43 protein-coding genes and 2 pseudogenes are annotated in these 52291 nt (G+C 72.6%); 25 read left to right on the top strand and 20 right to left on the bottom strand.

The genetic code is table 11. The features are described 5' to 3' along the window. Positions 1 to 114: 114 nt before the first annotated feature. On the top strand, positions 115 to 2721 hold the full coding sequence (locus tag V6U90_RS24220) for a CHAT domain-containing protein (protein WP_334440970.1): 2607 nt from the start codon (positions 115 to 117) through the stop codon (positions 2719 to 2721). Positions 2722 to 2862: 141 nt separating this feature from the next. Here V6U90_RS24220 and V6U90_RS24215 read toward each other — a convergent pair whose 3' ends face one another. From V6U90_RS24215 to V6U90_RS24200, 4 genes are read right to left on the bottom strand one after another with little or no spacing between them, the layout of a single operon-like run. Then, positions 2863 to 3738 (bottom strand): SDR family NAD(P)-dependent oxidoreductase, encoded by an 876-nt coding sequence (locus V6U90_RS24215; protein ID WP_334440967.1) that lies wholly within the window; start codon positions 3736 to 3738, stop codon positions 2863 to 2865. Further along, positions 3735 to 4577: an amidohydrolase family protein gene (locus V6U90_RS24210; RefSeq protein WP_334440965.1), complete on the bottom strand. Its 843-nt coding sequence runs from the start codon at positions 4575 to 4577 to the stop codon at positions 3735 to 3737. The genes V6U90_RS24215 and V6U90_RS24210 overlap by 4 nt, the downstream gene beginning before the upstream one ends. Further along, positions 4574 to 5761 (bottom strand): mandelate racemase/muconate lactonizing enzyme family protein, encoded by a 1188-nt coding sequence (locus V6U90_RS24205; RefSeq protein WP_334440962.1) that lies wholly within the window; start codon positions 5759 to 5761, stop codon positions 4574 to 4576. The genes V6U90_RS24210 and V6U90_RS24205 overlap by 4 nt, the downstream gene beginning before the upstream one ends. Then, complete coding sequence (locus V6U90_RS24200; RefSeq protein ID WP_334440961.1) at positions 5761 to 7296, bottom strand: aspartate aminotransferase family protein; 1536 nt, start codon at positions 7294 to 7296, stop codon at positions 5761 to 5763. Before V6U90_RS24200 ends, V6U90_RS24205 begins: the two co-directional genes overlap by 1 nt. Before the next feature lie 243 nt (positions 7297 to 7539). On the opposite strand from V6U90_RS24200, the gene V6U90_RS24195 reads away from it, so the two are divergent. Next, the gene (locus tag V6U90_RS24195; RefSeq protein ID WP_334440959.1) at positions 7540 to 8364 is read left to right on the top strand and encodes an IclR family transcriptional regulator; all 825 of its coding nucleotides are present in this window, start codon (positions 7540 to 7542) and stop codon (positions 8362 to 8364) included. A gap of 138 nt (positions 8365 to 8502) precedes the next feature. Here the strand turns inward: V6U90_RS24195 and V6U90_RS24190 are convergent, their stop codons facing one another. After that, positions 8503 to 8637: a hypothetical protein gene (locus tag V6U90_RS24190; protein ID WP_334440957.1), complete on the bottom strand. Its 135-nt coding sequence runs from the start codon at positions 8635 to 8637 to the stop codon at positions 8503 to 8505. A gap of 56 nt (positions 8638 to 8693) precedes the next feature. Here V6U90_RS24190 and V6U90_RS24185 point away from each other — a divergent pair, with 56 nt between their 5' ends. From V6U90_RS24185 to V6U90_RS24155, 7 genes are all read left to right on the top strand, one after another. Next, entirely contained in the window at positions 8694 to 10781 is a 2088-nt protein-coding gene (locus V6U90_RS24185) for a hypothetical protein (RefSeq protein WP_334440955.1), read from the top strand. A gap of 27 nt (positions 10782 to 10808) precedes the next feature. Next, a complete protein-coding gene (locus V6U90_RS24180) occupies positions 10809 to 12995 on the top strand; it encodes a hypothetical protein (protein WP_334440953.1) in 2187 nt (728 codons plus the stop codon). A gap of 34 nt (positions 12996 to 13029) precedes the next feature. Next, positions 13030 to 14292 (top strand): Gfo/Idh/MocA family protein, encoded by a 1263-nt coding sequence (locus V6U90_RS24175; RefSeq protein WP_334440951.1) that lies wholly within the window; start codon positions 13030 to 13032, stop codon positions 14290 to 14292. Positions 14293 to 14333: 41 nt separating this feature from the next. Beyond that, positions 14334 to 15164 (top strand): fumarylacetoacetate hydrolase family protein, encoded by an 831-nt coding sequence (locus V6U90_RS24170; RefSeq protein ID WP_442933665.1) that lies wholly within the window; start codon positions 14334 to 14336, stop codon positions 15162 to 15164. After that, entirely contained in the window at positions 15161 to 16102 is a 942-nt protein-coding gene (locus tag V6U90_RS24165; protein ID WP_334440948.1) for a GNAT family N-acetyltransferase, read from the top strand. Before V6U90_RS24170 ends, V6U90_RS24165 begins: the two co-directional genes overlap by 4 nt. Next, the gene (locus V6U90_RS24160) at positions 16099 to 16977 is read left to right on the top strand and encodes an SMP-30/gluconolactonase/LRE family protein (protein WP_334440947.1); all 879 of its coding nucleotides are present in this window, start codon (positions 16099 to 16101) and stop codon (positions 16975 to 16977) included. The genes V6U90_RS24165 and V6U90_RS24160 overlap by 4 nt, the downstream gene beginning before the upstream one ends. Positions 16978 to 17253: 276 nt before the next feature. Then, positions 17254 to 18312 (top strand): LLM class flavin-dependent oxidoreductase, encoded by a 1059-nt coding sequence (locus tag V6U90_RS24155; protein WP_334440945.1) that lies wholly within the window; start codon positions 17254 to 17256, stop codon positions 18310 to 18312. 63 nt (positions 18313 to 18375) lie between these two features. Here V6U90_RS24155 and rpmG read toward each other — a convergent pair whose 3' ends face one another. Both rpmG and rpmB read right to left on the bottom strand, forming a co-directional pair. Continuing rightward, positions 18376 to 18543, bottom strand: a complete 168-nt coding sequence (rpmG, locus tag V6U90_RS24150; protein WP_334440943.1) for a 50S ribosomal protein L33 — start codon at positions 18541 to 18543, stop codon at positions 18376 to 18378. Next, complete coding sequence (gene rpmB / locus V6U90_RS24145) at positions 18544 to 18744, bottom strand: 50S ribosomal protein L28 (protein WP_334440974.1); 201 nt, start codon at positions 18742 to 18744, stop codon at positions 18544 to 18546. It abuts the gene before it with no gap. 92 nt (positions 18745 to 18836) lie between these two features. On the opposite strand from rpmB, the gene V6U90_RS24140 reads away from it, so the two are divergent. Then, positions 18837 to 20126 carry a CobW family GTP-binding protein gene (locus V6U90_RS24140; protein ID WP_442933664.1) on the top strand — a complete coding sequence of 430 codons (1290 nt, stop codon included), beginning with the start codon at positions 18837 to 18839 and terminating at the stop codon, positions 20124 to 20126. A gap of 12 nt (positions 20127 to 20138) precedes the next feature. Here the strand turns inward: V6U90_RS24140 and V6U90_RS24135 are convergent, their stop codons facing one another. After that, positions 20139 to 20351: a DUF2087 domain-containing protein gene (locus V6U90_RS24135; RefSeq protein ID WP_334440939.1), complete on the bottom strand. Its 213-nt coding sequence runs from the start codon at positions 20349 to 20351 to the stop codon at positions 20139 to 20141. A gap of 85 nt (positions 20352 to 20436) precedes the next feature. Between V6U90_RS24135 and pgi the strand changes: the two genes are divergently transcribed. Then, on the top strand, positions 20437 to 22071 hold the full coding sequence (gene pgi / locus V6U90_RS24130) for a glucose-6-phosphate isomerase (protein ID WP_334440937.1): 1635 nt from the start codon (positions 20437 to 20439) through the stop codon (positions 22069 to 22071). Between the two features lie 61 nt (positions 22072 to 22132). On the opposite strand, the gene V6U90_RS24125 is transcribed toward pgi, so the two are convergent. The 4 genes from V6U90_RS24125 to V6U90_RS24110 all read right to left on the bottom strand — a co-directional run bounded on the left by V6U90_RS24125 (position 22133) and on the right by V6U90_RS24110 (position 26911). Continuing rightward, complete coding sequence (locus V6U90_RS24125; RefSeq protein WP_334440972.1) at positions 22133 to 22615, bottom strand: anthrone oxygenase family protein; 483 nt, start codon at positions 22613 to 22615, stop codon at positions 22133 to 22135. Positions 22616 to 22789: 174 nt separating this feature from the next. Continuing rightward, positions 22790 to 23749: a type I pantothenate kinase gene (gene coaA / locus V6U90_RS24120; protein ID WP_334440936.1), complete on the bottom strand. Its 960-nt coding sequence runs from the start codon at positions 23747 to 23749 to the stop codon at positions 22790 to 22792. Positions 23750 to 24070: 321 nt separating this feature from the next. Beyond that, positions 24071 to 25480: a condensation domain-containing protein gene (locus tag V6U90_RS24115; RefSeq protein WP_334440935.1), complete on the bottom strand. Its 1410-nt coding sequence runs from the start codon at positions 25478 to 25480 to the stop codon at positions 24071 to 24073. Positions 25481 to 25501: 21 nt separating this feature from the next. Then, positions 25502 to 26911, bottom strand: a complete 1410-nt coding sequence (locus V6U90_RS24110) for a condensation domain-containing protein (RefSeq protein ID WP_334440932.1) — start codon at positions 26909 to 26911, stop codon at positions 25502 to 25504. Between the two features lie 141 nt (positions 26912 to 27052). Here V6U90_RS24110 and V6U90_RS24105 point away from each other — a divergent pair, with 141 nt between their 5' ends. The 10 genes and pseudogenes from V6U90_RS24105 to V6U90_RS24060 all read left to right on the top strand — a co-directional run bounded on the left by V6U90_RS24105 (position 27053) and on the right by V6U90_RS24060 (position 40862). Next, positions 27053 to 32728 (top strand): non-ribosomal peptide synthetase/MFS transporter, encoded by a 5676-nt coding sequence (locus V6U90_RS24105; RefSeq protein WP_334440930.1) that lies wholly within the window; start codon positions 27053 to 27055, stop codon positions 32726 to 32728. Beyond that, positions 32725 to 34242 (top strand): class I adenylate-forming enzyme family protein, encoded by a 1518-nt coding sequence (locus V6U90_RS24100; protein WP_334440927.1) that lies wholly within the window; start codon positions 32725 to 32727, stop codon positions 34240 to 34242. Before V6U90_RS24105 ends, V6U90_RS24100 begins: the two co-directional genes overlap by 4 nt. 18 nt (positions 34243 to 34260) lie before the next feature. Further along, positions 34261 to 37374, top strand: coding sequence for a non-ribosomal peptide synthetase (locus V6U90_RS24095; RefSeq protein WP_334440924.1), 3114 nt, complete (start codon positions 34261 to 34263; stop codon positions 37372 to 37374). Continuing rightward, the gene (locus V6U90_RS24090; RefSeq protein ID WP_334440921.1) at positions 37374 to 37637 is read left to right on the top strand and encodes an acyl carrier protein; all 264 of its coding nucleotides are present in this window, start codon (positions 37374 to 37376) and stop codon (positions 37635 to 37637) included. Before V6U90_RS24095 ends, V6U90_RS24090 begins: the two co-directional genes overlap by 1 nt. A 111-nt stretch (positions 37638 to 37748) precedes the next feature. After that, positions 37749 to 37838, top strand: a pseudogene (locus V6U90_RS24085) (NAD(P)-dependent oxidoreductase); the annotation flags it as partial. Positions 37839 to 37900: 62 nt separating this feature from the next. Then, on the top strand, positions 37901 to 38425 hold the full coding sequence (locus V6U90_RS24080; RefSeq protein ID WP_334440919.1) for a GNAT family N-acetyltransferase: 525 nt from the start codon (positions 37901 to 37903) through the stop codon (positions 38423 to 38425). Between the two features lie 199 nt (positions 38426 to 38624). Further along, entirely contained in the window at positions 38625 to 39041 is a 417-nt protein-coding gene (locus V6U90_RS24075; protein ID WP_334440917.1) for an Mth938-like domain-containing protein, read from the top strand. A gap of 49 nt (positions 39042 to 39090) precedes the next feature. After that, positions 39091 to 39675 carry an NADAR family protein gene (locus V6U90_RS24070; RefSeq protein ID WP_334440915.1) on the top strand — a complete coding sequence of 195 codons (585 nt, stop codon included), beginning with the start codon at positions 39091 to 39093 and terminating at the stop codon, positions 39673 to 39675. A 58-nt stretch (positions 39676 to 39733) separates the two neighbouring features. Beyond that, entirely contained in the window at positions 39734 to 40222 is a 489-nt protein-coding gene (locus tag V6U90_RS24065; protein WP_334440913.1) for a GNAT family N-acetyltransferase, read from the top strand. Positions 40223 to 40538: 316 nt separating this feature from the next. After that, on the top strand, positions 40539 to 40862 hold the full coding sequence (locus V6U90_RS24060) for a TraR/DksA family transcriptional regulator (protein ID WP_334440910.1): 324 nt from the start codon (positions 40539 to 40541) through the stop codon (positions 40860 to 40862). 51 nt (positions 40863 to 40913) lie between these two features. Here V6U90_RS24060 and V6U90_RS24055 read toward each other — a convergent pair whose 3' ends face one another. The 4 genes from V6U90_RS24055 to V6U90_RS24040 form a co-directional block, all read right to left on the bottom strand. Beyond that, positions 40914 to 41828: a sulfite exporter TauE/SafE family protein gene (locus V6U90_RS24055; protein ID WP_334440908.1), complete on the bottom strand. Its 915-nt coding sequence runs from the start codon at positions 41826 to 41828 to the stop codon at positions 40914 to 40916. Next, on the bottom strand, positions 41825 to 42430 hold the full coding sequence (locus V6U90_RS24050) for a rhodanese-like domain-containing protein (protein WP_334440906.1): 606 nt from the start codon (positions 42428 to 42430) through the stop codon (positions 41825 to 41827). The genes V6U90_RS24055 and V6U90_RS24050 overlap by 4 nt, the downstream gene beginning before the upstream one ends. 94 nt (positions 42431 to 42524) lie before the next feature. After that, positions 42525 to 43919, bottom strand: coding sequence for an MBL fold metallo-hydrolase (locus V6U90_RS24045; protein WP_334440903.1), 1395 nt, complete (start codon positions 43917 to 43919; stop codon positions 42525 to 42527). A gap of 148 nt (positions 43920 to 44067) precedes the next feature. Then, positions 44068 to 44337, bottom strand: a complete 270-nt coding sequence (locus V6U90_RS24040) for a metal-sensitive transcriptional regulator (RefSeq protein ID WP_334440900.1) — start codon at positions 44335 to 44337, stop codon at positions 44068 to 44070. A gap of 220 nt (positions 44338 to 44557) precedes the next feature. Here V6U90_RS24040 and V6U90_RS24035 point away from each other — a divergent pair, with 220 nt between their 5' ends. Both V6U90_RS24035 and V6U90_RS24030 read left to right on the top strand, forming a co-directional pair. Further along, positions 44558 to 45943, top strand: coding sequence for an MBL fold metallo-hydrolase (locus V6U90_RS24035; protein ID WP_334440897.1), 1386 nt, complete (start codon positions 44558 to 44560; stop codon positions 45941 to 45943). Between the two features lie 100 nt (positions 45944 to 46043). Continuing rightward, positions 46044 to 46202, top strand: a complete 159-nt coding sequence (locus tag V6U90_RS24030; protein WP_334440895.1) for a hypothetical protein — start codon at positions 46044 to 46046, stop codon at positions 46200 to 46202. Positions 46203 to 46263: 61 nt separating this feature from the next. On the opposite strand, the gene V6U90_RS24025 is transcribed toward V6U90_RS24030, so the two are convergent. The 4 genes and pseudogenes from V6U90_RS24025 to V6U90_RS24010 all read right to left on the bottom strand — a co-directional run. Then, entirely contained in the window at positions 46264 to 47277 is a 1014-nt protein-coding gene (locus tag V6U90_RS24025) for a LacI family DNA-binding transcriptional regulator (RefSeq protein ID WP_334440893.1), read from the bottom strand. 244 nt (positions 47278 to 47521) lie between these two features. Continuing rightward, positions 47522 to 48208 carry an L-ribulose-5-phosphate 4-epimerase gene (locus tag V6U90_RS24020; protein WP_334440890.1) on the bottom strand — a complete coding sequence of 229 codons (687 nt, stop codon included), beginning with the start codon at positions 48206 to 48208 and terminating at the stop codon, positions 47522 to 47524. Between the two features lie 4 nt (positions 48209 to 48212). Further along, positions 48213 to 49898 (bottom strand): ribulokinase, encoded by a 1686-nt coding sequence (gene araB / locus V6U90_RS24015; RefSeq protein ID WP_334440888.1) that lies wholly within the window; start codon positions 49896 to 49898, stop codon positions 48213 to 48215. 472 nt (positions 49899 to 50370) lie between these two features. After that, positions 50371 to 51521, bottom strand: a pseudogene (locus V6U90_RS24010) (FAD-dependent monooxygenase); the annotation flags it as partial. 395 nt (positions 51522 to 51916) lie between these two features. Between V6U90_RS24010 and V6U90_RS24005 the strand changes: the two are divergent. Together V6U90_RS24005 and V6U90_RS24000 are read left to right on the top strand one after the other, a co-directional pair. Then, positions 51917 to 52120: a hypothetical protein gene (locus V6U90_RS24005; protein WP_334440886.1), complete on the top strand. Its 204-nt coding sequence runs from the start codon at positions 51917 to 51919 to the stop codon at positions 52118 to 52120. Then, positions 52117 to 52245: a hypothetical protein gene (locus V6U90_RS24000; protein ID WP_334440884.1), complete on the top strand. Its 129-nt coding sequence runs from the start codon at positions 52117 to 52119 to the stop codon at positions 52243 to 52245. Before V6U90_RS24005 ends, V6U90_RS24000 begins: the two co-directional genes overlap by 4 nt. Positions 52246 to 52291 lie beyond the last annotated feature (46 nt).

The raw sequence follows: 52291 nt of genomic DNA, 5'->3' as shown, positions 1-52291 counted from the left end.
ACCATGATCCAACCCGAACGACCCAGGTCAAGCCGACCCGCCGACGAGCACCTGACCAGTCACTCCGGTGAAACCGACATTGACCGTGCCGCACCGGTCGGGGATTCTTCATGCATGGTCGTCAGCGCCGGCCCCGGCGCCCCCACGGCGCAGACCGCCCTGGACAACGTCCAGCGTTATCCCCGCGAAGCGATCGCCATCGGCCGGCAGGTACTCGCCGGACGGGTCGACGCCGACGAGCGGTCCACCGCCGAACGGGCCATCGGGCTGGCGCTGCGCGAACTCAACGACCTGCCGGGGGCGTTGTGGCACCTGCGCCGGGCGGCCCGGACCGGCCGGTCCCCCCGGGTCCGGGCACTGGCCCGGATGAGCCTCGGCTACGTACTGGCCAACGCCGGGCAGACCACCGCCGCACTCCGCGCGGTCGGCGCCGCGCTACCCCGACTGACCGGCGCGGACGCCGGGCGGGCCCGGATGCAGCGCGGGGTGGTGCTGCACTACCGGGGCCGGTTCGCCGAGGCGATCCGGGCCTACGGCGTCGCGGTCGAGATCGCCCAACGCGAGGCCGACCTGCTGTTGGAGGCCCGGGCCCGGAACAACCGGGGGCTGCTCAACGCCCACCGGGGCAACGGGCGGGGCACCGACGACCTGACCCGGTCGGCGGCCATCTTCAGCCGGCTCGGGCTCGACCTGGCCGCCACCGACGTGCGCTGGAACATCGGCATCGCCGCCGGCCAGCGGGGCGACATCGCCGGGGCGCTGCGCTGCTTCACCACCGCCGACGCGGACTACCGGCGGCTGAACGTACCGCGACCGGCGCTGCTGCTCGACCGGTTCGAGCTGCTGCTGTCGGTGCCGCTGGTCGAGGAGGCGGTCGAGGTGGCGGACACCGCCGTCCGGGAACTGCGCCGCCGGGGCATGGCCTCCGACCTCGCCGAGGCGCTGCTGGCCCGGGCCCGGGCCGCGCTGGTCGCCGGGGACCTGGCCACCGCCACCGGGGCCGCCGACGCGGCCCGGACCCGGTTCCGCCGCCAGGGACGCCGGATCTGGGCCGCCTTCGCCGGACACGTCGCGCTGCGCGCCGAGTACGCCCGGGGCACCCGTAGCCCGGCGCTGCTCGCCGCGATGGTGCGGACTGCCGACCGGCTCGACGCCACCGGCTGGCCCGATCCGGCGCTGACCACCCGGATCGAGGCCGCCCGGCTGGCCGGCGCGCTGGGCCGGACCGGCCGGGCCGCCGAACTGCTCGCGGTGGCCGCGCGGGCACACCGCCGGGGTACCGCGTCCCGGCGGGCCCAGGGCTGGTACGCGCTGGCCCTGTCCCGCCGGATGACCGGGGACGAGCGGGGCGCGGCACGGGCCCTGCGCCGGGGACTGGCCGTGCTGGACGGCCACCGGGCCGCGCTCGGCGCCACCGAACTGCGCGCGCACAGTGGCGCGCACGGGCGGGAACTGGCCGCCGAGGGCCTGGACATCGCGGTCCGTGCCGGCGCCCCGGCCCAGGTACTGACCTGGGCCGAGCGGTGGCGGGCCAACGCGCTACGGATGCGGGCCGTCCAGCCACCGGCCGATCCCGAACTGGCCGCCGCCCTCGCCGAACTGCGGATGGTGAGTACCGCGCTGGAGGACGCGCTGCTGGCCGGCCACCCGGTACAGGCGCTGCGGCGCAGCCAGGCCCGGCTGGAACAGCGCATCCTCCAGCTCACCCGGGCGGTGGGCGGCGGTGGCGGACTGGTCGCGCCACCGGGCGTACGCGCGCTCACCGGGGCGCTGGGGCCGGCCGTCCTGCTGGAACTGGTGGCGCACGGGGACCGGCTGCGGGCGGTGCTGGTCCGCGACGGCCGGGCCAGCCTGCACGACCTCGGGTCGCTCGCCGAGGCGGTCCGGCTGGCCCGGGCGCACCGGTTCGGGCTGCGCCGGCTGGTCACCACCGGGGACACGGCCAGCGCCCGGGCCGGGGTCGGCTACGCGGCCACCGCCCTGGACCGCCAGCTCTTCGACCCGGTACGCCGACAGCTCGCCGACCGTCCCCTGGTGCTCGTGCCGATCGGCGCGCTGCACGCCGTACCCTGGTCCGCCCTGCCGACCGTCACCGGGCGCCCGGTGACGGTCGCCCCCTCGGCCACCGCGTGGCTGCGGGCCGGCGACCGCACCGCGCCGGACGGACCGCCGGTGCTGGCCGCCGGTCCCCGGCTGCCGGCCGCAGAGACCGAGGTACGCCAGCTCGCCCGGGTGCTGGCCGCGCCCCGGGTGCTGACCGGCGCCGGGGCGACCGTCGAGGCGGTCACCGGCGCCCTGGACGGGGCGGGTCTGGCGCACATCGCCGCACACGGCACGTTCCGGGCCGACAACCCGCTGTTCTCCACCCTGGAGCTGGCCGACGGTCCGCTGACCGCGTACGAACTGGAACGGCTGCCCCACCCGCCCGGCTGCGTGGTCCTCTCGGCCTGCGACTCGGGCCTGTCCGGGGTACGCCCCGGTGACGAGGTGATGGGGTTCACCGCCGTACTGCTGGCCCTGGGCGCCCGCAGCCTGATCGCCACCGTGCTGCCGGTACCGGCGGACCTGACCACCACGCTGATGCTGGACCTGCACCGGCGGATGCGCGCCGGGGTGCCCCCGGCGCAGGCGCTGGCCGACGCCCAGCGGGCCTTCGACACCGGCACCGACGGGGCGGCGCACGCCACGGCGGCGGCCTTCGTCTGCTTCGGTGCCGGCTGAGCCGCCATTACCTGTCGCGGCCCTGCCCCAGCCGCCGCCTGTCGCGGCCCTGCCCCAGCCGCGCGCCGCCCGTCGCGGTTCTCAGGAAACCGGGCCATCACCCGTCCCCGGTCACCCCGGTTTCCTGGGAACCGAGTGGATCTAGGGCAGTGTGCTGCGGTACGGCGGCATGAACCGCAGCCGGGGCATCTGGTCGGCGAGCACCCCGCCGTCGACCACGAGATGGGTGCCGGTGATGTACCGGCCGGCGTCCGAGGCGAGCAGGAGCAGCGCACCCACGCAGTCGGCGGGGGTCCCGTACCCGCCGCGCAGCGGGATGCGCTGCTCCCAGGCCGCCTCGAAGGCCGCCCGGTCGAACGGGAACTTTCCGTCGATCGGTGTGGCGATCATGCCAGGGGCGATCGTGTTCGCGGTGATGCCGTGCGGCCCCAGTTCGGCGGCGAGCGAGCGGGTGAGCAGCTCGACCGCGCCCTTCGAGGCGTTGTAGTGGGCCAGTCCGGCCTCCGCCATCAGGCCGTTCTTGGAGGAGATGTTGACGATCCGCCCGGACACACCGTCGGCGATCATGTGCTCGGCGACCCGCTGGGCGAGGAAGAAGACCGCGTCCACGTTGACCCGCATCAGCTCCCGCCAACCGGCCACGGTGATCTCGTTGAAGTGCTCCAGCCGGGCCACCCCGGCGTTGTTGACCAGGATGTGCAGCGGGCCGTGGGCGGAGCGCAGCCGGTCCACGAGGGCACCGATCGCCTCGGTGTCCGCCAGGTCGAAGGGGTACCGGTGCGCGACCCGACCCAGCCCGGTCACCTGGTCGGCGACGGGACCGAGGTCCACCCCGGGCCGATCCACCAGAATCAGGTCGGCGCCGGCCGTGGCCAGCCCGACCGCGAACGCGGCACCCAGCCCCCGGGCGGCGCCGGTCACGACCGCCAGCCGGCCGGTCAGGTCGAACGACGGCGGCAGCGCGGGCGGGCCGTCCCCGACGGGCCCACCGGCGCCGGCGGGCGGTACGGCGGTCACGACAACCCCAGCAGGTCGAGCGACGGACGGTGGATGAGCTGCTCGATCTGCTCGACGTCGAGCGGGTCCAGGCCGGGGATACCGGGTACCCGGCCCACCGTCCGCAGCCCCTCGACGGAGGCGTCGACGGTGGTGAACGGGTAGTCGCTGCCGAAGAGCAGCTTCGGCCAGACCCCGTAGTCCTGGACCAGCCGGAGGCTGTGCCAGAGCTGGAACGGCCGGTAGTGCAGCGCGGAGACGTCCGCGTAGACGTGCTGGTGTTTGCGGATCACCGCGATGCACTCGCCCTCGTACGGGTGGCCGAGGTGGGCCAGCACCATCCGCAGCTCCGGGTGGCGGATCGCCACCTCGTCCAGGTGCACCGGCAGCGCGTAGCGCAGCGGCGCGGTGGAGACGAAGGTCGTGCCGGTGTGCACCAGCAGCGGCAGGCCGTGCCGCTCGGCGTAGGCGTACAGGTCGTCGTACGCCGGGTCGGCCGGATCGAAGCCGGCGTACATCGGCATCAGCTTGATGCCGCGCAGGCCGAGATCCCGGTGGCCGTGCTCCAGTTCGTCGCGCCAGCCGGGCTGGGTCGGGTCCAGGGCCAGGTAGCCGGTCAGCCGGTCCGGGTGGGCCGCCACGTACCCGGCCACCGCCGCGTCGTCGACCCAGAGCCCGGAGCGGCGGGCCTTGCCGCCGACCACGATGGTCCGGGTGTCCGCCGGGGCGGTGGCCGCGTACTGCGACCACCGCACCGTCAGGTCCACCTCGCCACCGTGCGCCCGGGCCGCCTCGGCGGCGAACGGGTCGCCGACGTGCTCCGGGCAGTCGAACAGGTGCGAGTGCACGTCGACGATCATCGCCGGTCCCGCTTCTCCCAGCCCTCGGCGAACATGTTCCAGAAGCCGTGGCTCGGCGGGTGCTCGGCGAAGACCTCGTCGACCAGTTCGATGCCGAGTCCGGGGGCGGTGGGCAGCGCGATGTGCCCGTCCACCACCGGGAGTGCACCGCGTACCGCGTCGAAGACGTAGGACTCCAGCAACCCGTCGAAGGTCTCCAGGATCTTGAAGTTCGGCATCCCGAGCACCGCGTGCACCGAGGCGGTGGTGCACAACGGTGAGTTGGAGTTGTGCGGGGCGACCACCATCGCGTGCTGGTCGGCGATCGCGGCGAGCTTGCGGACCTCGGTGAACCCACCGGCCATCGACAGGTCCGGCTGGATGATGTCGACCGCCTCGGTGGCGAACAGCCGGGCGAACTCGTACCGGTTGTGGAAGTGCTCGCCGCCGGAGATCGGCATGGTGGCCCGGGCGCGCAGTTCGGCGTACCGCTCGATGTGCGTCCAGGGCAGCGGCTCCTCGAACCAGCCCAGGTCGAACGGTTCCAGCTCGCGGACCAGCCGCACGGCGGTGTGCATGGCGAACCGGGCGTGCCCCTCGACGAAGAGGTCCACCTCGGGGCCGACCGCGTCGCGGACCGCGGCCACGATGTCGACCGACCGGCGCAGCTCGGTGCGGGACAGCTCGCCGAGCCCGGCGCCGAACGGGTCGAACTTCAACGCGGTGTAGCCCCGGGCGACGGTGGCCACCGCCCGCTCGGCGAAGGCGGCCGGCTCCCGGTCGCCGGTGTACCAGCCGTTGGCGTAGACCCGGACCCGGTCGCGGCAGGCACCGCCGGTGAGCCGGTACGCCGGTACCCCCAGCGCCTTGCCCATCAGGTCGTAGAGCGCCTGGTCGACGCCGGAGAGCACGATTCCGCCGACGTCCCCGCCGCGCAGGAAGTCGCCCTGGTAGAGCCGGAGCCAGATCTCCTCGACGTCGAACGGGTCGGCGCCGATCAGGTGCCGGCCGGCCATCGCCTCGGCGAGTTGGCAGGTCTCCCGCCCCCGGTACGGGTGGGTGATCTCGCCGACGCCGGAGAGCCCGGTGTCGGTGTGCACCCGCACGTAGGAGAAGTCCCGCCAGGCGGTGCCGAGGGTGAGGGTCTCCACCCGGCTGATCCGGCCGGCCGGACCGACCGGGCGGGTGGTGTCGACGGTGAGCATCAGGACGCCCCTCCGGCCCCGCCCGCCTGCGCGCCACCCATGGTGGCCGTACCCGCCTGCGCGCCACCCATGGTGGCCGTACCCGCCTGCGCGCCACCCATGGTGGCCGTACCCGCCTGCGCGCCACCCATGGTGGCCGTACCCGCCTGCGCGCCACCCATGGTGGCCGTACCCGCCTGCGCGCCACCCATGGTGGCCGTACCCGACAGTTCGGTCACCCCACCGGCGGCCAGGGTGTCGGCGACCGCCGTCCGGGTGGCCTCCAGCAGGTGGTCGACGTCGGCGTCGGTGTGCGCGTACGAGATGTGGCTGCGCTTGAGGTTGAGCGGCAGCTCGAAGATGCCGTGCTCGGACAGCCGCCGCCGGTAGCCGATGAACATGCCCGCATCGTTGCGCAGCAGGTCGTCGTAGGTACGGGGAACCGGCCCGGACATGAAGTAGCTGACAAAGACCGAGCCGTACCCGGTCACCACGGCGTCCACGTCGAGGCCGGCGAAGACCTCGGCCAGCCCGGCGCGGACCCGCTCGCCGAGCCGGTAGACGTGCTCGTGCACCGGTTCGTCGCGGAGCTTCGCCAGGGTGGCCAGCGCGGCGGCGACCACGGCCGGGTGGCCGTTGTAGGTACCGGCGAAGAACGCGGGCGCCCCGGGGCGGGTGCTGAACAGGTCCATCAGGTCGGCCCGGCCACCCAGCGCCCCGATCGGGTAGCCGTTGGCGATGGCCTTGCCGAGGGTGGTCAGGTCGGGGGTGATCCCGCTGATCCGCTGCCAGCCGCCGAGGTCGTGCCGGAAACCGGTGATCACCTCGTCGAAGATGAGCACGCTGCCGGCCCGGGTGCACTCGTCCCGCAGGGCCGCCAGGAAGTCCTGGTCGGGCAGGAGACAGCCGACGTTGTGCGGGACCGGCTCGACGATGACCGCGGCGATGTCGGCGCCGTGTTCGGCGAAGGCCGCCCGGACCGCCGCCACGTCGTTGAAGCGCAGCACCAGGGTCGCGTCGAGCACCTCCGGCAGGATGCCGGTGGAGATCGGGTCGGGTACGCCCACCCGGTCCGGGGCGGAGATGACGTTGAGGCTGACCGAGTCGTGCCAGCCGTGGTAGCAGCCCTGGAACTTGACCACCAGCCGACGGCCGGTGGCCGCCCGGGACACCCGCAGGGCGTGGAAGGTGGCCTCGCTGCCGGTGCTGGTGAGCAGCACCTTGTCGATGCTGGGAATCAGCTCGGCCAGGGTCTCGGCGAGTTCCACCTCGCCGTCGGTGACGGCCACGCCGCACAGGTCGAGCCGCTGGCCGACCGCCGCGACGGCGGCATTGACATCGGGGTCGTTGTGGCCGAGCAGGGGCGGCCCGAAGGCCGCGTGGTAGTCGGTGTACTCGCGCCCGTCGGCGTCCCAGAAACGCGCGCCGGACGCCCGGGTGATCACCAGGTCGGTGAGGCCGGGGATGCTGCGCTGCCCGCTGTTGACGCCACCGGGGATGACCCGGCGGGCCCGCTCGGCGAGCGAGGTACCGGACGGGGCCGAACGTGGATTCACACCTAACTCCTCATCGGTGCGGCGTCCGCCACCCAGCCCGGTCGCGGACCCCGCGGTGTCTTCCGCCGCAGGAGGAACTTGTCGAAATTTCAGAACACTGTTCGGTATTACCAAACGCTGTTCGGGATACTAGGCACGCCTGATCGCTATGGTCAACACAGGTGCGACGCTTTTCCCGAACAAATTTGCTACGCTGTTCGGCCTTGACGAACACGGCCGGTGTTCCTGTCCGAAAGAAGGACCATGACCGTCACCGAAGATGCGGACACCTCCCGCTACCTGGTGCGCAGCGTCAGCCGCGCGGCCGAGGTGCTGGAGGCGCTCGCCGCCGCCACCCCGGGCCAGGGGCTCAGCGTCACCGACGTGGCCCGGGCCTGCGGGCTGTCCAAGAGCGCGGTCTTCGCCACCCTGCACACCCTCTGCCAGCACGGGCTGGCCGCCGACGACGGCGAGGGGATGAACCGGCGCTACCGGCTCGGGATGACCCTGGCCCGGCTCGGGGTACGCGCCCAGGAGCAGCTCTCGCTGCGCGACATCGCCCGGCCGGTGCTCACCGCGCTGACCCGGGACACCGCGCTCAGCTCCCGGCTGGCCGTACCCGAGGGCGCCCACGCGGTGGTCATCGACCAGGTCAGCAACGGCGAGCGGATCCAGATCGAGCTGCGGATGGGCACCCGGGAACTGCCGCACTGCACCGGGCTGGGCAAGGCGCTGCTGGCCGAGATGACCCCGGCCCAGGTCAGCGAGCTGATCGACCGCGTCGGCCTGCCCCGGCGTACCGACCACACCATCACCGATCTCGACTCGCTGCTGGCCCACCTGGCCGACGTCCGGCAGGCCGGGTACGCGCTCGACGACGAGGAGGACGCCGAGGGGGTGTTCTGCATCGGCAGCGCGCTGCGGGACCACTCCGGCGGCTGCGCCGGGGCGATCAGCGTCACCGGTCTGAAGCTCGGACTGCCGAGCTGGCGGTACCAGGAACTCGGCCGGCAGGTCCGGCAGGCCGCCGAGCTGATCTCCACCCGACTCGGCTACGCCGTCTTGACACCGCCTCCACCTGCTGTTTAACGTCTGCGCCAACGTCCCGGCCCCCGCCGCGACGGGCCCGCGACCAGGTCGCGACCCGTCCGGAGTGCACCGGGACGGTCGCGGTCCACCGCGACGCATCTCGGGCAACAGCTGACTCCCGTCGCACCGCAGCCCCGGTCACGGGACGTATCCGGTCAGCAGCTCCGCCGCCTGCGCGCCCCGCGCGTTCGCCCGACCCTCCCCCGCCCACCGGCGTGCCCGCCGGTCGACGGTTTCTGCCCGGTGCACGGCGTCCCGCCGTACGCCGGCCACCCCCCACCGCCGTACGGTGCCCCGCCGTACGGCCGGACCCGAAGGTTGAGGCTGCCATGGGTCAACCCGGCTCGTCCGCACTCCCCCGCGACCCGGTGCTCCAGGCGGACACCGTCGCCGCGCTCCGCCTGATCGCCCCCGCCACGCTCGCTGCCCGCACGGTGGTGCGGGTGGCCGGGTACCACGCCCCCGGTGACGGCGGTGGCATCCTGCTGCACTGGGACCCGACCAGCACCGCCGCCAGCAACGGCGGCACCGTGCACGACCCGTACGGCAGGCCGGCCGGCCGCTGGCTGGCCCTGCACACCGGGGTCGGTGACTTCCGGATGTTCGGCATCTTCGACCGGGAGACCCCGGCCGACGCCGCCCTCGACGCGATGGTGGCCGACCCGTCGATCCGCCGGATCGAGGCCCACACCGACCTGCGCTTCGTCAAGCGGCACACCTTCGACCGCAGTGACATCGAGCTGGACTTCGGTGGGCACACCGTGCACACCGACGGTATCGAGCGCAACATCCACGACAACCCGTTCGGCGCGGTGCTCTACTTCCGGGGCACGGTGACCGACACGACGGTCACCCACACCCTCACCGAGACGGTGCCGGAACTCTCCGACGTGTTCCAGGTGCCGGACTCCGGACGCTTCGCGGTCGGCCAGTGGTGGACCGCGACCAGCAACTCGCTCGTCGGCCGGGACGAGCGGGACCTGCAGAAGATGGTCCAGGTCACCGGAATCGTCGACGGTACGCACATCCGGGTGAACTACCTCAACGGCTGGGAACTGGCCCCGGGCCGCACCATCACCTGGACCCGGGTCGAGCCGGTGCAGCGGGCGCACGTGCGCAACATGGTCTTCCTCGGCTACGTCGCCTTCACCGGCGAGTACCCGGGCTCCGGCCCGGACGACCGGGAGTACAGCGGCTCCCACCCGGTGGCGTACGAGTACGCGGTCCGCTGCGACGTCTCCGGCATCGACGCCACCGGCACCTGGTGGCCGGTGATCATGCGCCGCTGGTGCACCCACTTCACCACCGCGAACTGCACCCTGAAGAACCCGCCGACCGTGATGTACGGCGGCGCCGGCTACCTCACCCAGCAGATCTACTGCCTCTACGGGCACATCGTCGACTGCCGCAGCTCCAACGCCCGGCACCTCAACGACCTGACCGCCTCGGCCTACTGCACGGTGGAGAACTGCCACGGTGACGGCGACGACGCCGGTGGCAACCCGTTCACCACCCACGGGCAGTACGAACACGACCTGGTCTTCACCGGCAACTCCGGCCTGATGGACATCGCCAACAGCGGTGGCCAGTGGGGCATCAGCGCCAAGCGGATCACCATCCGCCGGCACGTCTGCTCCTGGTTCGTGGCCGGCACGAAGATCACCGACCTGACCCTGGAGGACGTCCGGGTCATCGCCCGGTCCACCTTCGACCCGGCCGGCACCCTCCAGGTCAACGCGGACGGCATCCAGATGCGGGGCTGCTCGGCGCGGACGTTGAGCATCGCCCAGCGCTCGGCCCGCTCCCGCCGGCCGAACATCATCGCCGACTGCGACTTCGACCAGCCCGCCGGAACGGTCATCGTGCAGACCCCGGTGAGCAACCCGGTGCACTTCGTCCGGACCACCTTTCGTGGCCTGGACGGCGCGATCATGCGCGGCGCCGGGCCGGTGCACTTCACCGACTGCACGCTGACCGGCACACCCGGCGCGGCACCGCTGAGCATCGGCAGCGCCGAGGTGGTGGTGCACGGCGGCACCCTGGCCGACACCGGCATCGAACTGTCCGCAGTCCGCGACCAGCGCCTGGTGGTCGACGGCGGCGCCCGGGTCACCGGCACCAACGCCCGGCGGGCGCTGCTGTCCCGGGCCGCCGGGACCGGGAAGGTCCGGGTCGAACTCGGCGACTACACCAGCAGCGCGGCCGACGCCGAAACCGCGCACGTCCGGATCGAGACCGGCACCAACCGGTACCGGGCGGTCGGTGCCCGCTTCTCCGGCGGCCGGCTGGTCCTCGCCGAGGCCGGCTTCGGCACCGGATCGGCCCTGCTGCACACCGGATGCGTCGAGGAGGGGGTCGGCCGCGCGCTGCCCGCCGACTCCGCCCACGTCGCCACCGGCGACAACCTCACCCTCTGACCTGCTCCCCGGACAAGGAGTACCCCCGTGAACAGCTCCGAACCGACCACCCGCCGTACCCTGCTGCGCGCCTCCGGCCTCGGTGGCCTGGCGCTCGCCGGCACCGCACTGGCCATGCCCACCTCGATGGCGTACGCCGCCCCCGAGGAGCCGGCCACCGCCACCGAGCCGCTCAGCCCCGGCCGGGACACCATCGGACACGTCCCGACCGTCGCCGCGCTGCTCGGCATTCCATTGGACCAGCTGCACGACGGGCAGGTCGTGCACGTCGACGGGTACCACGCCGCCGGGGACGGTGGCGCCCGGCTGGTCCGCTGGGTCGCGGCCAGCACCACCGCCGGCAACGGCGGTACCGTGCTCGACCCGCACCGCAGCGCCCCGGCGCCCGGCCGCTGGCACCAGTTGCACAGCGGCGTCGTCGAGTTCCGGCACTTCGGCATCTTCGACGCGACCGCCCCGGCCGACGCCGCGCTCGACGCGATGGTCAACGACCCGACGGTGTACCGCATCGAGGCCCACTCCGACCTGCACTTCGTCAAGCGGCACACGTTCTTCCGCAGCGACCTGGAGTTCGACTTCGGTGGCCACACCATGTCCACCAAGGGCATCGAGGACGCCGGCCGGGACGACCCGTTCGCCGCCGTGCTCTTCTTCAAGGGCAAGGTCACCGAGCAGGTGCACACCCACACCCTGACCGAGACGGTCCTGGAGGGCTGGGACTCGTTCCAGGTCGCCGACTCCGCGAAGTTCGCCGTCGGCCAGTGGTACGCCGTCGAGGTCAACCAGCTCGCCGGTCGCTGGGAGAAGGAACTCCAGAAGCTGGTCCAGGTCACCCAGATCATCGACGGCACACACATCCGGATCAACTACAAGAACGGCTGGGAGCTGGCCGCCGGGCGGACCCTCACCTGGACCCGGGTCGAGCCGGTGGCCCGGGTGCACGTGCGCAACCTGGTCTTCACCGGCAACGGCGCCGACCAGTACACCGGTTCGCACCCGCTGGCCTACGAGTACGCGGTGCACTGCGACGCCACCGACATCGACGCCACCGGCACCTTCTGGCCGGTGATCATGCGCCGCTGGAGCACCTACTTCCACACCGCCCGGTGCACGCTGACCAACCCGACCTCGGTCACCTGGGGTGGGGCCGGCTACCTCACCCAGCAGATCTACTGCCTCTACGGGCACGTCGAGGACTGCCGTACCTCCAACGCCCGGCACCTCAACGACTGGACCGCCTCGGCGTACTGCTACGTGACCAACTGTCACGGCGACGGCGACGACCAGGGCCCGTTCGTCACCCACGGCCAGTACGAGCACGACCTGGTCTACACCGGCAACTCCGGGCTGATGACCTTCGCCAACTCCGGTGCCGCATGGGGATCGGCGGCCAAGCGGATCACCGTCCGCAAGCACGTCTGCTCGTGGTTCGTGGCCCGGGTCAAGGTCACCGACCTGACCCTGGAGGACGTCCAGGTGATCCGCAAGGCCGGCCTGGCCGGCTCCGGCATGCTCTGGGTCAACGCCGACGGCATCCAGATGCGCGGCTGCTCGGCCGACGACACGCTGATCATCTCGCAGGCCTCCACCCGCTCCGGGCGGCCCAACATCATCGAGGGCTGCACCTTCAAGCTGGCCGCGCCGGCCACCCAGGTGGTGCAGCCGAACGTGACCGTGCCGGTGCACCTGGTCCGGTCGACCATCACCGGGGTCAACGGGCACACCTTCAACGGCACCGGAGCGCTGCACCTGACCGACGTGACCCTGACCGGGGCGCCCGACGCGGCCCCGATCGTGGTCAAGGCCGCCGAGGTGCGGATCACCGGCGGCACGTTCACCGACACCGGCATCAAGCTGGCCGCCGCCGCCGACCAGCGGATCACCGTCGGCGGCGGCGCGGTGGTCCGGGGTACCAACGCGGCGAAGGCGCTGCTCTCCCGGGACGCCGCCACCGGTGCCGTCCGCTGGGAGCTGGGCAGCTACCTGAGCACGGCCGGCGACGGCGAGACCGCGCACGTGCGGATCGAGTCCGGCCGCAACCGGTACGCGGCGGTCGGCACCCAGTTCACCGGCGGTCGGCTGAAGCTGACCGACGGCGGCTTCGGCGACGGATCCTACCTGCACCACACCGGGTGCGTCGAGGAGGGCCTGGCCGACCGGAGCATGCCGACCGCCGGGCCTCGGGTGCGCGACACCGGGAACCTGAGCGTCTGACCGGCCCCCACGGGTGGCGAGAGAGGAGAGTGTCGTGGAGCAGCAGGACCGGCCGGTGCGGGTGGCGCTGGTGGGCGCCGGCAACCGGGGCCAGACGTACGCCCGCTGGGTGGCCGACCACCCGCAGCGGGCCACCCTGGTCGCGGTCGCCGACCCGCGCGCGCACCAGCGGAACCTGGTCGCCTCGGCACACCCCGGCGCGGTCGGCTTCGCCGACTGGCAGGACCTGCTGCTGGCCGGGGTACCGGCCGACGCGGTCATCATCGCCACCCAGGACCGGATGCACGTGGAGCCGGCCGTGGCGTTCGCCTCGGCCGGCCACCACATGCTGGTGGAGAAGCCACTGGCGCCCACTGCCGAGCAGTGCCGGCAGATCGTCGCGGCGGTACGCGCCACCGGCGTGCTCTTCGCCGTCTGCCACGTGCTGCGCTACACCCCGTACACCGACCTGGTGAAGCGGGTGGTCGACAGCGGGGTGCTGGGTGAGATCGTCAGCGTCCAGCACCTGGAGCCGGTCGGCTGGTGGCACTACGCGCACTCCTACGTCCGGGGTCCGTGGCGGCGGGAGGACCTGGCCACCCCGATGCTGCTGGCGAAGTCCAGCCACGACCTGGACTGGCTCAGCTACGTCACCGGCCGGCGGATCGAGCGGGTGGCCAGCTTCGGCGGGCTGCGGCACTTCCGCCCCGACCAGCGCCCGGCCGGGGCCGCCGACCGGTGCCTGGACTGCCCGGTGGAGTCGACCTGCCCGTACTCGGCACTGAAGCTCTACCTGCCCACGCTGCGCGAGCGCGGCCCGGTCTGGCCGGTCAGCGTGGTCACCGACGGCACCGACGAGGCCGCGCTGACCGAGGCGCTGCGCACCGGCCCGTACGGGCGCTGCGTCTACGCCAGCGACAACGACGTCGTCGACCATCAGGTGGTGGCGATGGAACTGACCGGCGGGGTGACCGCCACGTTCACCATGACCGCGTTCACCGCGCAGACCCACCGGCAGACGCGGCTGTTCGGCACGCACGGGATGCTCACCGGGGACGGGGAACGGGTCCGGGTGTACGACTTCCGCACCGACACGATCGAGCAGCTCGACGCGGGTACGGTCGGCGGCTCCACCGCCGCCGACGACCACGGCGGCGGCGACAGCGGCGTGATGGACGCGTACATCCGGGCGGTCGCCACCGGCGACGGCCGGCACATCCGGTCCGGGCTGGACGAGTCGCTCGCCAGCCACCTGGCGGTCTTCGCCGCCGAGACGGCCCGGCACAGCGGCACGGTCGTCGCCGTACCCGCCCAGTGACCGTGACCACCTGACACATCGGGAGACACACCATGAGGTTCATGCGGATCGGACCGGTCGGCGCGGAGCGGCCGGTGCTGTTCGACGGCACCGGCCACTTCGACCTGAGCGGGGTGACCGCCGACATCGACGGGGCGTTCCTCGCCGCCGACCCGGTCGCTCGGGTACGCGCGGCCGGCCCGCTGCCGCGCATCGACGTCACCGGGCAGCGGGTCGGGGCGCCGATCGCCCGACCGGGCGCGGTGCTCTGCATCGGGCAGAACTACGCCGCGCACGCCGCCGAGTCCGGCGCCGAGCCACCCGCCGAGCCGATCCTGTTCTTCAAGTCCCCGAACACGGTCGTCGGTCCGCACGACGACGTGCTCGTCCCGCGCGGCTCGACGAAAACCGACTGGGAGGTGGAGCTGGCCGTGGTGATCGGCACCCGGGCCCGCTACCTGGAGTCCCCGGCCGAGGCGCTGGCCCACGTGGCCGGGTACGCGGTCACCAACGACGTCTCGGAACGCGACTTCCAGTTCGCCGATCCGGGTGGCCAGTGGGGCAAGGGCAAGTCCTGCGAGACGTTCAACCCGCTCGGACCGTGGCTGGTCACCCCGGACGAGGTGGGTGACCCCCAGCAGCTCCGGCTGCGCTCCTGGATCAACGACGAGCCCCGGCAGGACTCGTCCACCGCCGACATGATCTTCGACGTGGCGTACCTGATCTGGCACCTGTCCCGATACCTGGTGCTCGAACCGGGCGACGTGGTCAACACCGGCACGCCGCAGGGGGTGGCACTGTCCGGCCGGTTCCCGTACCTCACCGCCGGGGACACCATGAGCGTCGCCATCGACCGGCTCGGTCAGCAGCGCAACCGGCTCGCCCCGGCATGACCGACGGCGTCATCCACCGGCCGGCCACGGCCGCGGACGTACCGTCGCTGCTGGCCACCTGGGCCGAGTCGTTCGACGGGGCGGACGTCGGCCTGCTCTGGGCCCGGGATCCGGGCCGGCTGCCGCGCACCTTCGTGGCGGTACGGGACACGGAGGTGCTCGCCGCCGTCTACTACCTGCCCCGGCGGGTACGCGACGCCGCCGGGCACATCGACCTGGTGGGTGGGGTGGCCAACGTGGCCACCCGCCCGTCGGCCCGGGGGCGGGGCCATGTGCGGCGCCTGCTCGAACTGGCCGGCACGGCGATGGCCGCCGACGGCTGTGCCTGGTCGCTGCTGTTCACCGGAACCCCCGAGGTGTACCGCAGCAGTGGTTTCCAACCGTTCACCCTCGGCTACCGCAGTGGTCGACCGGTCCGGCCGGCGGCACCGGCCGTGCCGGGCTGGTCGGTGCGGCCCGCCCCGCTGGCCGACTGGCCGGAGATCGCCCCGGTGCACCGGGCCTTCAACGCCCGTCGCCCGCTGAGCACCGTCCGCACCGCCGACGACTGGGGGCGCCGGGTGCCGTTCTGGTACGCGCCACCGGCGGAACTGCTGGTCGCGCGGCGGCACGGCCAGGTGGGCGGGTACCTGGTGACCCAGCGGTCGGGCGACCGGCTGCGGGTCGTGGAGGTGGCGGTCTGGCCCGGTCAGGAGGACGCCCTGGCCGCCCTGTTCAGCACCGTGGCGGCCCGGGCCGAGGCGGCCGGGGTGCCGCGGATCGAGGCCCGGCTACCCGCCGACCCGGCGATCGAGCTGGCCCTGCCCTGCCTGCTGACCGACCCGGTGGCCGAGACCGACGCCACCGGCATGGTCCGGCCGGTACGCGCCTCCGCCGAGCACCTGACGGCGCTGCTCACCGCGCCCGGCGCCTTCCACTGGCCGGGTGACTACCTGTGAGCCGTCCCGTGCGGGGTGGCGGCAACGACGTCGAGCAGGTCACCCCGGTGGTCGCCGGGCACGGCGAGGGGCCGGTGTGGTGCCCGGCCGAGCAACGGCTGTGCTGGGTGGACCTGCTCGCCGGGGACCTGCTCTCCTACGATCCGGTAACCGGCGGCATCGGCCGCCGGCACGTCGCGGACGTGCTGGCCGCGCTGCGCCCGAGGGCGGGCGGCGGGTTGGTCGCCGCCGTCGGGCGGGGGTTCGCGCTGCTCACCGACGACACGGTGGAGCTGCTGCCGGAGGTCTGGTCGGACCCGTCGGTACGGATGAACGACGGCGGCTGCGATCCCCTCGGCCGGTTCTGGTGCGGCTCGATGGCGTACGACGCGGCACCCGGCCGGGGGGCGCTCTACCGGCTCGACCCGGACCGCTCGGTGCACACCGTCCTGACCGGGGTGACCGTCTCCAACGGGCTCGCCTGGACCCGGGACGGTCGGACCGCCTACTACGTCGACTCGGCCACCCGGCGGGTGGATGCGTTCTGCTTCGACCCGACCAGTGGGGAGCTGGCCGACCGGCGGCCGGTGGTGACCGTGCCGCCGGAGGCGGGACTCCCCGACGGGCTCTGCGTGGACGCCGACGGCGGGATCTGGGTGGCGCTCTGGGACGGTGGTGCGGTGCGCCGGTACACCCCGGACGGTCGGCTCTCGGCGGTGGTGGAGCTGCCGGTGGCCCGCCCGACCGCCTGCACCTTCGGCGGCCCCGGGTACGCCGACCTGTACGTCACCACCTCCCGGCAGGGACTACCGGCCGACGACCCGGCACCGGCGGGCGCCCTGTTCCGGGTCCGGCCCGGGGTGACCGGCTTCGCCCCACTGCCCTTCGCCGGTTGACCCGACCCGCACAGCCGGCACGATCCGCACGGCCGGCACGCCCGGCACGCCCGGCACGGCCGGCACGCCCCGCCGCGCCGCGACCTGCTGCGGTTTTCAGGATGTCGGGGCATCCGGACGGCTCGGACACCCCGACATCCTGAAAACCGCGGCGGGCTATGCCCGGACGCGGCCGATGGCAGAGTGGCCGGTTGACCACAGGGCAGGCACATGGTCTGCTCGACAGGTAGCCATAATGACAATCGTTACTGTCCCTGCGGGTAGCCGGGGAGGACCATGGCGTCGACCGTCGACCACCGGGACCCCCGGCGACCGGGCGGGCAGCCGGTCGAGGCCCACCTGTTCCTGCTCGCCGGGCAGCACCCCGGGGCGAGCGCCGCGCAGGCGCTGGCCGACGCGCACACGTACGGGCTTGCCGCCGAGGCCGCCGGGTACGCGGGCGTGTGGATGGCCGAACACCACTTCATCCGGTACGGGGCCTGCCCGTCGGCGGTCGCCTTCGCCGGACACCTGCTCGGCGCGACCCGCCGGATCACGGTCGGCACCGCCGCCTGCATCCTGTCCAACCGGCATCCGGTCGCGTTGGCGGAGGAGGCAGCCCTGCTCGACGAACTGTCCGGCGGGCGGTTCCGCCTCGGGATCGCCCGGGGCGGGCCCTGGGTCGACCTGGAGGTGTTCGGCACCGGCCTGGCCCGCTACGCGGAGGGCTTCGCCGACGCGGTCGACCTGCTGGCGTCGTGGCTGTCCGGGGCGCCGGTCGTTGCCGGCAACGCCGCCTTCCCGTTCCGGCCGGTCCACGTCGTACCCCGACCGCGCCGGCCGGTACCGGTGTGGATCGCCGCCACCTCGGCACCGACCGTGGACCTCGCCGCCCGGCACGGCTTCCCGCTGCTGCTGGGCATGCACGCCACCCTGGCCGAGAAGGCGGCGCTGCTGGAACGGTACGCCGAGGTGGCGGCGGCGCACGGGCACGATCCCGGCGCCGTCGACCACGCCAGCGCGCACCTGGCGTACCTGGCCGACGACGACGCGACGGCCGCGCAGACGGTCCGTCCCGGACTGTCCGGCCTGTTGGCGGGTACCGACGACTACGTCCGGCTCGACGGGTCCACCGGATCCGCCCACCGGCGGGACCGGTACGTCGCACACCTGCTCGACCTGCACCCGGTCGGTGGGGTCGACCGGTGCCGGGACCGGATCCGCGCCGCAGCGGAGTTGCCCGGGGTCCGGCATCTGCTGCTGATGGTGGAGGCCGCCGGTGGCCGCGAACGGACGGTGGCGAATATCCACCGGTTCGCCCGCGACGTGCTCGACCTGACCCCGACCCCGACCTGACCCGGCCAGCGATCCAGGCTGACCCGGCCGCGATCCGGGCCGCGCCGGCCAGCGGACCTGACGTCAGCGTTCCTCGCGGAAGTCGACGTGCCGGCGGACCAGCGGGTCGTACTTACCCAGCACCAGTCGGTCGGGGTCGTTGCGGCGGTTCTTGCGGGTGACGTACGGGTAGCCGGTGCCGGCGGTGCTGCGGAGCCTGACCATCGGTCGGACATCGGTCTGGCGGGCCATCTAGCGCTTCACCCCCCGGGCGCGCAGTTCAGCGACGACCTTCTCGATCCCCTTGCGGTCGACCGTCTTGAGCGCCTTCGCGGTGAGGGTGAGGGTCACCCAGCGCCGCTCGGACGGCAGCCAGTAGCGGTGCTGCTGGAGGTTGAGGTTCCACCGGCGGCGGGTGCGCCGGTGGGAGTGGGACACCGCGCACCGAAGCATGGCCAGCGGGTCGACCGACACCCCACCCGACCGCCGACACCGGCAGCAGCTTGCCATACAATGAAAATCGTTTTCAACAAGACGAGAGGACCGTGATGCCGTCCCCACCCGCACCACGCGACGCCACGACCACGTCCACCGACAACCGTCCGGCGCTGACCGTTCTCAGCGGGTTCTGGCCGGCCGCGACGTTCGCCACCGCCCGGGCCCTGCTCGCGGCGGACCCGTCCCTGCTGCTCATCCGGCACGACCTGACCGGCATCCGGGCCGGCATGGTCCGCCGCGTCGTCCGCACCGGTAGCGGCATCGTCGAGGACGAACAGGTCACCCTGGTCCACGGCTGCGTCTCCTGCACCCTGCGCGAGGACGTGCTGCCCACCCTGGCCCGACTCGCCCGCACCGGCCGCGACCTGCTCCTCCTGCTCCCCGACGTGGTCGAGCCGGAGGCCGTCGCCGCCGCCTGCGCCCACTGCCTCGTCGGTGGCACACCGCTCACCGACCTGCTCCGCGTCGACTCCTACCTCACCGTCGTCGACGCCGAACACCTGCTCGACGGCCTGACCAGCACCGACGACCTTCGGACCCTCGGCATCCAGGCCGCCGACGACGACCACCGCGGCCTCGCCGACGTCATCGCCCGCCAGATCGAGTACGCCGACACGGTCGTCCTGTGGGGACGGCACCCCGACGGCCCGTACGACACCGACCGCCTCGCCGTCCTGCTCCACCGGATGGCCCCCTGGGCCGCCCACTTCCGCCTCGACGGCGACCTCGTCGACGCCCACGACCTCACCCGCCGGCTACGGCACACCCACCGGCACCGCCCGGAGACCCCCAGCGTCCTCAACCGGGGCCTGCAGGGCCACGCCCTCGGCCTACACGAGCCGCAACCCGACCAAGGCGTGGTCTCCGCCGTGTTCCGGGCCCGCCGGCCGTTCCACCCCGCCCGGTTGCACGACGTCCTTGAGGAGGTCAACGCCGAGATCATCCGCTCCCGAGGGCACATCTGGCTCGCCAGCCAACCCGACACCGTGATCGGCTGGGAGTTCGCGGGCGGCGGTCTCGCCCTGGCCGGACTCGGCCCCTGGCTGACCGCCCTACCCGACGTACGGTGGACACACGTCGACAACCAGCGCCGGCTCGCCGCCGCCCTCGACTGGGATCCCTACTACGGCGACCGCCACCAGCACCTTGTCCTCATCGGTCTGGACACCGACCCGGTCGACCTGCACCGTACCCTCACCGGCTGCCTGCTCACCGACGCCGAACTCGCCGACGGCGAGGACACCTGGCGCACCTGGCCCGACCCCTTCGCCGGCTGTTTCCCCCTCGACCCGCCCCGGCACGCCGACAGCGACGTCGCACCGTCCCGTACGGGTTGAGTCAGCCCACCGTCAGCCGAGCCCCATGGCCGTGACGTAGCGCTCGGCAGGGCCCGGTTGCGGGGTCGACGCCAGGCTCGCCCAGTAGACGCCGTTCGCCCGGAACAGCAACCGCGCCTCGACCAGGTACCGGCGGACCGTGACGTGGTCCACCTCCCCGTCCGTGCACCACATCCGCAACCGGTCGTCGACCGTCGCCCGGGCAGATCTGAGGGTGCCCGTCACGGGGCCGGCAGCGCAGTGGCAGGCTGAACGGATCACCAACGACGGTGCAGTGCCGGGAAGAACCACAAGAAACAGGAGCGTCCGGATGGTCACGGATGTCACCACCACCGCCGAGTGGCAGGCCCTGCGGGAGCACGCCGAGAAGATGCGGGGTACCCACCTGCGGGAGCTGTTCGCCGCCGACCCGCAGCGCGGGGAGCGGCTCGCCGGGCAGGCGGCCGACCTGTACGTCGACTACAGCAAGAACCTCGTGACAGACGAGACCGTCACGCTGCTCACCGCGCTCGCCCGGCGGGTACGGCTGACCGAGCGGATCGCTGCCATGTGCTCCGGCGTACACATCAACGCCACCGAGGACCGGGCGGTGCTGCACACCGCGCTGCGCCTGCCCCGGGACGCCGCGCTCGTGGTGGACGGTCAGGACGTGGTGGCCGATGTGCACACCGTGCTGGACCGGATGGCCGCGTTCGCCGACCGGGTGCGCTCCGGCCAGTGGCAGGGGCACACCGGGGAACGGATCCGCACCGTGGTCAACATCGGTATCGGCGGCTCCGACCTCGGGCCGGTGATGGCGTACGAGGCGTTGAAGGCGTACCGCGACGCCGGTCTCACCTGCCGGTTCGTGTCGAACGTCGATCCCACGGACATCCACGACAAGATCCACGACCTCGACCCGGCCAGCACCCTGTTCGTGGTGGTCTCCAAGACCTTCTCCACCCAGGAGACCCTGGCCAACGCGCGGGAGGCGCGGCGCTGGCTGCTGGCCGGGCTGGGCGGTGACGAGGGGGCGGTCGCCCGGCACTTCGTCGCGGTGAGCACCAACCGGCAGCGGGTGCAGGACTTCGGCATCGACCCGGAGAACATGTTCGGGTTCTGGGACTGGGTGGGCGGCCGGTACTCGCTCCCCTCGGCGGTGGGCCTGTCGGTGATGCTGGCCATCGGGGCGGAACGGTTCGGCGAGATGCTGGCCGGCTACCACGCCATGGACGAGCACTTCCGGATTACGCCGGTCGAGCGGAACATCCCGGCTCTGCTCGGCCTGCTGAACGTTTGGTACACCACCTTCCTCGACGCGCCGACCCACGCGGTACTGCCGTACTCGCAGTACCTGCACCGGTTCCCGGCGTACCTGCAGCAGTTGACCATGGAGAGCAACGGCAAGTCGGTGACCGTCGGCGGGGCACCGGTGACGTACCGGACCGGGGAGATCTTCTGGGGCGAGCCCGGCACCAACGGTCAACACGCCTTCTACCAGCTCATGCACCAGGGAACCGCGCTGATCCCGGCCGACTTCATCGCGTTCAGCGAGCCCAACCACGATATCGGCGACATGCACGACCTGTTCATGTCGAACTTCTTCGCGCAGACCGCGGCGCTGGCCTTCGGCCGTACCCGGGAGGAGGTGGCAGCCGAGGGGACCGCTGCGGGGCTGGTGCCGCACAAGGTCATGCCGGGCAACCACCCGACCACGTCCATCGTCGCGCCCCGGCTCACGCCGGCCACCTTCGGACAGTTGGTGGCCCTCTACGAGCACATCGTCTTCACCGAGGGCGCCATCTGGGACATCAACCCGTTCGACCAGTGGGGTGTGGAGCTGGGCAAGGTGATGGCCAACCAGTTCGCCCCGCTGCTCACCGGCACCGACGTCGACCTCGGTGCGGTGGACTCCTCCACCGCGGCACTGATCGCGCGGTACCGCCGGCAACGGAACCGGGACTGACCGGGTGGGCGCGGCGCACCGGGCTCACCCGGTGCGCCGCGCCCGTTCCGGACGGCGCCCGTCACGCCGCGTGCCGGACCAGGGCCCAGGCCAGGCAGCCGAGCCCGGCGGTGGCCGCCCCGGCCCGGACGACGTTCCAGGTGACCCACCGGGACTCGAAGGCCCGGCGGACGGCGGTGACGTCCCGGACGAGATCCGGTGGCCCGGCCTGGTCCAGCCGGTTGTTGAGCGGGACGTTGACCGCTGCGGTGACCCCGAACACGACCAGGTAGAACAGCAGCGCGGCGCCGACGAACGGCAGCACCCGGTGCTCGTCGCCGAGCCAGCTCAGCAGGGTGGCGGCCCCCAGCGTGACCGGGGCACCGAGGAAACAGCCGAGGAACCAGCCGTTCAGGATCGCCCGGTTGATCTGCTGCATCGCGTCCACGAAGGTGCGGTCCCCGGCCCGGCGCAGGCCCGGCATCACCGCGAAGGCGAAGCCGGCGAAGAGACCGGCCATGAGTCCGGTGGTGACCGTGGCCGCCAGCAGTGCGATGGTGAGCATGAGTTCCACGTGGAGCCCCTCCCGGATCGTCCGCACCGGCCCCCGTGGCGCGGGCGGTCGCTGCCGGGTCAGGCCGGCTCAGGCCCGGGTCGCAGGTCCGTGCGGCGCCTGACCGGTCTCCGGATCATAGGGGTGTCCGACCATCGGGCCGCAACAATTCGACCGGGCCCGGCATCACACCCGCCGCAGCCGGATCCGATGCACGAGATGACCGTCGTCCTTCTGCAGGATCAGCCGGGCGCGACCACGGGTCGGCAGAATGTTCTGCTCCAGATTCGGCTGGTTGATCTCGTCCCAGATCCGTCCGGCCGTCTCGGTCGCTTCGGCCAGGCTCAACGTCGCATACCGGTGGAAGTAGGACTGCGGCTCCCGGAAGGCGGTGTCGACCAGTGCCAGGAAACGTTCGATGTACCAGCGTCGGATGCTCTCCTGATCGGCATCGAGGTAGATGGTGAAGTCGAGGAAGTCCGACACCAGGACGGTCGGGGCGGACGCCCGTCGGCGGGCACCGTGCTGCAGGACGTTGAGGCCCTCGACAATGAGAATGTCCGGCAGGTCCACGGTTTGCACGGCCCCGGGGACCAGATCGTAGGTGAGGTGCGAGTAGACCGGTGCCGACACCCACCGTTCGCCGGACCGGACCCGGGTGAGAAACCGGACCAGCGCCTCCAGGTCGTAACTCTCCGGAAAACCCTTACGCTTCATCAGTCCCCTGCGTTGCAGTTCCGCGTTCGGCAGGAGGAACCCGTCGGTGGTAATCAGATCGACGGTCGGACGGTGTGGCAGCCGGGCCAACAGCGCGCGGAGCAGACGGGCGACGGTGCTCTTACCGACGCCGACGCTGCCGGCGATGCCGATGACGTAGGGAACCCGAACCGGCTCACGGCCGAGGAAGGCGGTGGTGACCTGCCGGACATCCGCGGTGGCGGACAGGTACAGGCTGATCAGCCGCCGCAGTGGCAGGTACACCTGCTCGACCTCGTCGGTGGACAGCACGTCACCCAGACCCCGCAAATCCCGTAGTTCAGCCTCTCGCAACGGCATCGGTGTGGACTGCCGCAGCTGCGCCCACTCCTCGCGCGAGAAGTCCTCGTAGGGGGACAGCCGCGACTCGGGCTTCTCATCACCTGTCACAGGACGGCAGCCTACGGTCCCCCGCCACCGGGCCCGTACCGCTACCTGGTCCGACAGCGTCGCGGTCGGCACCGTCACCCGGGCCCGCGCCGACGCTCTCCTGTGCGGCAGTTGTCTATCCGATCATCGGTCGGATGTCACGTACGCGCGTCGGCACGGGGGCATGTCATGCGCCCACGCCGTCCCGGAGCGGCCGGATGAATGCGCGATCCGCCCCACTGGCGACATGGCAGACAGCCCGGAATTGCCCTTTCGATTCGAATACCACGGTCGACGGGATCCGGGGCGGTGGAGGCGGCACCGTCGTGGGCGCTCACCGGGTCAGGTCGGCGACCACGGCCAGGGCACCGCCCGGAAGGCCGCCTCGACCAGCAGCGCCTCGACGGTACGCAGCAACCGCTCGGCCCGGTCCGCCGGCAGGTACCAGGTGTCCACGGTGATGACCAGCTCGACCGCGCCGGGGGCGTCGACGATCTGGATCCGGCACCGCCAGACGAACCCGTCCAGCTCCTCCAGCCAGCGGAACGTGGATCGGGCGGCAGCCGCCCGCAGCGTCGCCTCGTCCGGGCCGGTGTGGGCGCTGCCCGGCTCGTGCGGCAGCCGGATGTCGTTGAGGTAGCAGAACGGCGCGAGCATCCAATGCGAGTCGTGGCCGAGTTCGGCGAAGGCCACGGCCAGCGCGTCCGGGTCGTAGTAGGCGTGCCGGTAGGCGTCCAGGGCCGCCTGCTCGGCCCGGGGCAGCAGCGCGGCGAAGTCGGGCCGGTCGGCCAGGTCGATCCGGCAGATCCCGAACTGGTTGAGCTTGCTGACCGCGGTGTCGTACTGCGGCGGGAAGCGGTTGTTCGCCATCGTCACGATGCCGCAGACATCCTGCCCATCCATGGCGGTGGTGACGGCGGCGGTGGCCGCCAGCAGGACCGTGGAACTGCTCACCCCGTGCCGCGCGGCGATCAGCCGGACGGCGTCGTACCCGGCCGACGAGAACAGCGAGCCCCGACGGAATCGGGGGCCGGTCGGGGACCCGACCGGCTCGAAGAGGCCGACGGTGAAGGCCGGGAAGTGCCGGACCCAGTAGGCCACCGACCGGTCGGAGCGGCGTCGCTCGGTCTGCTGCTCCCGCTCGGCGACATCCAGCGACTGGAGACCCGGCGGGCCGGGTACCGATCCGCGCAGGACGAGCATCCGCAGGTCCCGCAGGACGGTCTCGGTGGCGTGGAAGTCCACGGTGGAGTGGCTGAACACCACGACGACCTGGCGTACCCGGCCGTCGACGGTGACCAGGGCGGCCCGGATCGGCCACTCGGTGGTGTGGTCGAAGCGTGGGTCGCCCAACTGCCAGGTCAGCAGCTCTGCGGCGGCCCGGCCGTCAGGGTCGGCCGGTACCTCCGCCACGGCGTGCACCCGTACCGGTAGCCGACCCCGGTCCGCCGCCTCCTGGCGCAGTTCCCCGTCGACCAGGCGGACCCGGGTCCGCAGTGACTCGTGCCGGCTGACCAGCGCCCCCAACGCCCGCAGCGCCCGGGGGACGTCGACGTCGGCCCGCGCCGAGACCGTCAGGACGCGCCGGAGGTTGACGAACGCCTGCGGGGACCGGAACAGATCGACGGTCAGCCACACCGCCCGCTGGCCCCAGGTGATCGGGCCGGACCGGGACCGCCCGCCCTGGAACTCCGCGTACGTCGGTTCCTCCTGCGCCGGATCGGTGGCCGGGGTCGACTGGGGAATGAGCACTGCTCATGTTATCCGCCGGGGTCAGGACGGGATCCGGTCGGTCGTCGACCACGGCCAGGGCACGTCCCGCAGGGCGGCGTCGACCAGCAACTCCTCCAAACCCCGCAGGATCGGCTCCACCGACTCCACCGGGATGTACCGGGTGTCCACAGTGAGGGTGACGCCCACCCCGCCCGGCTCGTCGACCAGGTGGGTCAGGAGGTGCCAGGATGCCTGCCTGAGTGGCGCGGTCCAGGAGAATTGACTCCGCGTCATTGCGGCACGCAGGTCGCGCTCCGTCACGTCGGGAATGGGGTCGGCGCCGCCGACCGCGAGCCGCACGTCGTTGAAATAGTAATGCGGCAGGAATGCCGTGCCGTAGTCGTAGCCCTCGTCCTCGAATTTCCGGCGCAGTGCCACCGGATCGTAATAGGCGTGCCGCAGACCATCCAGCGACGCCTGCCAGACCCGGTCCACGACAGCGGCGAAGCCCGGCCGGTCGGCCAGGTCCACCACGCAGAATCCGATCTGGCCGAGATTCGCCACGGCATTCGCGTACCCGCCGCGGAACCGGTTGTGCGCCATCGGGAACAGCCCGCAGACCTCCCGGTCGGACCGGGCGACGGCCGACGCGGTCATCCCGGCCAGCAGGACCGCGGAGACACTGACCCGCTGGCGCGCGGCGATCAGCCGGGCGGCCAGGTCGACGGCCGAGGAGACCAGCACGCCCCGGTGCAGGTGGGGGGTGAGACCCGGACCGACCGGGGTCAACGGCTGCGCCGGCAGCCGCCGGTACTCCCGTAGCCAGTAGTCGGCCGCCCGCTCCGACCGACGGCGGTCGGCCCCGTGCTGGAGCCGGGCCACGTCCACCGACTGCGGACCGGGCGGGGTGGTCGGCGCGCCGCGCAGCAGGATCAGCCGCAGGTCCCGCAGCACCACCTCGGCCGCGTGGGCGTCGACCGTGGAATGGCTGAACACCACGACGATCTGCCGTACCCGGTCACCGGCGAGCACCAGGGCCACCCGCAGCGGCCATTCCTCGGCGTGGTCGAACGCGACGGCGGCGAGTCGCTCGGCGACGGCCTGGGCCGCCCCGGCGTCGTCGGCGTCGGCCGGCACGACCAGCAGCGGCAACCGGCCGGCCACCGCGGTCTCCTGGTGCGGCTCACCGTCGACCGGGCGGACCCGGGTCCGCAGCGCGCCGTGCCGGCCCAGCAGGATGCCGACCGCCCGGGTGACGCCGGTCAGGTCGGCCGGAACCCGCTCGGACACCGCGACGGTACGCCGGAGGTTGAGGAAGGCGTGGTTGGATCCGGAGCGGGCCGCCGCCCGCCACATCACCTGCTGGGCCCAGGTCAGGGGTGCAGTCCCGGCCGGCTCACCCTGGAACTCCGCGTAGACGAGAGTTTCCGCCGCCCACTCGGCCGGCACCGCGGCATCAGCGAATCGCATTCCCGACCCTACGATTGGCCCGGGAAGACCCGGATCGAGCGTTCAGGTCCTCCACAGTGCACCGTTCAGTTGATCCAATGCGTCGTTTGCAGTGGGCAGACTACTGATTCCTGTCCGTCATCGGCGTGAGAAGGCACCCGCGTGACCAATGTTGACGTACCAACTCGGGCTGCCCCTACCCCACCTAAAGGGACTTTCCACCAAACTGATCGGGCACCGACGCTGTCCTTCGGTCAGGAACGGATCTGGTTCACCGAACAACTGACTCCCGGTACCGCCGCGTATATCGTCCATGCGACGTTGCGCCTGGGCGGCCCGTTGGATGTCGAATTGCTGCGTACGGCGGTCGACGCCACGGCGGACCGGCACGACAGTCTGCGCATGCGGTTCACCGAGAACGACCACGGCCAGCCGGAGGTGGCGGTGCTGCCCTCGGTGCGGGTACCGGTCACCGTCACCTCCGCGTCGGACGAGGCGGGGGCCGGCGACCTGGTCGCGCAGTCGGTGTGCACCCCGTTCGACCTCGGCACCGCTCCCCTGCTGCGGTTACTGGTCATCCGGCTGGCCGACGACGACCACATCCTGCACCTGGCCATGCACCACATCGTCAGCGACGGTTGGTCCCTGGACCTGCTGCTGGCCGAGATCGCCACGATCTACACCGCGCTCCGGGACGGTGGTCCGGTGCCGCCGGCACCCACCATCGGGTACCTCGACTACGCCGCCTGGCAGCGGGACCGGCTCGACGGACCGGCCACCGGGACCGGTTTCGACCACTGGACCAGGGCGCTGGCCGGGGTCCCCCCACTGGAACTGCCCACCGACCGGCCCCGACCCGCCGTGCAGTCGTACGCCGGTGACGTGCACCGGTTCACCCTCGACGCCGAACTGACCGCCGGCCTGCGCCGGCTCGGCCGGGCGCACCGGGCCACGCTCTACATGACGCTGCTCACCGGGCTGTCGGCGGTGCTGTTCCGGTACACCGGCCAGCGGGACTTCGCCATCGGCTCGCCGGTCGCCGGCCGGGTGGTCCCGAAGCTGGAGAACCTGATCGGCCTGTTCGTCAACACTCTCGCGCTGCGCGCCGACCTCTCCCCGGCCGATGCCACAGCCGACTCCTCCGGCACCGAACCCAGCTTCGGCGCGCTGCTGCGGCGGACCCGCAACACCGTGGTGCGGGCCCTGGCCCACCAGGAGATCCCGTTCGAGCGGCTGGTCAAGGAACTGAACGTGACCCGGGACGTGAGCCGGTCGCCGGTGTTCCAGGTGTTGTTCACCCTGCAGAACTACGCCCGCACCGGGGGCCGCTGGCCGGCCGACCTGACGACCGGGCGGTTCGGCACGGACGCCGCCGCCGCGCGTTTCGACCTGTCGCTCTACGTCAGTGAGACCGACGAGGACCTGCGCGGGATGCTGGTCTACAACACCGACCTGTTCGACGCGGCGACGGTCCGCCGGCTGGTCGGGAGCTTCGAGACGCTGCTCCGCGCGGCGGTGGCCCAGCCGGACCTGCCGATCGTCGACCTGCCCCTGATCGGGGCCGCCGAGCGGGACCGGGTGCTCGGCTTCGGCCGGCCCGACGGGCACGGCGACGGGGGGACCGACTGCCTCGGGGACGGAGCGACCGGCCGGGCCGGCGACGGGGACACCGTCAGCGCGCCGGTGACCGGTACGGCGACCACCCTCGCCGACCTCATCGACCCGTACGTCACCGCGACGCCCGACGCCCCGGCGGTGGTCTGCGGCCCGGACACGCTGAGCTACCGGGAGCTGGACCGGCGGGCCAACCGGCTGGCCCACTGGCTGCGCGCGCGGGGCGTCGGCCCCGATGCACTGGTCGGGGTGCTGCTGGAACAGTCGGTGGAACTCGCCGCCACGCTACTCGGCGTGCTCCGGGCCGGTGGGGCGTACCTGCCACTCGACCCGGAGCAGCCGCCGAACCGGCTGGCCACCATGCTCGCCGACGCCCGGCCGGTGGTGGTGCTGACCAGCTCCGACCTGCTCGACCGGTGGCCGCCCGGCAACCCAGCCGCCACCGGCGACCCGACGGCAACCGGTGACCCGCTAGCAAACGACGACTCGACGGCAACCGGTGACCCGACGGCAACCGGAGCCACCGCACCGACCTGCCTGGACCGGATCACCGACGACCTGGCCCGTTGCCCGGACACCGCCCCGGAGTCGGGCGCGACCGGCGCCCATCTCGCCTACGTCATCTACACCTCCGGGTCCACCGGTACCCCGAAGGGCGTGGCGGTGGCGCACCGGCAGGTGCTGTGCTACCTCGACGGGGTGGCGGCCCGGTTCGACGTGGTACCGGCCGGCCGGTACGCGCTGATGCAGTCGATGGCGTTCGACTTCAGCGTCACGATCTTCTACCTGGCCCTGGCCACCGGCGGTGTGGTGCACCTGGTGCCCCGCCGGGGCACCGGGGCCGACCTCGCCGCGGAACTGCGCACCCACCGGATCGAGTATCTGAAGATCACCCCGTCGCACCTGGCGGCGCTCGCCGTCGACGCCGGGCCGGGCGACCTCCTGCCGGCCCGGGCGCTGATCCTCGGCGGGGAGGCCTCCGACCTGGACCGGATCGTCCCGCTGGCGGCGGCCGGTCCGGCCCGGGTGTTCAACCACTACGGTCCCACCGAGGCGACCGTCGGGGTCGCCACCTACGAGGTGACGGCCGGCAGCGGGGCGACCGGTCCGGTACCGACCGGCCGGCCGTTGCCGTACGCCCGGGTGTACCTGCTCGACGAGCGGATGCGCCCGGTGCCGGTCGGCGTACCCGGGGAGGTCTACCTCGGTGGGGACCGGTTGGCCCGGGGTTACCTGAACCGGCCCGGGCTGACCGCCGAGCGCTTCGTACCCGACCCGTACGGCCCGCCCGGCGCCCGCCTCTACCGCACCGGTGACCTGGGCCGCTGGCGCGACGACGGGCAGTTGATGTTCCTCGGTCGCCGGGACCACCAGGTGAAGATCCGGGGCTACCGGGTGGAGCTGGGTGAGGTGGAGGCCGCCCTGCGGGACTGCCCCGGAGTGCACCAGGCGGCCGTGGTGCTGCGCGACGACCGGCTGGTGGCGTACCTGGAACCGGTGCCCGGGGCGGAGCTGCCGGAAGCCGCCGAGCTGCGCCGCCGACTCGCCGACCGGCTGCCCGACCACATGGTCCCGCACCGGTACGTCCGACTGGACCGGCTGCCGTTGCAACAGCACGGCAAGGTGGACCGGCAGGCGCTGCCGGAGCCGACCGACGACGGGCCGACCGGCGAACGGGTGCCGCCGGACGGGCCGGTGGAGACCCTGGTCGCCGGGATCTGGCAGGCCGTGCTCGGGGTGCCGGAGGTCGGCGCCACCGACGACTTCTTCGACCTCGGCGGCCACTCGCTGCTGGCCACCCAGGTGGTGGCCCGACTGCGCCGGGAACTACCGGCCGTGGACGGCATCGCCGCGCCGACGGTCACCGTGATGGACCTGTTCCGCCACCGGACGGTACGCGAACTGGCCGGCCAGCTCACCGGGGGCGACACCGGTCCGGGCGGGCTGCTGCACGAGCTGACCCCGCCGGTACCGGCCGCCACCCAGGTCGCCACCCTGGTCTGCGTTCCCTACGGCGGGGGCAGCGCGGTGGTCTACCAGCCGCTGGCCGACGCGCTGCCGGCCGGGTACCGGCTGCTGTCGGTGGCCGTACCCGGGCACGACATCGGGCTGGCGGACGAGCCGGCGCCCATCGGGGAGGTCGCCGGGGAGGTCGTCGCGGAGATCCTGGCCCGGGTGGAGGGGCCGCTGATCCTGTACGGGCACTGCGGCCCCGGTGGCGCGCTGGCGGTGGAGGTGGCCCGGCGGTTGGAGGCAGGCGGCCGGGAACTGGTCGCGGTCTACCTGGGTGCGGTGTTCCCGTTCGGCCGCCCGGCCGGCGGGGTCCTCGGGCCGCTGCTGCGGATGCGGCTGGCCGAACGGATCCGCAGCGACCGGATCTACCGGACCTGGTTGCAGGCGCAGGGCACGTCAATCGGTTCGCTGGCGCCGGACGAGGTGGCGTTCCTGATCCGGGCCATGCGGCACGACGCCCGGGTGTCCGAGGAGTACTTCACCGAGCTGATGCAGCAGCGGGTGACCCCGCTGCGGGCACCGGTCATCTCGGTGGTGGGTGAGCGCGACCGGAGCACCGACTACCACGACGAGCGCTTCCGGGAGTGGCACTTCCTCAGCGACCGCACCGCGCTCGCGGTGATCGACGAGGGCGGGCACTACTTCCTCAAGTACCGGGCCGGCGAACTGGCCGAAATCGTCACCGGCGTGCACCGGCGGATCGCCGGCCCGGCGGAGCAGGCCACCGACCGGCCGGACCTGGCAGCGGCCGGCCGTGACGGCGGGCCCGACCCGGCCTGGCAGGTGGCCGGGATCTCCGAGCGGCAGGCCGGACCGGCCCGGGTACCGGACACCCCGGCCCGGACGGCGCCGCAGCCCAGCATGCGCCGGTTCGGGCTGGTCGCGGCCGGTCAGATCGTGTCCAGCATGGGTACCGCACTGACCAACTTCGCGATCCCGCTCTGGATCTACCTGGAGACCGGGTCGCTGGCCCGGTTCGCGCTCTTCGCCGTGATCGGTCTGCTGCCCGGCCTGCTGGTGGCCCCGCTCGCCGGGGCGCTGATCGACCGGACCAGCCGGCGACGGGTGCTGCTGCTGGCCGGTACCGCCGCCGGTGGCGGCAACGCGGTGCTGGCCGGCCTGGTACTCACCGACCGGATCGAGGTCTGGCACATCTACCTGCTGATCGGCTGGCTGTCGGTGGCGCTCGCGTTCCAGCGGCTCGCCTTCGTCTCGGCGGTACCGCAGCTGGTGCCGAAGCGCTATCTGGGGCACGCCAACGGTCTGGCCCAGACCGCCACCGGGATCACCCAGTTCATGGTGCCGCTGATCGCGGTCGCCCTGCTGGAGGCCGTCGGACTGCACGGCATCCTACTCATCGACGTCGCGTCGTACCTGTTCGCGATCGGGGTACTGCTGGTCATCCGGTTCCCCCGGACGCTGGCCCTGCAACGGCGGGAGGGCATCGGCGAGGAGATCCTCGGCGGGCTGCGGTACTCGCTGCGGCGGCGGGAGTTCCGGGCGATGCTGACCTTCTTCGCCGCGCTGAACTTCTTCCTGTTCCCGGTGCTGTACCTGCTCTCGCCGCTGGTACTCGGCTTCGCCGACCTGGCCGAGGTGGCCCGGATCGCGCTCACCGGTGGCGTCGGCGCGGCCGTCGGTGGCCTGGTGATGCTGGTCTGGGGCGGGCCGGCCCGGTACCGGATGCGGGCGGTGCTGCTGGGCACCCTCGGCATCGCGGTCGCCTGCGTGCTGACCGGGCTGCGGCCCAGCCTGCTGGTGATCGGCGCCGGTGCGTTCGGCATGTACCTCGCGCTCGGCCTGGTCAACGGCGTCTACAACACGATCGTCCAGACCAAGGTGCCGCCCCGGTTCCACGGCCGGGTGTTCGCGCTCAACCAGATGGTGGCCTGGTCGACCATGCCGCTGGGCTGGGGGGTGATCGCCCCGTTCGCCTCGACGGTGGTCGAGCCGCTGCTGCTGCCCGGCGGCGCGCTGGCGCCGACCGTGGGCGCGGTGATCGGGGTCGGTCCGGGCCGGGGGATCGGCCTGCTCTACGTGGTGTTCGGGGTGGGGATCGCGCTGACCGCGCTGGTGTCCCTGCGGACCCGCGTGCTGGCCCGGTTCGACGACGAGGTACCCGACGCACCACCGGACGACCTGATCGGTATCGAGGCCCGCCGCGCCCGGACCGGCGCGGTCGGCACCCGCACGGAAGGTGACCTGAGGTGACCACGACGACGACCGGTGCCGCCGCCACCCGACCCGTCCTGCGGACCGTGCCCGACCTGTTGGACTGGCGCTGCGAGCTGCACCCGGACCGGGTGGCGGTCGAGGTGCACGGGGTAGCCGCGCTGACCTTCGCGGAGTGGTCGGCCGGCGCGAACCGGGTGGCCGCCGCCCTGCACCGGCGGGGTCTGCGGCACGGCGACCGGGTCGGGCTCGTCTTCGGCGCCCGGGACTGGACGCAGTTCGCCGTCGCGTACTGCGGGGTGCTGCGGGCGGGTGCGGTGGCCGTACCGCTGTCGGAACGGCTGGCCCCCGGGCAGTTGCAGCACGCGCTGACGCACTGCGCGGCCGGGGCCGTCCTGTACGGCGGCGACACGGAGGTACCGGCGACCCCGGCGGGGACGCCCGGGTGGCCGGTCGCCGACCTGCTCGCCGACCCCGGAACCGGGCCGGAGCTGCCGCCGGTACGCCCCGACGACCTGGCGCAGATCCTCTACACCTCCGGTACCACCGGCCGACCGAAGGGGGTCGGCGCCAGCCACGCCAATCTGACCGCCGGTGCCCCGAACCACCCCCGCCGGCTGGCGCTGGGTCACTCGCAGCGGTTCCTGCACGCCTTCGCCATCGGCACCAACGCCGGGCAGACCATGCTGTTCAACGCGCTCACCGCGAAGGCCGCCGCACTCACCCTGCCCCGGTTCACGCCGGTCCGGTTCGCCCGGCTGATCGAGGCACCGGGGACCGGGACGCTGTTCGTGGTCCCGTCGGTGGCGATCGAACTGCTCGACTCGGGGGCGCTGCGGGACCGGGACCTGTCCGGGGTACACCTGATCGGGTCGACCGCCGCGGCGCTGCCACCGGCGGTGGCCGCCCGGCTGGCCGAGGCCTTTCCGGCGGCCACGATCGTCAACTACTACACCTCGACCGAGGCGGCGCCGGCCCAGACCACGATGATCTACGACCCGGCGCGCCGGGACGCGGTGGGCCGGCCGGTGGGCGGGCAGCTCATGATCGCCGACGCCGACGGCAACCCGCTGCCGGCCGGGGCGACCGGTGACGTCTGGCTGCGCTCCCCGCACCCCCGGGCCTACTACCGGGACGAGGCGGCCAACCGGGCCACCTTCCGGGACGGGTGGGTCCGGATGGGTGACGTCGGACGGATCGACGCCGACGGCTACCTCTACCTGACCGACCGGCACCAGGACGTGATCAAGTCCGGCGCGTTCAAGATCTCGACGCTGGAGATCGAGGCGGCACTGCACGAGCACCCGCTGGTCGCCGAGGCGGCCGTGGTCGGCGTACCGCACCCGGTGCTCGGCTCGGCGGTGGCCGCCGCGGTGGTCCCCCGGCCGGAGGCGGCTCCCGAGGAGCTGTCCCTGGCCGCGCTGCGCGGCTTCCTCGCCGGCAGGCTGACCGACTACCAGCTCCCGGCCCGGGTGCTGCTGCTGGAGCAACTCCCCCGCAACGAGGGCGGCAAGGTGCTCAAGCGGCAACTCGTCAGCCGGTTCGACAACTGATCCACCGGAAAGCAGAACATGGGAGAGCATGTGGGCACCGCCGAGGCGACATACGCGCAACACGCCGTCTGGTTCACCGAGCAGGCCGGGGTCGCCGGTACGGCGTACCACATGGCGCTGGGCGTCCGGTTCGGCGCCGGACTCGACCGCCGGGCGTTGGTCGACGCCTGCGCGGCGGTGACCGACCGGCATCCGGTGCTGGGTACCCGGGTGGTCACCGACGACGACGGGACACCCCGGCTGGCCCCGGCCACCGGTCGGCCGGTGGTGACCTCCGGTGAGCTGACCGACGCCCGGGTCGCCGAGGAGATCGGCCGACAGTACGACCTGCGGGAGGGTCCGCTGGCCCGGTTCACCCTGCTGGCCGGCCCCGACGACCGGCATCTGCTGCTGGTCACCGCCCATCACCTGGTGTTCGACGGGATGAGCAAGGACGTGCTGGTCCGGGACCTGGCCACCGCGTACTCCGCCGCCCTCGCCGGCCGCCCGGCGGCACTGCCACCGCCCGTCGGTGGGTACGCCGGACAGGCCACGGCCGAACAGGACCGGATCGCGGTCGAGCTGCCGGCGGCCCGCGCCCACTGGGCCCGGCACTGGTCCGGTCCCGGTGACGTCGTCCTGCCCGGACTGCGTCGGGTACCGACCGGCGCGGAACCGGGCGCCACCGTCGAGTTCGACCTGGACAGCGCCGTTGTCGACGGGGTGGACCGGACCGCCCGGTCGGTCGGGGTGACCCGCTTCGAACTGCTCCTCGCCGCCGTGCACGCCCTGCTCGACCGGTACGGCAACCGGGGCACCCCGGTCGGGATCGGACTGTCCACCCGCACCGCCGACCAGCACGACCAGGTCGGGCTCTTCGTCAACGAGCTGCCGGTCACCGTCGGGGCGGTCACCGGGACGTTCCGCGACCACGCCCGGGCGGTCCGGGGCCGGGTCCGGGAGCTGTACCGGTTCCGGTCGGTACCGCTGGCACACGCGGTGCCCGGATTGCGCCCGGCACCCGCGTCGACCCCGGTCTCGGTCGGTTACCGGCGGCGCGGCGCCGAGCCGGTCTTCCCCGGGGTGGCCAGCAGCGTGGACTGGACGCTGTTCAGCGGCGCGGCCCGCAACGCGCTGCACGTGCAGATCGTGGACGGCCCGACCGGGATCACGGTGGGACTCCAGTACAGCCCGGCGGCCATCGATCCGGCGGCGGTGGTCCGGATCGGCGGGCACCTGCGTACCCTGCTGGCCGCCGTGGTCGACGACCCGGACCGGCCGGTGGCGGAACTGCCGGTGCTGACCCGCGACGAACGGGACCTGGTCCTGCACACCTGGAACGACACCGCCCGGGCGTACCCGGCCGGGATCACCGTGCCGGCCCTGTTCGCCGAGCGGGTGCGGGCGGAACCGGACGCGGTGGCCGTGGTCGACGGGGAGCGCTCGCTGAGCTACCGGGAACTCGACGCGGCGAGCGCCCGGCTGGCCGGCCTGCTCCGGCAGCACGGTGTCGGGCCGGGCGCACTGGTCGCGGTCGCCCTCGACCGGTCCTGGCAGGCGGTGGTCACCGTGCTGGCGGTGCTGCGCTGCCGGGCGGCGTACCTGCCGGTCGATCCGGGTCATCCGGCGGCCCGGCAGGAGCTGATCCTCGCCGACGCCGAACCGATGCTGGTGGTCACCACCTCCGAGCACACCGGCGGGTTGGACCCGGCCCGGCCGGTGCTGCTGCTGGACCGTGCGTGGGACCAGCCGGCCGACCCGGCAACCGACACCGACTTCCCCACCGCCGACGATCTCGCCTACGTGCTCTACACCTCGGGATCGACCGGCCGGCCGAAGGGGGCCGAGGTCCGGCACGGCGCGCTGGCGAACCTCCTGCTGGCCGTACGGGACCTGCTGGACAGTCGGCCGGAGCACCGGTGGCTGCATCTGACCTCACTGTCGTTCGACATCTCCGCCGTGGAGGTGCTCCTGCCGCTGGTCACCGGCGCCCGGGTGGTGGTCGCCTCGGCGGTGAGCGCGCTGGACGGCGCCGGGGTGCTGCGGCTGATCCGGGCGGCCGGGGTGACCCACGCCCAGGCCACGCCGTCGGGCTGGCGGGTGCTGTTGGCTGCGGGCCTCGGCACGGCGGCCGGCGACGGGACCGGGTCGGCGCCGGAGCCGCTGGTGGCGGTCACCGCCGGCGAGGCCCTGCCGGTCGCCCTGGCCCGGGACCTGCGGGCCCGGGTCGGCCGGCTGGTCAACGGGTACGGGCCGACCGAGGCGACCATCTACGCCACGATGGCGGACATCCCGGCGGACCCGGACGAGGTGACCATCGGGCGGCCGCTGCCCAACGTCCGGGCGTACCTGCTCGACGACGACCTGCGGCCGGTCCCGGTCGGGCTGCCCGGTGAGCTGTATCTGGGCGGCGCCGGGCTGGCCGCCGGCTACCGGGGGCGCCCCGAGCTGACCGCCGAGCGGTTCGTCGCCGACCCGTTCGGCCCGGGGCAGCTCTACCGCACCGGGGACCGGTGCCGGTGGTTGTCGGACGGGCGGATCGACTTCCTCGGCCGGACCGACGACCAGGTCAAGATCCGGGGCCATCGGATCGAGCTGGGCGAGATCACCGCCCGGTTACTGGAGCATCCGCAGGTGGCCGAGGCGGTGGCGGCGGTACTGCCCGACGGTGACGACGTCCGGCTGGTCGCCTACCTGGTGACCCGCGCCGGGGCCGCTCCGGAGCCGGCCGACCTGCGCCGGCACCTGGCCGTACACCTGCCGCCGGCCATGCTGCCGACCGACTGGGTGTTCCTGGACCGGCTGCCGGTCAACCCGAACGGGAAGGTGGACCGGGCCGCCCTGCCGGTACCGGCCCCGTCGGCCGGGACTGCCCCGTCGGCGGCGACGGTGGACCCCACCGTGGACGGGACGACCGGCGCCGACCCGGTGATCGAGGAGCTGCGGGTGATCTGGCAGGACGTGCTGCGGATCCCCGACATCGGGCTGCACGAGGACCTGTTCGACCTGGGCGGTCACTCGTTGACCATCACCCGGATCAGTGGTCGGATCCAGCAGCGGCTCGGCGTCGAGGTACCGCTGGACGCCTTCTTCGACACCCCGACGATCGCCGAGATCGCCGAGATCGTCCGACAGTCCGGAAAGGATTTCTGATGGGTAACACCGAGCTGCGCCAGCGGGTCGCCGAACTGGTCAGCGAGGCCACCGGGGGTGGTGTGCCGGTCGCCGACGTGCTCGGCGGTGGATCGATGATCGCGCTCGGCCTCGACTCGCTCGGCCTGCTGCGTCTGGTGGACGCGATCGAGCTGGAGTACGGCGTCGAGGTCGAGTTCCAGGGCACGGGACGCCGACTGGACACCGTGGACGACATCGTCGCGGTACTCGTCGCCGCCCAGCCCGCCGAGCACACCTGCTGAGCCCTCCCCGCTTGCCGATCATGGAGTTGTGGTGCCCGGTTCAAGGGGTTATCAGGACTTTGTCCCCCACCACAACTCCATGATCGACGGGGCGAGCAGTCAACGGGGCGGGCGGTCGCGTACGTCTTCTTCGCCTCCCAAAAGTCCAGCTACGTCACCGGCGAGGTACTCGGAGTGACCGGCGGCAAGCCGTTGCCGTGAGCGGCACGCCGGCGGCCGGGTCCGGGCACCGGCCGCCCGCCGGGGCCTGGCAGGATCGGTACGTGCGTGCGACCCGACTCGTCACCATCGCGGACGCCCCGGCACTGGCGGACCTGCTCACGGCCAACCGCGAGTTCCTGGCCCCCTGGGATCCGGTCCGGCCGGACGAGTACTTCACCGTCGAGGGCCAACGCGCCGGCATCCGGGCGGCGCTCGACCGGTACGCCCAGGGCGCCGCGCTGCCGCACGTCATCCTCGACGGATCCGACGGGATCGTCGGCCGGATCACGCTCAACGAGGTCGTACGCGGCCCCTTCCAGTCGGCCAACCTGGGGTACTGGGTCAGCGCCTCCCACAACGGTCGCGGCCTCGCCACCGCAGCGGTGGCCGAGATCAAGCGGGTGGCCTTCGAGGAGTGGGGGCTGCACCGGATCGAGGCCGGAACGCTGGTGCACAACGTCCGGTCGCAACGGGTCCTCGAACGCAACGGCTTCGTCCGGTTCGGCCTGGCCCCTGCCTACCTCAACATCGCCGGGCGGTGGCAGGACCACATCCTGTACCAGGTGCTGAACGACACGGGCCGGTAACCGGACGGTGTCGTCCAGCACGGTGACCGGACCGGTCCGTTGAAGACCCAGACCAGGTCGTACCCGCCGAGCGCCTTGGCCCGCTGGAACGTCAGCCACCAGAGCTGCAGGTACGCGCCGGAGCCGACATCGGGCACCCGGGGCCGTGCGCCCCGGTACGGTGGGAGGAACCGGTCGAGGGTCCGGCCCGCCACCCGGCATGGCGTGCGACCCGACCGGAACTGCTGACCCTGGAGGCGGAGTGGACACGGAGCGACGGTCACCGCGGATCCTCGACCTCTCATGGGGACGGATGGAGGTGGCCGGTCTCGGCGTCGGGAAGGACTTCAGACTCCATCCGGGCGGAGGCCGGCCATGGGACTGGACCGAGACGGGCACCCGGCATCAGCCGGGCATCCAGCCGGCCGATGTCGAGGAGCTGCTCGCCCACGGAGCGACCACGGTCGTGCTCTCCCAGGGCATGGACCGTCGGCTGGAAGTGCATCCGGACACGCTGGCCCTGCTCGCCGAACGCGGGGTCGAGGTGCACGTCGCCGAGACCCGGCAGGCGGCGGCCATCTACAACGAACTGGCCGACCACACACCGGTGGGGGGACTCTTCCACTCCACCTGCTGACCCGGAAACCCGGTGGTGGTGCGGCGGTACCCGTGGCACGCTCCCCGACGTGTCCGATCACATCCACCCGCCCGCCGACCTCGACGACCTGCGGACGCGGCTCGCCGCCGGCAGCCGGGTCCGGTACCTGTTCTTCTGGGGGCACCGGCCACAGCGCGACGGGAGCGTCGGGCCGGGTTGCCTGAGCCAGTGGTGGCCGGCGCCGTTCGTGGTGGACGGGGTCCGGTACGCCACCGCCGAGCACTACATGATGGCCGGCAAGGCCCGCCTCTTCGGCGACGGACCGGCGGTCGACCGGATCCTGGCGGCACCGGACCCGGGGGCGGCCAAGGCCCTGGGTCGGCAGGTCCGGGGTTTCGACGAGCAGGTCTGGGTGGCGCACCGGTTCGACCTGGTCGTGGCCGCCAATGTCGCCAAGTTCGACCAGCACCCGGAACTGGGCGCCTTCCTGGTCGCCACCGGGGGTCGGGTACTGGTCGAAGCGAGTCCGGTCGACCGGATCTGGGGCATCGGCCTGGCGGCGGATGATCCCCGGGCCACCGATCCGGCCCGCTGGCGAGGGCTGAACCTGCTCGGCTTCGCCCTCATGCAGGCCCGCGCCCGGCTCTCGGCCGGGACGCCTCCGATCAGCTGAGCCGGCACATCCCGCTGATCGGTTTGCGCCGGCCCAGGCGCTGACCTAGCGTGCCGCCATGCTGCTCACCCTGCGCCCGCTCACGCTCGGCGACACCGCCGCCGTCCACGAGTGGGCCCGACTGCCGGAGTCGTGCCGCTACCAGGCGTGGGGACCCAACACCTACGAGCAGACGCAGGAGTACGTGCGGGCCGCCGTGACGGCGCCTCCCGACCGGCAGGTGTTCGCGGTGCTCGTCGACGGCGACGTGCTGGGCAGCGCCGAGCTGAGACTCCACGGCGCGAGTACCGCCGAGATCGCGTACGCGGTCCATCCACGGCGGTGGGGCCAGGGCATAGCCACGGCTGCGGCGCGGGAGCTGGTGCGGGTCGGCTTCCGCGAGCGCGGGCGCCACCGCATCTTCGGCACGTGCGATCCCCGCAACCTCGCCTCGGCAGCGGTGCTGCGCAGGGTCGGTATGCGATACGAGGGCCGGATGCGTGGCACCGCGTACATTCGCGACGGCTGGCGCGATTCGGACCTGTACGCGATCCTCGCCGACGACTGAGGGGATCGTCCCACTTTTCCACTGGGATTCCCGGCCGGAGCGGCCTATGGTAGCCGGATGCGCACGCTATGCCAGCAGGGCCACGCCGCCGTCCGGGTGACGTCGGCGCCTGCTGCTGCGCGCCGGAGGGCACTGCACCCGGCCACACCGGCGGTCCGATCCGCAGGGTCCGCGCACCCGCAGCCCACCTCGGTGTACGGGCTGCCGAGTCCGGCCCCTGCCGGTCGTGGCCCACCGCTTACCCCGTAACACCCAGCGGAACGGCCACCAGGGCGGAGCTCGACAGCTCCGGCCTTTTTCTTTTTCAGGAGACCCGATGAGCACCGAGATCCACGACAGCGCCCGACAGGACTGGCTCGATGAGCTGCGGACGACGTTGACCAGCGAGTTCGCGGCGCAGACCAGCCGGCTGACCGAGCTCACCGCAGACACCGGCGACCCGGCGGAGGACCACACCCGGGCCCCGATGATCGCGGCGACCCGACAGAGCCTGGAGCAGATCACCGGGGCGCTCAACCGCCTCGCCGACGGCCGCTACGGCAGCTGCGAGAAGTGTGGCAGGGACATCCCCCGGGAACGCCTGGAGGTGCTGCCACATGCCCGCTTCTGCGTCCCCTGCCAGCAGCGGCACGCCCGCTGAGGAGGAATCCGGGCTGCCGTACCGCCGAGCGGCGCGGCAGCCCGGACGGGACTACCGGGCTGCGGACCGGGCCGCCACGAGCTGGTCGGCCTGTTCGGCAGCCGGCTCGGCGGCGCCCCGCCGTCGACGGCCCCGCCGGGTCCCGGTGACGGCGGCCACCCCGGCGGCGAGGACGGCGAGCGTCCAGAGCAGCGGGTTGGTGCGCAACTCCCCGGGGAGCTGCTGGCCGAGGACGAACAGACCCATCACCATGACGAACCAGCCGAATGACCTGCGCAGGATGTGCTCGGGGATCCGCCCGGCGAGGCGTCCACCGGCGAGACTGCCGACCACGGCGGCGAGGGTGACCGCGACCGCGAGGCCCCAGTTCATGTCCACGCTGGAGAGGTAACCGGCCAGGCCGGCGAAGGACTTCATGGCGATGACCACCAGGGAGGTGCCGACCGCGACCGGCATCGGCAGCCCGCCCAGCAGGGCCAGGGCGGGTACCACCAGGAAGCCGCCGCCGGCGCCGACCAGGCCGGTGACCAGGCCGACCACGACGCCGTCGAGGACCACCCGGAGCACCGGCAGCTCGTGCCGCACCGGCTCGTGCCCGGCGGCCCGCCGGCCCCGGATCATGGCGGCTGCGGTGGCCAGCATCATCAGCGCGAACCCGGTGAGCAGCACGGCGGCGGGGAGGTAGGCGGCCAGCCGCCCACCGGCGTAGGCGCCCGCCATGCCGGCGAGACCGAAGGTGAGGCCGGTGCGCCACCGGACCCGGTACGCCCGGGCGTGCGGCAGGACCCCGACAGCGCTGGTGACCCCGACGACCAGCAGGGAGGTGGCGATGGCCTCCCTGGTGGGCAGGTCGGCGACGTAGACCAGTAGCGGCACGGCGAGGATCGACCCGCCGCCGCCGAGCAGGCCGAGGCTGATCCCGATGAGGACGACCAGCCCGAGGGTCAACGCGAGGCTGGCGGTCATGACCGCACCCGGGCGGTCGTACCGGTACGGAGCTGACCGACGATGGTGTCCAGGTCGCAGCTGGCGCCCCGGTTGTAGGGCAGCCTGCTGAGCAGCATGCCCATGGCACAGGTGTTGGTGAGCGCGGCGAAGGTGAGACCGGCGCCGATGAGGCCGGCGACCCACTTCAGCCCGGGTACGAACACCGAGGCCAGGACGCTGACACCGACGATCGAGCCGGCGACGAGGCGTACCTGCCGTTCCAGGTCCCACCGGGGCGCGCCCTGCGTGATCGGTGCGTTGGCGGCCTGCCAGGCCATGATGCCGCCGGTGAGGACCCTGACGTTCGGTAGGCCGACCCCGGCGAGGGTCTGCTCCGCCTTGGTGGCCCGGGCACCGGAGCGGCAGACCAGCACCACGTCCTCGTCCAGGTGGTTGCGCAGCTCCTCCCGGTGTTCCTGGAGCAGGTCCAGCGGGACGTTGTAGGCGCCCGGGATGTGCACGGCCTCGAACTCGCCGGGGGTACGCACGTCGAGCAGGCGGGGCGGCCGGCCGGAGTCGATCAGCTCCCGCAGGGCGGCGGCGTCGATGGTGGCGGCACGGCTCAGGTCAGAAGTGCTCACTTATCCTCATTCCTGGATGAAACGGGTGGTACCTGGGCAGGGTCGAGCGGGCCGGCGCCGGTGGTGGCGTGCCCGGCCGGGGTTCAGCAGCGGGTCAGGCGGCCATCGGGACGCCGGACGCTCGGGCCCGGTCGAACCGGTCGTCGATGACGACCACCTCGCGGCCGGCGTTGGCCAGCAGCGACGCGGCGGCGGTGGCCCGGTAGCCGGAGCCGCAGTGCACCCAGACGGTGCCGGCGGGCACGTCGGCCAGCCGACCGGGCAGGTCGGGCAGTGGGATGTGCACGGCGCCGTCGAGGTGGCCGGCCCGCCACTCGTTCGTCATCCGGACGTCGAGCACCACGTCGGGGGCGGTCAGGCCGGCGGGGACGTTGCCCGCGCGGGCGGCGGCCAGCGCCGGGAAGTCGGCCATCGGAAGCTCGCGCACCTGGTTCCGGTCGGCCGCCCACTGCTCCGCCCCGCCGGTGGCCTGGGCGGCCGGTCGGTCGATGCCGATCCGCACCAGTTCCCGCTGGGCGTCGGCGACCTGCTCGGGGGTGGCGGCCAGCAGGGTGAGCGGGGCACCCCAGTCGATCAGCCAGCCGAGCCAGGTGGACATCGGGCCGTCCAGGCCGAGGCTGACCGTGCCGGCGAGGTGCGAGGCGGCGTACGCCTTGCGGCTGCGCAGGTCGACCACCCACTCCCCGGCGGCGATCCGCCGCCGCAACTCGGCGGCGTCGGCCCTGGTCACCGGGGTGAGGTCGACCGGCGCCGGGCCGGCGGTGTTGGTCACCCCCATGTGCGCGTAGTACGCCGGGTAGGCGTCCAGCCCGGCCAGGGTCTCGGTGACGAAGTCGGCTGCGGCGAGCCGGAGCACCGGGTTGGCCTGCCGCTCCCGGCCGATCGTCGACTCCGGCGCGTCGGCCTGGGTGGCCGAGCAGAAGCTGCCGAAGCCGTGCGTGGGCCAGACCTGCGCGCCGTCCGGCAGCAGGTCGGCCAGTCGGGCGGCCGAGGCGTGCTGGTGGTGGGCCAGTTCGTGGGCGTGTTGCCGACCGAGCAGGTCGGTGCGGCCGGTGGTGCCGAACAGCAGGGAGCCGCCGGTGAACACCCCGACCGGGGTCCAACCGTCCGTACCGCGCTCGTCGAGGACGTAGGACAGGTGGTGGAAGGTGTGCCCCGGGGTGGCGACCACCCGCAGCCGCAGGGTGTCCGAGACGGGCACCAGGTCACCGTCGGAGACCGGCACCCGGTCGAACGCGACATCGTCGGCACCGGCCACCAGATGGTGCGCACCGGTCAGTCGGGCCAGTTCCGGTCCGCCGGAGACGTAGTCGTTGTGCAGATGCGTCTCCAGCACATGGGTGATGCGTACCCCTTCGGCGCCCGCGAGGTACATGACCCGGTCGATGTCCCGCTGCGGGTCCACCACGATCCCCACCCGGCCGTCCGAGGCCAGGTAGCTGCGGTCACCGAGCGAGGAGGTGGTGATGACGGATACCTCGACGGTCACTGGGTACTCCTCTCGTCGCATACCCCCGGGGGTATGCACAGGACAGACTTCCGCACTGTCTGCGGGCAGGGCTTACCCGTCCACGTCGCCGCTACGCGGCGGCGTGGACGAAACTCCGGTCAGGGGCCGGGGTCAGGCGAGGACGGCGTCAGGCGAGGGCCAGGAAGAGCTTCTCCAGCTCCTCCTCGGTCATCTCGGGGGCGTCGCCACGCTCCCGCGCGGCGTTGCAGTGCCGCATCCCCGAGGCGATGATCTTGTAGCCAGCCCGGTCGATCGCCTTGGACACGGCGGCGAGCTGGGTCAGCACCTCACGGCAGTCCTGGCCGCTCTCCATCATCTCGATGACCGCGTTGAGCTGCCCCCGTGCCCGCTTGAGCCGGGTCAGCGCCTCGCTGGTCATCTCGGGTCGAAGCTTCACCGCGCACCTCCGGTCGTCAACATACCCCAGGGGGTACAGGGCTCACCACTGGATACCCCCACGGGTATCGTCAATCCCGCACCCGACGGGGGCATTTCCCCGGCCAACCGGCGGGACGACCGATGTCGGCACACCGGGACCACCGGTCCGGAATATACCCCCGGGGGTATCCGCTACAGTCGTTGCATCGCCCGACATCACTACCAAGGAGGGCACCACCATGCTGTTCACCCAGTACTACCTGGACTGCCTGTCCCAGGCGTCGTACCTGATCGCCGACGAGACCACCCGCCGGGCGGTACTGGTCGACCCGCGTCGCGACATCGACGAGTACCTGGCCGACGCACGGGCCCGGGGACTGACCATCGAGGGCGTCATCAACACCCACTTCCACGCCGACTTCCTCGCCGGCCACCTCGAGGTCGCCGCCGCGACCGGGGCCTGGATCGGCTACGGCCGACGCGCCGAGACCGAGTACCCGATCCGCAAGCTCGCCGACGGCGAACGCATCAGCCTCGGCGACGTCACCCTGGAGATCATGGAGACCCCGGGCCACACCCCGGAGTCGATCAGCATCCTGGTCCACGAGCACGCCGGTGACCCGGTCCCCTACGGCGTACTGACCGGGGACGCCCTGTTCATCGGCGACGTGGGTCGGCCCGATCTGCTCGCCTCCCTCGGCGTCACCGCCGACGAACTGGGTGCCATGCTCCACCACAGCGTGCAGCACAGACTGATGGCCCTGCCCGACGAGGTGCGCGTCTTCCCCGCTCACGGTGCCGGCTCGGCCTGCGGCAAGAACCTCTCCGCCGAACGGCAGTCCACCATCGGCGAGCAGCGTCGCACCAACTACGCCTGCGCCCCGATGAGCGAAGGCGAGTTCGTCGCCCTGGTCACCGGCGGCCAGCCGGCCGCGCCCGGGTACTTCGCGTTCGACGCGGTACTCAACCGCCGCAGCCACGACCTGTTCGACCACGACCGGCCGACCCGCCCGCTCGACACCGCCGGGTTCCTCGCCGCGCGGGCCGACGGGGCCGTCGTGGTCGACACCCGTGACCCGCAGGAGTTCGCCACCGGTCACCTGCGCGGCGCGATCAACATCCCCGCCGACGGCCGGTTCGCCGAAACCGCCGGCAGCGTGGTCGCGCCGGACCGGCACGTGCTCGTCGTGGCACCGGCCGGCCGGGAGGAGGAGATCGTGGTACGCCTCGCCCGGATCGGCTTCGACCAGGTGACCGGGTACCTCCGCGACCCGGAGGACGTGTTCCGGGGGCTGCCCGCCGAGCTGACCCGGGCCAGCCGGCTCACCGCCGCCCGGCTGCGTGCGGCCCTCGACACCGACGAACCGCCGGTGGTCCTCGACGTCCGCAACAGCGGTGAACGGGAGGGCGGGGCGATCGACGGCTCCCTGCACGTCCCGCTCGCCGAGCTGCCCCACCGGCTCGACCTGGTCCCGGCCGACCGTGCCGTCGTGGTGCACTGCGCCGGGGGCTACCGCTCCTCGGTCGCGGCCAGCCTGCTCCGGCACCACGGCCGCTCGGACGTCTCCGACCTGCTCGGCGGGTACGCCGCCTGGCAGGCCAGCCACACCTCGGCAGCGGTCTGACCGGAGTTGTGGCCGAGGCGGCCCGGATGGTTTCCGCCGCACGGGGTCGGGAAGCCAGCGGTGGTGACCGGAGGGTCACGCCCGACCCAGGGAGGTGGAGATGACTGATCGCCAGGAGCTTCACGAACTGCGCCAGCGCGCCCACAACGCCGGCATCGAGGGCAACTCGAAGATGACCGAGCAGCAGTTGCGGGCGGCGTTGCGGAAGGTCGACCAGGGCATGTCGCCGGAGCGCGCGAAGCAGGAGACCAGGCGATAGGCGTACGGCGTCGCCGCCCGTCCCGGGACGAACCGGGACGGGCGGCACGCCCTGTGGGCAATCAGCCCCTGACCGGCTTGGTGGACAACTTCCGGGGACCGCTGCTGTCCCGGACGACGAGCGTCGGCTCGACCTGCGGATACGTCCGGCGGCGGTCGGGCCCGTCGGCGTCGAACAGTTCCAGCAGGGCGGCCACGCAGCGGCGACCGACCTCGTCGAAGTCCTGCCGGACCGTGGTCAACGGGGGCGAGAGGTACCCGGCTTCGGGGATGTCGTCGAAACCCACCACGCTGATGTCCTCGGGCACCCGCACACCGTGCTGGTGCAGCGCACGCAGCAGGCCGAGTGCCTGGTGGTCGTTGGCGCAGAAGACCGCCGTCACGTCGGCACGGTCGACCAGCGACCGGCCGATCTCGTAGCCCGCGCGGGGACTCCAGTCCCCGACGATGACCGGCGGGACCTGCCGGCCGGCGTTCTCCAGGGCCAGGCGCCATCCGTCGACGCGGTCACGGGCCTCCAGCCAGTCGGGGGGGCCGGCGACGTGCCACACCGTCTCGTGGCCCAGGTCGAGCAGGTGCTCGACCGCCAGCCGGGCCCCGGTGACCTGGTCGACCGAGATGGTCGGCAGCTCGCCGGCGCTGCCCGACTCGACCACCACCGCGGGCACCCCGGTGGGCAGGCTGTGCACGGCGACCGCAGCGGTCATCATCGGGGCGATGAGCACCACCCCGGCCACGGACTGCTCGGCCAGGGCGTTGATCGCGGTTATCACCCCGGCCCGATCGAGCTGCTCCAGGGTGACGATGTTGATGCCGTAGCCGGCGGCCCGGGCGGCCCGCTCGATCCCGAGCAGGGTGGCGGCCGGGCCGTAGAGGATGGTGTCGAAACTGACCACACCGATCACCCGGGACCGCCGCCCGGCGAGACCCCGGGCCAGCGCGTTGGGCCGGTAGTTGAGCTGGTGTACGGCGCGCAGCACCCGTTCCCGGGTCTCCTGACGCACACTCGGGTGGTTGTTCAGTACCCGGGACACGGTCTGGTGTGAGACCCCGGCGAGCTGTGCGACGTCACTCATCACGGCGGCCCGTGCAGCCGGCTGTTGGCCCATGGCACTCCCCTCGTGGTCATCTCAACCCGCCTTGATCCATCTGTCGGGCCGGTGACTCGCTGCGCAGACGGCGTGGTCGGCGCGTCCCGTCCGCGACCGGAGACACCCCGATCACGCACCGGGCGCGGTAGACGTCCGGAGCTCAGAAGCCCCAGGCCAGCCGATAATAGGCGTGGTTCACCGCCGTCGGGGCGGCCGGGGTGCGGGTGGGCTACCGGGCGGAGGACCCGGTCTGCCCGTAGACGTTCTGGTAACGGTCGAAGAGTGCGTCGATGTCCCCGGCCGCCATCGGCACCGGCGTACCGAGGGCCCGGGTCAGGTGCGCGGTACGGGCGACGTCCTCGCACATCACCGCCGCCTTGACCGCCGCCCGGGCGTCCCGGCCGATGGTGAAGACGCCGTGGTTGCGCATGAGCACCGCCGGGGAGCGGTGCCCGGAGAGGGTGGCGACGATCCCCTTGCCGATGTCGTCACCGCCGATGAGGGCGAACGGGCCGACCGGGATCTCCCCGCCGAACTCGTCGGCCTGGGCGGTGAGATGGCACGGGATGGACTCACCGCGCGCCGCCCAGGCGGTGGCGTACCCGCTGTGGGTGTGTACGACCCCGCCGACCTCAGGCATCGCCCGGTAGACGTAGGCATGCGCGGCGGTGTCGCTCGACGGTGACAGATCCCCCTCCACCACCGCGCCGTGCAGGTCGCAGACGATCATGTTGTCCGGCCGGAGGTCGTCGTAAGAGACCCCGCTCGGTTTGATGACCATCAGGTCGTGACCCGGCACCCGCGCCGACACGTTGCCGGCCGTCCAGGCGACCAGGCCGTACCGGACCAACTCGGCGTGCAGCGCCGCCACCGTCTCGCGCAGCCGCGACACCTCGGCGCTCAGCTCGCCGCTCATGGCGTCACCTCCAGGGGGCTGTGGCCTCGTCGGCCGGGTTGTGGGCCGCCTGCCGGGCGGCGTTACGGATGGCCCGCAGCCGCAGCAGCACGTCGTCGCCGCTGCGCCCGAAGTGGTCGTGCAGCCGCCGGTACTCGTCGTACAGCGCGTCGTAGGCCCGGGCCCGCCCGGGATCGGGCCGGTAGACGTCCCGCTCGACCCGGCCCATCACCGCGGACGCGGCGGGTACGTCGGGATAGGCGCCGGCCGCGACCGCCGCATGGATCGCCGACCCCAGGGCCGGCCCCTGTGCCGAGCCGATGATGCCCAGCGGGCGTTTCGTGACATCGGCGTAGATCTGCATCAGCAGGGTGTTGGTGGTGAGCCCACCGGCGACGACCAGTTCGTCGACCGGGACACCCGCCCCGGCGAACGCCTCGATGATCATGCGGGTGCCGTACGCGGTCGACTCCAGCAGTGCACGGTAGATGTCCGGGGGACGGGTGGCCAGGGTGAGCCCGACGACGACCCCGCTGAGGTCGTGGTTGACCAGCAGGGAACGATTGCCGTTCCACCAGTCCAGAGCCACCAGGCCGTGCGCACCGACGGGCTGGGCGGCGGCCTGCTCGGTAAGCACCTCGTGCGAGGCGTACCCGGCCGGCGCGGCCTGCTCGACGAACCAGCCGAAGATGTCCCCGACCCCGCTCTGACCGGCCTCGTAGCCCCAGGCCCCGGAGCTGATCCCGCCGTCCACGACACCGCACATGCCGGCCACCTCGGCCGGTTCGGTGCCGTTGACGATGTGGCAGGTGGAGGTGCCCATGATGGCGACCAGCCGCCCCGGTTCGAGGGCCTGCGCCGCGGCGGCGGTCACGTGGGCGTCGACGTTGCCGACCGCGACCGCGATGCCCTCGGGCAACCCGGTCCACGCTGCGGCCTGCGCGGTCAGTCCGCCGGCCCGGGCACCCAGCGGTTGCAGGGGCCCGTCGAGCTTGGCGACGAAGTCGGCGAATCCCGGGTTCAGCGCGGCCAGGTAGTCCCGTGACGGGTACCGGCCGTCCTGGTGGATGCCCTTGTAACCGGCGGTGCAGACGTTGCGGGTCTCGGTGCCGCACAACTGCCAGACGATCCAGTCGGCGGCCTCGATCCACCGTCCGGCCCGGGCGTAGACCTCCGGGTCCTCCTCCAGCAGTTGCAGTCCCTTGGCGTACTGCCACTCGGCGGAGATCTTGCCGCCGTAGCGGCCGATCCACGGCTCGCCCCGCTCGTGGGCCAGCGCGTTGATCCGGTCGGCCTGGCGCTGGGCGGCGTGGTGCTTCCACAGCTTGACCCAGGCGTGCGGGCGGGTACGCAGGTCGGGCAGCTCGCACAGCGGGGTGCCGTCGGCCAGGGTGGGCAGCACGGTGCAGGCGGTGAAGTCGATGCCGACGCCGATGACCCGGGCCGGGTCGATGCCGCTCTCGGCCAGCGCGGCCGGCACCGCGTGCCGCAGCACGTCGCGGTAGTCGTCGGGATCCTGCAACGCCCAGTCGGCGGGCAGCGGCTGACCGTCGGCGGCGAGCACCGTGTCCATGACGCCGTGGCGGTACGCGTGCGCCGCCGTCCCCAACTCGGCGCCGTCACCGACCCGCACCACCAGCGCCCGACCCGACAACGTGCCGTAGTCGACGCCGACAACGTACCGGTCACCCGGCCCTGCCGAAAGACTCATCAGATCCTCCGCTCGCTCGCTTGGCCTAGTGTTAGCGCTCACATGGCATTCGTCAAGACGCTTCCCGGCAACATCTTGGGAAACCGCTCCCGCCCACGCCGGAAACCGGCCCGATCAATGATCCGGACCGAGCAGCCGGCCAACGGGCGGGAAGCGGCGACATGTGTGCGCTAACAGCGCGGTTCGGCCGTGACTGCCGGTGGGGTGGGATGTCCTCGGTGGCAGACCTCTGATGCGCCGCCTGTCGACCTGCACCGTCGCCGCCTGTCGACCTGCACCGTCGCCGCCTGTCGAGTTGCACCGTTTGCGCCAGCACGCGCGGGCCGGCTGTCCCGCCGACATGACACCGGAGGCCCGCTTCGGCCCTGATCGGCCTCGACCACCGCTCCATGACCCACTCGATTTCCTGGTAGGCGCGGTGTCAGCCCCAATCCGACAGCCCGACTTCCGGAAAACGGAGTGGCCTGCGCGCTCAGCTGACCGCAGCGCCGAACCACCTCGGCATCTGGCGGAGGAGAGCTGCCTGGTCTTCGCCGACCCAGGCCACGTGGCCGTCCGGCCGCAGCAGCAGGGCGGGCACGTCCAGTTCCTCGCTGACGTCACGACGTGGTCGACCCGATCTGCCCAGCCCGCCACCGAGAGCCGGCCGGTCTGGTCGAGCAGCAGCCCGCGACCGCCGCGCATCAGCTCGTAGAGGCGCCCCCGCTTCAGTCGCACGTCCCGCAACCGCCGGCCGAGCAGGTCATGGCCAGCGCCGACGTCGTAGCGGACCCCGATCGCGATGATCTTCTCGGTCAGGTACCGGTTCACCTCCGCGAACTGCATCAGTTCCGACAGCAGCCGGCGCACTGCCTGGGGGCCCGGCTCGGGGGACAGCAGCTGCATCTGCGCGCGGGTGTTGTCCAGCACGTCGGCGGCCACCGGGTGCCGTTCGGTGTGGTAGCTGTCCAGCAGCCCTTCCGGTGCCCAGCCGTTGATCTCGGCGGCCAGTTTCCAGCCGAGGTTGAACGCGTCCTGGAGGCCGAGGTTGAGCCCCTGCCCGCCGGTCGGCGGGTGGATGTGCGCCGCGTCGCCGGCAAGCAGCACCCGGCCGGTCCGGTAGCGCTCGACCTGCCGGGTGGCGTCGCCGAAGCGGGACAGCCAGCGCGGTGAGTGCACGCCGAAGTCGGTGCCGGCGAACACCCGCAGCTGCTGCTTGAACTCTTCGATCGTCGGCGGGACCGAGCGGTCCTCGGCCACCCCCTCGGCGGGCACGACGACGCGGTACACCCCGTCCCCGAGGGGCCCGAGGCCGAACCGCTTCTGCGTCTTGCGGACTTCGGCCACCACGGCGGCCACCGTCTCCGGTGGCACGGCCACCTCCATTTCGCCCAGCAGCGTCTCGACCCTGGTGGGCTCGCCGCGGAAGCCGACGCCGAGCAGCTTGCGCACCGTGCTGCGGCCGCCGTCGCAGCCGACGAGGTAGCGTGATCGCAACTGCGTGCCGTCGGCCAGCTCAGCGGTCACCCCGTGTTCGTCCTGGCTCAGCCCGACCAGCTCGCAGCCGCGCCGGATCTCGGCGCCGAGCTCGGTGGCACGCTCGGCCAGCAGGCGATCGGTGGTGGTCTGCGGGATGCCGAGCATGAAAATCCCCCATTGTTCTGCGGCCAGCTGCTCTGCGCTGGCCGGCGGAGCGCACACCCGCGCCGCCGCACCGAGTCCTCGCCACCGCACCGCGAGCCCACCGCACCGCGCGTCCACCGGCGGTTCAACGTCGCTGCGTGCCGCACACCTCGACAACTTGGCACGTGCTTCACAAATCTCTGATTTACCCAGGTTCTGGCCTCGGCCGGCAACTCTGCGGCACGACCCGGGGCTTGCCGCAAGACCCCCCCGTGCGCTATATGGTGAGAGTGGCAGGGAGGGAGACCTCCTTGCCTTTTGTCTTCCGGCATGGACACGGCGGTGCGGCGTCGGCGGGCAGGCAGCGTCTACGCTGTGCCACGCGGACACCCGCGTCCACAGTGGGGGGACGACAGTTGACCGACGAACGGGACCGGTACGCCGACGACGATCTGGACCGGGGTGAGCTGGTCCCCCCGGATCTGCTCGCCGGGAACGAGACAGTGTGGCGCTGCCCGACCGACGGGTGCGCCACCGCCGAGCGGGGCTCGGCCCGCCGCCCTGCCGGCACCGGGATCTGCGCCCGGCACAACGCGGCACTCCGCCGGGTGGACGCTTGATCGACTCGCTGGTCGGCGCGGTCGTCGACCCGATCGCGCAACGGTGGACACCCCGCATCGTCGGATCAGCCCTGCTCTTCTGGACCATCGGGGCACTGGTCTACGTACTAGGCCGCGTTTCGTAAGGCTCGGAGCCACTGGTCGATGATGGCGATGGTGACGGTGGCTTCG

This window comes from Micromonospora sp. CPCC 206060 (assembly GCF_036906895.1).
Lineage (GTDB): Bacteria > Actinomycetota > Actinomycetes > Mycobacteriales > Micromonosporaceae > Micromonospora.
Note: the sequence above shows the minus strand (reverse complement) of the source record. Positions and strands in the feature narration are given on the sequence as shown.

What these genes read in the sequence shown, in the direction of transcription:
- V6U90_RS24025 (WP_334440893.1), bottom strand. Translation starts at nt 47,277, where the DNA reads ATGAGTGACGTCGCACAGCTCGCCGGGGTCTCACACCAGACCGTGTCC.
- V6U90_RS24095 (WP_334440924.1), top strand. Translation starts at nt 34,261, where the DNA reads ATGGGAGAGCATGTGGGCACCGCCGAGGCGACATACGCGCAACACGCC.
- V6U90_RS24165 (WP_334440948.1), top strand. Translation starts at nt 15,161, where the DNA reads ATGACCGACGGCGTCATCCACCGGCCGGCCACGGCCGCGGACGTACCG.
- V6U90_RS24020 (WP_334440890.1), bottom strand. Translation starts at nt 48,208, where the DNA reads ATGAGCGGCGAGCTGAGCGCCGAGGTGTCGCGGCTGCGCGAGACGGTG.
- pgi (WP_334440937.1), top strand. Translation starts at nt 20,437, where the DNA reads ATGGTCACGGATGTCACCACCACCGCCGAGTGGCAGGCCCTGCGGGAG.
- V6U90_RS24195 (WP_334440959.1), top strand. Translation starts at nt 7,540, where the DNA reads ATGACCGTCACCGAAGATGCGGACACCTCCCGCTACCTGGTGCGCAGC.
- V6U90_RS24030 (WP_334440895.1), top strand. Translation starts at nt 46,044, where the DNA reads ATGACTGATCGCCAGGAGCTTCACGAACTGCGCCAGCGCGCCCACAAC.
- V6U90_RS24170 (WP_442933665.1), top strand. Translation starts at nt 14,334, where the DNA reads ATGCGGATCGGACCGGTCGGCGCGGAGCGGCCGGTGCTGTTCGACGGC.
- V6U90_RS24220 (WP_334440970.1), top strand. Translation starts at nt 115, where the DNA reads ATGGTCGTCAGCGCCGGCCCCGGCGCCCCCACGGCGCAGACCGCCCTG.
- V6U90_RS24155 (WP_334440945.1), top strand. Translation starts at nt 17,254, where the DNA reads ATGGCGTCGACCGTCGACCACCGGGACCCCCGGCGACCGGGCGGGCAG.
- rpmG (WP_334440943.1), bottom strand. Translation starts at nt 18,543, where the DNA reads ATGGCCCGCCAGACCGATGTCCGACCGATGGTCAGGCTCCGCAGCACC.
- V6U90_RS24205 (WP_334440962.1), bottom strand. Translation starts at nt 5,761, where the DNA reads ATGCTCACCGTCGACACCACCCGCCCGGTCGGTCCGGCCGGCCGGATC.
- V6U90_RS24185 (WP_334440955.1), top strand. Translation starts at nt 8,694, where the DNA reads ATGGGTCAACCCGGCTCGTCCGCACTCCCCCGCGACCCGGTGCTCCAG.
- rpmB (WP_334440974.1), bottom strand. Translation starts at nt 18,744, where the DNA reads ATGCTTCGGTGCGCGGTGTCCCACTCCCACCGGCGCACCCGCCGCCGG.
- V6U90_RS24035 (WP_334440897.1), top strand. Translation starts at nt 44,558, where the DNA reads ATGCTGTTCACCCAGTACTACCTGGACTGCCTGTCCCAGGCGTCGTAC.
- V6U90_RS24075 (WP_334440917.1), top strand. Translation starts at nt 38,625, where the DNA reads ATGGCGTGCGACCCGACCGGAACTGCTGACCCTGGAGGCGGAGTGGAC.
- V6U90_RS24060 (WP_334440910.1), top strand. Translation starts at nt 40,539, where the DNA reads ATGAGCACCGAGATCCACGACAGCGCCCGACAGGACTGGCTCGATGAG.
- V6U90_RS24065 (WP_334440913.1), top strand. Translation starts at nt 39,734, where the DNA reads ATGCTGCTCACCCTGCGCCCGCTCACGCTCGGCGACACCGCCGCCGTC.
- V6U90_RS24125 (WP_334440972.1), bottom strand. Translation starts at nt 22,615, where the DNA reads ATGCTCACCATCGCACTGCTGGCGGCCACGGTCACCACCGGACTCATG.
- V6U90_RS24090 (WP_334440921.1), top strand. Translation starts at nt 37,374, where the DNA reads ATGGGTAACACCGAGCTGCGCCAGCGGGTCGCCGAACTGGTCAGCGAG.
- V6U90_RS24055 (WP_334440908.1), bottom strand. Translation starts at nt 41,828, where the DNA reads ATGACCGCCAGCCTCGCGTTGACCCTCGGGCTGGTCGTCCTCATCGGG.
- V6U90_RS24110 (WP_334440932.1), bottom strand. Translation starts at nt 26,911, where the DNA reads ATGCGATTCGCTGATGCCGCGGTGCCGGCCGAGTGGGCGGCGGAAACT.
- araB (WP_334440888.1), bottom strand. Translation starts at nt 49,898, where the DNA reads ATGAGTCTTTCGGCAGGGCCGGGTGACCGGTACGTTGTCGGCGTCGAC.
- V6U90_RS24210 (WP_334440965.1), bottom strand. Translation starts at nt 4,577, where the DNA reads ATGATCGTCGACGTGCACTCGCACCTGTTCGACTGCCCGGAGCACGTC.